The following is a 57,671-nucleotide window of genomic DNA, read 5'->3' as shown; positions in this document are numbered from 1 at the left end:
TGCTCCCAGAAGCTTTTGCTTGCTCGACGTGCCGGGTGGCCTCGGGGTCATCCGCGAAGGGCAGTTGGGTCGCTTCGTCGAAGTCCTTTTTACGCCGTGGGTTGAACACCCACAGCGCCAGGCCCACGAAGGCCACCATCACCACGACGGTGCCCAGGCCGCGAATCATCCCGATATCCATCAGCGTCACCGTTTGCTCTTGATGATGGTGCCAAGACCCTGCAGGTACGCGACGATGGCGTCCATTTCGGTCTTGCCCTTGACCGCGTCACGCGCGCCGGCAATGTCGGCATCGGTGTACGGGGTACCGAGTGTGCGCAGCACCTCCAGCTTCTTCGCGGTGTCCTTGCCATCGAGCTTGTTCTCGACCAGCCACGGGTAGGACGGCATCTTCGATTCCGGCACCACGTTGCGCGGGTTGTACAAGTGCGCACGGTGCCAGTCATCGGAGTAGCGGCCGCCAACGCGGGCCAGGTCCGGCCCGGTACGCTTGGAGCCCCACAGGAACGGGTGGTCCCACACGCTCTCACCGGCCACCGAGTAGTGGCCGTAGCGCTCGGTTTCGGCGCGGAACGGGCGGATCATCTGCGAATGGCAGCCTACGCAGCCCTCGCGGATGTAGATATCACGGCCTTCCACCTCCAACGCGGTGCGCGGCTTCATGCCTTCGACCGGCTTGTTGGTGACGTCCTGGAAAAACAGCGGGACGATCTGGGTCAGGCCACCGACGCTGACGGCGATGACCATGAAGAAGGCCAGCAGGCCTATGTTCTTCTCGACGGCTTCATGCTTCATCAGTGCGCTCCCACAACGACGATCTTGGCGGCTTCCTCAGCCTGTGCCGGGTTGGCGGCACGTACGGTACGGAACACGTTGTAGGCCATCAGCAGCATGCCGCTGGCGAAGAACGCACCGCCCAGGGCGCGGACGATATAGCCAGGGTGGCTGGCCTGCAGGGCTTCGACGAAGGAGTAGGTGAGGGTGCCGTCATCGTTGATGGCGCGCCACATCAGGCCTTGGGTAATGCCGTTGACCCACATCGAGGCGATGTACAGCACGGTGCCGATGGTGGCCAGCCAGAAGTGCGCGTTGATCAGGCCGATGCTGTGCATCTGCTCGCGGCCGTAGAGTTTCGGGATCATGTGGTACACGGCGCCGATCGAGATCATTGCCACCCAGCCGAGCGCGCCGGCGTGTACGTGGCCGATGGTCCAGTCGGTGTAGTGCGACAGGGAGTTCACGGTCTTGATGGCCATCATCGGGCCTTCGAAGGTGGACATGCCGTAGAACGCCAGCGAAACGACCAAAAAGCGCAGGATCGGGTCGGTGCGCAGTTTGTGCCAGGCACCGGACAGGGTCATCATGCCGTTGATCATGCCGCCCCAGCTGGGTGCCAGCAGGATGATCGACATCACCATGCCCAGCGACTGCGCCCAGTCGGGCAGTGCGGTGTAGTGCAGGTGGTGCGGGCCTGCCCAGATGTACAGGGTGATCAGCGCCCAGAAGTGCACGATGGACAGGCGATACGAGTAGATCGGCCGCTCGGCCTGCTTGGGCACGAAGTAGTACATCATCCCCAAGAAGCCGGTGGTGAGGAAGAAGCCCACGGCGTTGTGGCCGTACCACCACTGGATCATCGCGTCGGTGGCACCGGCGTAGGCCGAGTACGACTTGAACAGGCTGACCGGCAGCGAGATGTGGTTGACGATGTGCAGCATCGCGGTGACCACGATGAAGGCCCCGTAGAACCAGTTGCCGACATAGATGTGCTTGGTCTTGCGCTTGACGATGGTGCCGAAGAACACCAGCCCGTAGGTGACCCACACGATGGCCAGCAGGATCGCCAGCGGCCATTCGAGCTCGGCGTATTCCTTGGTGGTGGTGTAGCCCATCGGCAGGGTGATCAGCGCGCCGAGGATCACCGCCTGCCAACCCCAGAAGGTGAAGGCGGCCATGCTGTCGGAGATCAGCCGGGTCTGGCAGGTGCGCTGCACCACGTAGTAGCTGGTGCCGAACAGCGCACAGCCCCCGAAGGCGAAGATCACCAGGTTGGTGTGCAGCGGGCGCAGGCGGCCGAAGCTGGTCCAGGGCAGGTCCAGGTTCAGTTGCGGCCATACCAGCTGCGAGGCGATGAAGACGCCGAGGCCCATGCCAAGGATCCCCCAGACCACCGTCATGATGGCGAACTGGCGGACGACCTTATAGTTATAAGCAGTCGGACTGATTGCTGTGCTCATTCTAAGGTTCCACGGTTTTAATGTTCTTGTTGGTCGAAAAATCGGCGCCAGTATTGATAACCAGCAAGGCTACTGCAACGCAACTTTGGTACGCCGACCCGTGTCCGGGCCCGTTCACTGATGTCCCGCAGTGATCGGGTCTGGACGATTGTACACAAATAAATATTTGTAATGTGTACCGTTTTTCACCTTTTTCTGATCGATCGGTCAAGCTTTTTTTGGGGCGGCGACAGGCTATGCGCCGCGTCTGCTTCAGTCCTTTCGGAGCGAAGTCCACTGAGGCAACAAGCTTAGTTGTGTTCGGAGGGGGTGCAAGGGAGGGGGCGGGGCGGCGATGGGGGGTATGGTTTGAGGGGGATGGTGGGGCGGGGGTGTAAGGTTTGATGGTTATGGTGGGGCGGGGGTGTAAGGTTTGATGGTTATGGTGGGGCGGATATCGAGCGCCGCCCGCGCGACGCAAGGCCGCTCCCACATTTGTTTCAGGCCAATTATTCCTGTGGCGTTTGCGCGCGAACGCCTTGGCGCATGACTCGATATCGCGTCGTACAAACAAGGCGGTCGCGCGCCCCTGGCACAGGAGGGACTGGCCCGAACCAAATGTGGGAGCGGCCTTGCGTCGCGATGCGCCGCGCGGGCGGCGCTCGATCTCACATACGCCGAATTTCTCCCGGCGAACTCACTGGGCAGTCACCGTTTCAGCAGCGCTATCTTGCGACAGGCTATACACATAAGCCGCCAGCAGGTGCACCTTGTCGTTGCCCTGGATATCGGCCTGCGCCGGCATCTGCCCTTGGCGACCATAACGAATGGTCTGCTGCAGCTGGGCAAAGCTCGATCCGTAGATGAACGCCTGCGGGTGGGTCAGGTCGGGTGCGCCCATGGCAGGGGTACCCTTGCCTTCAGGCCCGTGGCAAGCCACGCAGTTGGCAGCGAAGATCTCCTTGCCCTTGACCACGTCGGCCTTGTTCCCTTCAGGCAGGCTGCGGCCGTCAAGGTTGGTCAGCACGAATGCGGCCACATCGGCCACGCCCTGATCACCGATCACCTCGGCCCACGCTGGCATCACGCCATGACGGCCATTCATGATCGAAGCCTTGATGGTTTCTGCTTCGCCGCCCCAGCGCCAATCCTTGTCGGTGAGGTTGGGGAAGCCGAAGGCACCCTTGGCGTCCGAGCCGTGGCACACCGAGCAGTTGGAGGCAAACAGGCGGCCGCCCATTTTCAGCGCCTGCGGGTCCTTGGCCACTTCTTCTACGGGCATGGCGGCGTATTTGGCGAAGATCGGGCCGAACCTGGCGTCAGCCTTGTCCATTTCCTTTTGCCATTCGTTGACGCCGGTCCAGCCATTTTCATAGCCCGGCAGGATGCCTTTCCAGTTGCCCAGGCCCGGGTAGAGGATGAGGTAGCCGACCGAGAACACCAAGGTGCCGACGAACAGCCAGAACCACCACTTGGGCAGCGGGTTGTCGTACTCCTCGATGCCGTCGAAGCTGTGGCCCATGGTCTGGTCGGTGGTGTTCTTGCTCTCGCCCTTGCGGGTGGCGAGCAGCAGCCAGGTCAGGCCGATCAGGCTACCGATGGTCAGTACGCTGATGTACGTACTCCAGAAGGTGGTCATTGCCCGTTACTCCTTGCAGCAGTCGTGGCAGCAGGTTCCTGCCCGCTAGTGGGCAGGTGGTCGTCGACGAAGGGCAGCAGGCGCGCTTCGGCGAAATCACGGTCGCGGCGGCGGTTGAATACCCACAGGGAGAGGCCGATAAAGGCGATCATTACCACCAGGGTGCCCAGGCCGCGGATCATGCCGATGTCCATTTCCATCGCACTCACCTCTTGTTCTTGATCGCGGTGCCGAGCACCTGCAGGTAGGCGACCAGTGCATCCATCTCGGTCTTGCCCTTGACCGCGTCGCGGGCGCCGGCAATGTCGTCGTCGGAATACGGCACGCCCAGGGTGCGCAAGGTGCGCATCTTGACGTCGGTGTGGCTGTTGTCGACCTGCTGGGCGACCAGCCACGGGTACGACGGCATCTTCGACTCCGGCACCACGTTGCGCGGGTTGTACAGGTGCGCGCGGTGCCAGTCGTCCGAGTAACGGCCGCCAACACGGGCCAGGTCCGGCCCGGTGCGCTTGGAGCCCCACAGGAACGGGTGGTCCCACACGCTCTCGCCGGCCACCGAGTAGTGGCCGTAGCGCTCGGTTTCGGCGCGGAACGGGCGGATCATCTGCGAGTGGCAGCCCACGCAACCTTCGCGGATGTAGATATCGCGGCCTTCCAGTTGCAGCGCGGTGTAGGGTTTCATGCCTTCCACCGGCTTGTTGGTGACGTCCTGGAAGAACAGCGGGACGATCTGGGTCAGGCCGCCGATACTGACGGCGAACACCATCAGCAGGGCCATCAGGCCGACGTTTTTCTCGATGACTTCATGTTTCATCAGGCGTTTCTCCTCAAGCCAACTGGGCGTTCGCAGGGGCGACGTCAAGCGCTGGCGAACGCACGGTGCGCCAGGTGTTCCAGGCCATCAGGAACATGCCGCTGAGGAAGATCGCGCCGCCGACGAAGCGCACGACAAAGCCTGGGTGGCTGGCCACCAGGGTTTCCACGAACGAATAGGTGAGCGTGCCGTCGCTGTTGACTGCGCGCCACATCAGGCCCTGGGCGATGCCGTTGACCCACATCGAGGCGATGTAAAGCACGGTGCCGATGGTGGCCAGCCAGAAGTGCGCGTTGATCAGGCCAAGGCTGTACATGCGTTCCTTGCCGAACACTTTCGGGATGGTGTGGTACAGCGCACCGATCGAGATCATTGCCACCCAGCCGAGGGCGCCGGCATGCACGTGGCCGATGGTCCAGTCGGTGTAGTGGGACAGGGCGTTGACCGTCTTGATGGCCATCATCGGCCCTTCGAAGGTGGACATGCCGTAGAACGCCAGCGATACCACCAGGAAGCGCAGGATCGGGTCGCTGCGCAATTTGTGCCAGGCGCCCGACAGGGTCATCATGCCGTTGATCATGCCGCCCCAGCTCGGTGCCAGCAGGATCAGCGACATCACCATGCCCAGCGACTGCGCCCAGTCGGGCAGGGCGGTGTAGTGCAGGTGGTGCGGGCCGGCCCAGATGTACAGGGTGATCAGCGCCCAGAAGTGCACGATCGACAGGCGATAGGAATACACCGGGCGTTCGGCCTGCTTGGGCACGTAGTAGTACATCATCCCCAGGAAGCCCGCAGTCAGGAAGAAGCCTACTGCGTTGTGGCCGTACCACCACTGCACCATGGCATCGGTGGCGCCAGCGTACACCGAGTACGACTTGGTCAGGCTGACCGGCAGTTCCAGGTTGTTGACGATATGCAGCAGCGCCACGGTGAGGATGAAGGCACCGAAGAACCAGTTACCCACGTAGATGTGCTTGGTGTTGCGCTTCATCAGCGTGCCGAAGAACACGATGGCGTAGCCCACCCAGACGATGGTGATCAGGATATCGATCGGCCATTCCAGTTCGGCGTATTCCTTGGAGCTGGTGTAGCCCAGTGGCAGGCTGATGGCCGCCAGCAGGATCACCAGTTGCCAGCCCCAGAAGGTGAACGCGGCCAGGCGCGGTGCAAACAGGGTGGTCTGGCAGGTGCGTTGCACCGAATAATAGGAGGTGGCGAACAGCGCGCAGCCGCCGAAAGCGAAGATCACCGCATTGGTATGCAGGGGGCGCAGGCGGCCAAAGCTGGTCCAGGGGAGGTCGAAGTTGAGGGAAGGCCAGGCGAGCTGGGCGGCGATGAAGACGCCGAGCCCCATCCCGACGATTCCCCACACCACCGTCATGATGGCGAATTGGCGGACCACCTTGTAGTTATAGGCGGTACTGCTGGTTGTGTTCATGTATGGGTTCCCATCCACGGTTATTTGGCAGGCTTTACAGCGAGGCAAGCATGATTAATGGGCAAAGTGCCGGTATTGACGGGGATCAATGGGCGAAGGTCGGAAATGTCCCAGGCTTGCGCTGCGATCCACCACAAGCGCAGGGCAAGGACGGCTACAAGGGCTGCCTGATCCTGGCCCACGGCGCAGGTGCGCCGATGGACAGCGGGTTCATGGACGAAATGGCGCAAAGGCTTGCGGCGCTTGGGGTGGCGGTAGTGCGCTTCGAGTTCCCGTACATGGCCGAGCGCAGGGTTACCGGCGGCAAACGGCCGCCGAACCCGCAGAAAGTGCTGCTGGAATGCTGGCGCGAGGTGTACCGGCAGGTGCGACCTTTGGTCGCGGGCAAGCTGGCCGTGGGTGGCAAGTCCATGGGCGGGCGCATGGCGAGCCTGTTGGCCGACGAACTGGACGCGGATGCGCTGGTGTGCCTGGGCTATCCGTTCTATGCGGTGGGTAAACCCGAGAAGCCACGTGTGGAGCACCTGGCCGGGCTGAAAACCCCGACATTGATCGTGCAGGGCGAACGGGATGCGCTGGGTAACCGCGAGGCGGTGGCGGGGTATGCGTTGTCGCCGGCAATCGAAGTGAGCTGGCTAGTGGCGGGGGACCATGACCTGAAGCCGTTGAAGGCCTCGGGGTTCAGCCATGAGCAGCATATGCAGTCGGCGGCGGAACGCGTTGCTGATTTCCTGAAGGATTAGTGCTGGATTCTTCGCGGGCTTGCCCGCTCCCACAAGGGCCGCATCCTTTCAAAGATCGGCGCAGAACCCTGTGGGAGCGGGCATGCCCGCGAAGAGGCCGGCACAGGCTGATGCTTAGTCGCGGTACTCGCACAGGTAAGCGGTATCCACCTTCACCTGCAGCTGGAACTTGCTGTTGGCGGCAACATTGAACTTGTCGCCCGCATTGAAGGTTTCCCAGTTGTCGCTGCCTGGCAGCTTCACGGTCAGCGCGCCCGATACCACGTGCATGATCTCGCGCTTGGCAGTGCCGAACTCGTATTCGCCCGGGGCCATGACGCCGACAGTAGCCGGGCCTTCTTCGCCCGCGAATGCGATCGACTTGACGGTGCCGTTGAAGTACTCGTTGACCTGGAACATGGGCGACTCCTGAAAAGGGGGATGAAAAAGGGCTGGCCAGTATGCCCAAGCCCACAGGCCTCGTCATCTGCTTTCAGGGGCTGCTGGCGGGTAGGGTCAACGGTAAAAGCCGCGCCGTGTTGCGCGCATCTTCAAGGGCCCGGTGCTGCTGCCCGCAAAAGTGCATGCCGGCCAGGTGCAGTGCACCGTTCAGGCCTGTGGGGCGCTGCAGGTGGCGGGCCTTGGCAAAGCGTTGCTTGAGGTTGATGTGCGGCAAGGTCCGTAGCAGGCTGTCGAGCCCGTGAAGCTGCCATTCCTGGTGCAGTTGCTGGCGGTCGTAGTCGCCCCAGCTGACCCAGGCCTGAAGCTGCTCACGGTGGGGCCCGAGCCAGCGCTCGAAGCTTGCCCACACATCGCGAAACGGCGCAGCGCTGTCCACATCGGCCTGGCTTATGTGCGTCAGTTCGCGGCAAAAAGGGGTCAGCTGTGGCCGCCGCCGTGGCCGCACGAAACACTGAAAGTGGTCGACCTCGCGGCCTTCGCGGGTAACCAGGCTGGCGCCGATTTCAATGACTTCCATTTCTGTTACCGGCCACCCACCCTCGTCGGTGGTGGCTTCCAGGTCGATCACCAACCAATGGCCCATACCAGGCTCCCTTGCAGATCCTGCTAGAGCGTAGCCAAACTCCGCGCATACGGCACCCCCTGGCATATTGCCGCCTGCTTTGTCACAAAGAGCGCGCACCAGCAGTTGTGCCGCTTCCGGAAAACGCCTAGCTTAAGCGGACCCAGGCATGAACCGTGATGAGCGTCCGTCTTGACTCCAGCACCCGGCCCCAAGGCCTTGTCCACCCTGATGTTGCTGGCCGTGTATTGGCTGGCGGTGCCGGCATGGGCTGCCGACGCCGTCGAGGTGAAGATTGGCGCGGCGCATTTCCCGCCCTACACGGTGCGCCCTGAACAGGGGGCCGACACCGGCCTGTTGCCGCAACTGGTCGACGCGCTCAACCGCTTGCAGCAGGGTTATCACTTCGTCCTGGTGCCCACTTCCATCCAGCGGCGTTTTGGTGACTTCCAGCAAGGCCGCACCGACATGGCGATTTTCGAGAACCCACAATGGGGCTGGGAGCAGATTGCCCACCAGACCGTCGACATGGGCCTGGAGGATGCCGAAGTGTTCGTTGCCCGCCAGGCCAATGGCAGCGACCCGCATTACTTCGACGACCTGAGTGACAAACGCCTGGCATTGTTCAACGGCTACCACTACGCGTTCGCCCGCTTCAACTCCGACCCCGACTACCTGCGCGAAGCCTACAACGCGACCCTGACCTACTCCCACGACAGCAACCTGCTGATGGTGCAGGCCGGCCGCGCCGATATCGCCCTGGTCACGCGCTCCTACCTCAGTGATTTCCTGGCGCGCAACCCGGCCAGCAGGGCGCAGCTGGTGCCTTCGCAGCGCATCGACCAGGTCTATCACCACTACGCCTTGCTGCGCCCGGGTGCCCCTATCGGCGAGCAGTCATTTGCCGGCCTGCTGCGTGACCTGCGTGACAGCGGTGAACTGGCACGGATCTTCGAGCCCTACCGAATTACCGTCTCGGTCCCCCAGGACTAAATTCACGCACTGCGGCAACGTTCTCAACAGTGAGCCTTTTCTTCATTTTCGTGAGTCCAGCCCATGCCGTTTGATGCCGCTTCGCAGCCCCAGTCACCGCCACGCTGGCGCAGCCTCAGTGCCGAGGAGGGTGACAGCTGGCTAAGCCTCACCCTCGAAGGCCGCCCACTGATCCAGGTGCGCCTGGAGGCGGGCGCTACCTTGCACGTCCACCTCGAGCGCGCCTGCGATGAGCGCCCCTATCAAGCCTTGTGGGCTGCCTGCTACTGGCTGCTGTCCCGCGATACGGGCTGCCAGCGCCTGGTCTGGCACTTGCCCGAGGTACAGCCCCAGGCACTGGCCAGTGGCTTGCTGCTGGTGGCTGAGCAAGCTGGCCAGTACCTGTGCGAGCGGGCGCTGTTCTGGCAACTGCCACAGCCATGGCTGGGTGATGCGCTGGCCTCGGTGTACCCGCAGCAGATGCAAATCAGCAACGGCAAGCGTCACCCGCGCCGCGCGCCCAAGCCCCGCGGTGAGGTGTACCGGCGCTTCGATGCGCGCCTGGGTAGCTGGGTGTCGCTGCGCACGCTGGAGATCGAGCACGACCTGGAGCGTTTCAACCGCTGGCAGAACAACCCGCGGGTGGATGCGTTCTGGCAGGAGGGCGGCACGCTGGCGCAGCACCGCGAGTACCTGGGCAAGCTGGAGGCCGACCCGCATACCCTGACACTGATCGGCTGCTTTGATGATGAGCCGTTTGCCTACTTCGAGGCGTACTGGGCGAAGGAAGATCGCATTGCGGCGTTCTACGCGGCCGATGACTACGACCGCGGCATCCACATGCTGGTAGGGGAGGAGAACCATCGCGGGCCGCCCAAGGTGGCCAGCTGGCTATCGGCGCTGGTGCACTACCTGTTTCTGGATGACCCGCGTACCCAGCGGGTGGTGGCTGAGCCACGTGCCGACAACGGCAAGATGATCGGCTACATGCACGACCAGTGCTTCCATTGCGACAAGGAATTCGACTTCCCGCACAAGCGTGCGGCGCTGATGATTCTGGGGCGGGAACGGTTCTTCGATCGCTGCAAGCTGGCTTGATATCGAGTTTGCTTCTTCGCGGGCATGCCCGCGAAGAAGCAAACCCTGTGTGATCAGGCCTGCCGATTGGCGGTCTTGCGGCAATGCACCAGCGCATCGCGGATCATGAAGTTGACCAGTGTCGGCGACACCCCCAGCTCCTTGGCAATGTCCTTCTGCGGTACGCCATGCAGGCGGTACATCTCGAACGCATAGCGGGTACGCTGCGGCAGTTCGTTCAGCGCCTCGGCAATGTCGTCCAGCGCTGCGAGGTTGATGTGGGTCGCTTCGGGCGAGGCGTTCTGGAGGACCACGTTCAGGCCTTCCTCCTCGCTGCCGGAGTACTTCAGCTCCATCGCCTGCTTACGGTAGTGGTCAATCGCCAGGTTGCGCACAATCTGGAACAGGTAGCTGAGCTGCGCCTTGAACGACGAGGTGATCTGCGGGGCAGCGTTGAGCCGGAAAAAGGCATCCTGCACCACATCTTCGGCGCGCGAGCGGCAACCGGTGATGCGGGCGGCGATCTTGACCAGGATGCTGCGATTGTCGACGAAGGCCTGCAGTAATGGTGAATCGCACTTACTTGTGGATAGTTGTTCCGCCATGGAAATCACCTTGTCACAGAGGGGAAAGGAGGCCCCCAAGGCTGGGAAGCTTCCTACGACGTGCGACAAGCTATTCAGAATGATAATGATTGTCAAATACGAAACGTAATTAGTATCTGTATCTTTCAGTTCTAAGCCCGCAGTGTGAAACGGTTCACCCTTGGCCCCTTCTGGCACCGCGTAATCCCCGCTAATTTCTGCCCCCGCCCATCCGTTCTCCTGTGTACATCCTCGGTCGCCACTCGCTGTCCGCCCACGTTCGCGGAGTAGCCGGCACGCCCCAACAGACACTGGCAGGAACACCCCATGACGGACGCCTTCGAACTCCCGCTCTCGCTGGTCCAGGCACTGGCGCAACGCGCCGCGCAGACCCCGGACAAGATCGCCTTGCGCTTTCTGGCCGACGCCCCCGGCGAGCAGGCCGTGCTCAGTTACCGGGACCTCGACCAGCGCGCACGCACCATCGCCGCCGCCTTGCAGGCCCGTGCCGGCTTCGGCGACCGTGCGGTGCTGTTGTTCCCCAGTGGTCCGGACTACGTGGCGGCGTTCTTCGGTTGCCTGTATGCCGGGGTGATCGCGGTGCCGGCTTACCCGCCGGAGTCTGCGCGTCAGCATCACCAGGAACGTTTGCTGTCGATCATCGACGATGCCGAGCCGCGCCTGCTGCTGACGGTCGCGGCGTTGCACGGCAGCCTGCAAGGCCTGGAAGCGCTGGCGGCGGACAACGGCCCTGAACTGCTGGCAGTGGACGGCCTGGACCCGGCGCTGGCCGCGGACTGGCGCGAGCCCGCGCTGCAAGGTGATGACATCGCCTTCCTGCAGTACACCTCTGGCTCCACTGCGCTCCCCAAGGGCGTGCAGGTCAGCCATGGCAACCTGGTGGCCAACGAGCAGTTGATCCGCCAGGGCTTCGGCATCGACCTCAACCCCGACGACGTGATCGTCAGCTGGTTGCCGCTGTACCACGACATGGGCCTGATTGGCGGCCTGCTGCAGCCCATCTTCAGCGGCGTGCCGTGCGTGCTGATGTCGCCGGGTTACTTCCTGGCCCGGCCGCAGCGCTGGTTGCAGGCCATCAGCGAGTATGGCGGTACCATCAGCGGTGGCCCCGACTTTGCCTACCGCCTGTGCAGCGAGCGGGTCAGCGAGGCCTCGTTGGCCGGGCTCGACCTGAGCCGCTGGCGCGTGGCTTATTCCGGCTCCGAGCCGATCCGCCAGGACAGCCTGGCGACGTTCGCCGACAAGTTCCGGGCCTGCGGCTTCGACCCGCAGAGCTACTTCGCCAGCTACGGCCTGGCCGAAGCCACCCTGTTCGTCAGCGGCAGCCGCCGTGGCCAGGGCATCGCCGCGCTGGAACTGGACGCCGAAGCCTTCGCCGCCAACCGTGCCGAGCCGGGCAAAGGCAGCGTGCTGATGAGCTGCGGCTACCCGCAGCCCGGTCACGCGGTACGTATCGTCGAGCCGCAGCACCTGCAGGTGCTGGGCGACAACCAGGTCGGCGAAATCTGGGCCGGTGGCCCGAGCATCGCCCTGGGTTACTGGCGCAACCCCGAGGCCAGTGCCCGCACCTTCGTCGAGATGGACGGCCAGACCTGGCTGCGCACCGGTGACCTGGGCTTCATGCGCGACGGTGAGGTGTTTGTCACCGGGCGCCTGAAAGACATGCTGATCGTGCGCGGCCAGAACCTGTACCCGCAGGACCTGGAAAAAACCCTCGAACGCGAGGTCGAGGTGCTGCGCAAGGGCCGGGTGGCAGTGTTTGCCGTCGAGCAGCAGGGCGAGGAGGGCATCGGCGTGGCGGTGGAGATCAGCCGCAACGTGCAAAAGGCAATCAAGCCCCAGGACCTGATCAAAACCCTGCGCCAAGTGATCGCCGACGCCTGCCGCCAGGCCCCGGCTGTGGTCCTGTTGCTGAACCCGGGCGCGCTGCCCAAGACCTCCAGTGGCAAGCTGCAGCGCTCGGCCTGCCGCCTGCGCATGGACGATGGCAGCCTGGACTGCTACGCCCGCTTCCCTGATGTGAGCGAAGCCGCTGCAAGCGCGGCTGGTGGCGATGAACTGCAAACACGCATCGCCGCCGTGTGGCGCGACATCCTCAAGCTGGAGGCGGTTGCAGCAGACGACCACTTCCTGCTGCTGGGCGGCAACTCCATCGCCGCCACCCAGGCCACCGCACGCCTGGCCGATGAGCTGGGCATCAACCTGAGCCTGCGCACCCTGTTCGAAGTGCCAGTGCTGGCTGATTACAGTAACGCCGTGGCCTCGATCATCGCTGAAGGCGCGGCCGGCACCGCCACCATCGCAACGCTGGAACGCGCCCAGGCCTTGCCCCAGTCGCTGGCGCAAAACCGCTTGTGGCTGACGTGGCAGTTGCAGCCACAATCGGCCGCCTACAACATCCCGGCCGGCCTGCAACTGCGCGGCGAGCTGGATGAAAGCGCCCTGGAAGCCGCCTTCCAGATGCTGGTGGTGCGTCACGAATCCCTGCGCACCGTATTCTGCGAAGAAAACGGCCTGGCCCTGCAACGCATCTTGCCGCACCAGCCGTTCAGCCTGCGCCGCCTGGGCCTCGAAGGCCAAACCCCCGAGCAGGTCAGCGCCGCGCGTGAAGCCGAAGCCCGTCAGCCGTTCGACCTGACCCAGGGCCCGTTGCTGCGGGTGACCTTGGCACGCCTGGACGACGAACACCATCAGCTGTGGGTGACCCTGCACCACATCGTCGCTGACGGTTGGTCGCTGAACATCCTGCTGGATGAATTCGCCAAGCTTTACGCGGCCCGCTGCCAGGGCCTGGGGGCCAGCCTGGCGCCGCTTACCCTGGGTTACGCTGACTACGGCACCTGGCAGCGCCAATGGCTGGCCGCCGGTGAAGCCGAGCGCCAGCTGCAGTACTGGAAGGCACAGTTGGGCGATGAACTGCCGGTGCTTGACCTGTGCACCGACCACCCCCGCGCCAGCCAGCGCGGGTACGGTGCTGCGCGGTTCAACCTCAAAGTGCCTGCCAAGCTTGCCGAAGCCCTCAAGGGCCTGGCACGTGAACAGCAGGCCAGCCTGTTCATGGTCCTGCTGGCCGGCTGGCAGGCGCTGTTGCACCGCTACAGCGGCCAGGCCGACATCCGTGTCGGTGTGCCCAATGCCAACCGCCCGCGCCTGGAAGCCCAAGGCATGGTCGGCTTCTTCATCAATACCCAGGTACTGTGCGCGCAGCTCGATGGCCGCTTGCCATTCGCGCAGTTGCTGGCCCAGGTGCGCCAGGCCACCCTTGAGGCGCAGGCCAACCAGGACCTGCCGTTCGAACAACTGGTCGAAGCCCTGCCGGAAGCCCGGGAGCAAGGCCTGTTCCAGGTCATGTTCAACCACCAGCAACGCGACCTGTCGGCCCTGCGCCGCCTGCCGGGGATGTTAGCGGAGGAGCTGCCGTGGCACAGCCGCGAAGCCAAGGTTGACCTTCAGCTGCACAGCGAAGAAGACCATCAGGGCCGCCTGAGCCTGGCCTTCGACTATGCCGCAGAGCTGTTCGAAGCCAGCACCGTCAAACGTCTGGCCCATCACCTGCTGGCCCTGCTGGAACAGGTGTGCGCCGCGCCGCAGCGGCCGCTGGGCGAAGTGCAATTGCTCGACGAGCCTGGCCGCGCGCAACTGTTGGGCTGGGGCCGCGCACCGGCTGCCGCGCCGCCAAGCCTGTTGGTAGAACAGCTCAACGAACAGGCCCGCCGGACCCCTCAACGCACTGCACTGGCCTGGGACGGCGGCAGCCTCGACTACGCCGAACTGCACCAGCAGGCCAACCGCCTGGCCCATTACCTGCGCGACAAAGGCGTCGGCCCCGACACCTGCGTAGCCATTGCCATCGAGCGTTCGCCACAGTTGCTGGTTGGCCTGCTGGCCATCCTCAAGGCCGGCGGCGCCTACGTGCCGCTGGACGTCGACTACCCGGCCGAACGCCTGGCCTACATGCTCGCCGACTGCAACGCCGGCCTGATGCTGAGCCACAGCAGCCTGCTGGGCAAGCTCCCGCAGGTCGACGGAGTCAGCGCCATCGCCATTGACCAGTTGCACCTGGACAGCTGGCCCAGCCAGGCTCCCGGCCTGCACCTGCACGGCGACAACCTGGCCTACGTGATCTACACCTCCGGCTCCACTGGCCAGCCCAAGGGCGTGGGCAATACCCATGCGGCGCTGGCCGAGCGCCTGCAGTGGATGCAGGCCACCTACGCGCTGAATGACAGCGATGTGCTGATGCAAAAGGCGCCGATCAGCTTCGATGTGTCAGTGTGGGAATGCTTCTGGCCGCTGGTAACCGGCTGCAAGCTTGTACTCGCCGGCCCCGGCGAACACCGCGACCCGCAGCGCATCGCCGCGCTGGTACAGGCCCATGGCGTGACCACGCTGCACTTCGTGCCGCCGCTGTTGCAGGTGTTTGCCCAGGAGCCGCAGGCGGGCGCCTGCAGCAGCCTGCGCCGGGTGTTCTCCGGTGGCGAAGCATTGCCTGCGGCGCTGCGTGACCGCGTGCTGCAAGTGTTGCCGCAGGTGCAGTTGCACAACCGCTATGGCCCGACCGAAACCGCCATCAACGTCACCCATTGGCACTGCCAGGCGGAGGACGGCGAGCGCTCGCCCATCGGCCGCCCGCTGGGCAATGTGCTGTGCCGTGTGCTGGACGATGAGCTTGAACTGGCCGCCCCCGGGGTACCGGGCGAGTTGTACCTCGGTGGCGCGGGCCTGGCCCGTGGCTATTTGGGCCGCCCGGGCCTCACTGCCGAGCGCTTCGTGCCCCAGGCCGACGGCCATGGCGAGCGCCTGTACCGCAGCGGCGACCGCGCCCGCTGGCAGGTGCAGCTTGAGGCCCTGGAATACCTCGGTCGCCTCGACCAGCAGGTAAAGGTGCGGGGTTTCCGCGTCGAGCCAGAAGAAGTGCAGGCCTGCCTGTTGGCACAGCCGGGCGTGGAACAGGCGCTGGTGCTGATTCACAAGGACGCCGTTGGCGCGCAGCTGGTGGGTTACTACAGTGGCAGTGCACAGCCAGCCGAAGTCTTGGCCGTGCTGGCTGAGCAACTGCCCGCGTACATGGTGCCGGCCCAGCTTATCCCGTTGGCACAGCTGCCGCTGGGCCCCAGCGGCAAGGTCGACCGCAAGGCACTGCCGGCACCGGTGTGGCAGCAACGCGAACATGTCGAGCCCCACACCGAGTTGCAGCAACAGGTCGCCGCCATCTGGCGTGAGGTGCTGAACCTGCCGCGCGTCGGCCTGCAGGACGACTTCTTCGCCCTGGGCGGGCACTCGCTGCTGGCCACTCAGATCGTCTCGCGCAGCCGCCAGGCCTGCGATGTCGAGCTGCCGCTCAAGGCGCTGTTCGAAGCCAGCGAACTGGGCGCCTTCTGTGCCGAGATTGCACGTATCCGCGCGGCCGGCGAGCGCAACCTGCAAGGCGCAATCGCCCGCGTCGACCGGCGTCAGGCGGTGCCGCTGTCGTATTCGCAGCAGCGCATGTGGTTCCTCTGGCAAATGGAGCCGGACAGCCCGGCGTACAACGTCGGCGGCATGGCACGCCTGCGCGGCACCCTGCATGTGGACGCTTTCGAGCGTGCGCTGCAGGCGTTGATCGTGCGCCATGAAACCTTGCGCACCACCTTCCCCAGCGTCGACGGGGTGCCGTACCAGTGCGTGGCCGAAGACAGTGGCCTGCACCTCGACTGGCAGGACTTCAGTGCCTTGCCCCTCGATGCCCGCCAGCAACACCTGCAACAACTTGCCGACGACCAGGCGCACCAGCCGTTCGACCTGGAGCGCGGCCCGCTGCTGCGCGCCTGCCTGGTCAAGGCTGACGAGCGCGAGCATTTCTTCGTGCTCACCCTGCACCACATCGTCACCGAAGGCTGGGCCATGGACATTTTCGCCCGCGAGCTAGGCGAACTGTACGAAGCCTTTGTCGATGACCGCGAGTCGCCGCTGGCGCCGCTGCCGGTGCAATACCTGGACTACAGCGTATGGCAACGGCAATGGCTGGAAAGCGGCGAGGGCGCTCGTCAACTGGCCTACTGGAAGGACCGCCTGGGTGGCGAGCACCCGGTGCTGGCGTTGCCTGCCGACCGCCCGCGCCCGGCAGTACAGAGCCACCGCGGCGAGCTGTACCGCTTTGAACTCGACCCGGCGCTGGTCGCCCGCGTGCATGCCTTCAACAGCCAGCGCGGCCTGACCTTGTTCATGACCATGACCGCCACCCTGGCCGCCTTGCTGCACCGCTACAGCGGCCAGCGTGACCTGCGCATTGGCGCGCCGGTGGCCAACCGCATCCGCCCGGAAAGCGAAGGCCTGATTGGCGCATTTCTCAATACCCAGGTGCTGCGCTGCGAGCTGGATGGCCAGATGACCGCCAACGCACTGCTGGAGCAGATGCGCCAGGCCGCCATCGAAGGCCAGTCGCACCAGGACCTGCCGTTCGACCAGTTGGTGGAGGCGTTGCAACCGCCGCGCAGTAGCGCTTACAACCCGCTGTTCCAGGTGATGTGCAACGTGCAGCGCTGGGCTTTCCAGCAAAGCCGCACACTGGCCGGCATGCAGGTGGATTACCTGCTCAATGACGCCAATGCCACCAAGTTCGACCTGTACCTGGAGGTCACCGACCTCGACGGCCGCCTGGGTTGCTGCCTGACCTACAGCCGCGACCTGTTCGACGAACCCCGCATAGCGCGCATGGCCGAGCACTGGCAGCAGCTGCTGGTCAGCCTGCTAGACAACCCGCAGCAGCGCCTGTGCGAGCTGCCGATGCTGAGCAGCGCCGAACAGCAGGTGCTGGCGGGCCAGTTGCAGGGGGAGCAGGACTTCGACCTCGACCAGACCCTGCACGGCCTGTTCGCCGCCCAGGCGGCCCGCACGCCACAGGCTGGCGCGCTGACCTTCGCCGGCCAGCACATGAGCTATGCCGAGCTCGACCAGCAGGCCAACCGCCTGGCCCGTGCCCTGCGTGAGCGTGGCGTCGGCCCGCAGGTGCGCGTGGGCCTGGCACTGGAGCGATCGCTGGAAATGGTCGTCGGCCTGCTGGCCATCCTCAAGGCCGGCGGCGCCTACGTGCCGCTTGACCCCGAGTACCCACTCGACCGCTTGCGCTACATGATCGAAGACAGCCGCATCGGCCTGCTGCTCAGCCAGCGTGAGCTGTTGCAAACCCTGGGCGAGCTGCCCGAGGGCGTGGCCCGCTGGAGCCTGGAGGACGATGCCGCCAGCCTGTCGGCCTACAGCGATGCGCCGCTGGACAACCTCAACCTGCCGCAGCATCAGGCGTACCTGATCTATACCTCCGGCTCCACCGGCAAGCCCAAGGGCGTGGTGGTCAGCCATGGTGAGTTCGCCATGCATTGCCAGGCGGTCATCGCCGCGTTCGGCATGCGCAGCGATGATTGCGAGCTGCATTTCTATTCGATCAACTTCGATGCTGCCAGCGAGCGCCTGTGGGTGCCGTTGCTGTGCGGTGCCCGCGTGGTGCTGCGCGCCCAGGGGCAGTGGGGCGCCGAAGACATCTGCCAGCTGGTGCGCGAGCAGCAGGTGAGCATCCTGGGCTTTACCCCCAGCTACGGTAGCCAGCTGGCGCAATACCTGGGCGGGCAGGGCGAGCAACTGCCGGTGCGCCTGGTGATCACCGGTGGCGAAGCGCTGACCGGCGAGCACCTGCAGCGTATTCGCCAGGCCTTTGCGCCGCAGCAGTTCTTCAACGCCTACGGCCCGACCGAAACCGTGGTCATGCCGCTGGCCTGCCTGGCGCCAGAGGTGTTGCCTGCAGACCTTGGCAGTGTGCCGATTGGCCATGTCATCGGTAGCCGCTCCGCCTACATCCTCGACGAAGACCTGGCGCTGTTGCCGCAAGGTGGCATTGGTGAGCTGTATGTCGGCGGCGCCGGGCTGGCTCAGGGGTATCACGACCGGCCGGGCCTGAGCGCCGAGCGATTCGTCGCTGACCCGTTCAGCGCCGAAGGAGGCCGCTTGTATCGCACGGGCGACCTGGTGCGCCTGGGCACTGACGGCCTGGTCGAGTACGTCGGCCGTGCCGACCAGCAGGTGAAAATTCGCGGTTTCCGCATCGAACTGGGCGAGATCGAGAGCCGCTTGCAGGCGCATGCCGATGTCGACGAGGCCGTGGTGCTGGCCTTGGATCTACCGGGCGGCAAGCAGCTGGTGGGTTACCTGTTGTGCAAGCAGGCCACGGCTGGCAGCGAGGCGCAAAGCCAGCTGCGTGAAGCAGTGAAGGCCGATGCCCGCCAGCACCTGCCGGATTACATGGTGCCGGCGCATCTGGTGTTGCTCGACAGCTTGCCGCTGATGGGTAACGGCAAGCTCGACCGCCGTGCGCTGCCACTGCCAGACCTGGAGCAGGCGCGTCAACAGTACCAGCCCCCCGGCAACGAGGTGGAAGCGCAACTGGCGCAGATCTGGCGCGACGTGCTCAACGTTGCCCGGGTAGGGGTGCAGGATAACTTCTTCGAACTGGGCGGCGACTCGATCCTGTCGATCCAGGTGGTCAGCCGGGCCCGTCAGGCCGGCTTGCAATTCACCCCGCGCGACCTGTTCCAGCACCAGACCATCCAGACCCTGGCGGCCGTGGTTCGGTACAGCGAAGCCGCGAGCAGCATCGAGCAGGGCTTGCGCCAAGGCCAGACCGGCCTGACGCCGATCCAGCACTGGTTCTTCGACAGTGAAGTGCCACAGCCGCAGCACTGGAACCAGGCGGTGCTGCTGGAAGCTCGCCAACCATTGGATGAGGCCGCGCTTGGCCAGGCGTTGGCTGCACTGGTGCAGCACCACGACAGCCTGCGCCTGCGCTTCGACGAGGCCCGTGGCCGCTGGCAGGCCGAATACGCCCAGCCTGACGCGAGGCAATTGCTGTGGACCGCCACCGTGGCCGATTTTGCCGATTGTCAGGCGCTGTATACCGACCTGCAGCGCAGCCTCGACCTGCAGCAAGGTCCGCTGCTGCGCGCCTTGCTGGTGCGTGACGGGCAGGGCAGCCAGCGTTTGTTGCTGGCGATCCATCACCTGGTGGTCGATGGCGTGTCCTGGCGGGTGCTGCTGGAAGACCTGCAGGCGCTTTACCGTGGCCAACCGCTACCGGCCAAGACCCACAGCATGGGCGACTGGTCCGCGCGCCTGGCCAGCTACGCCGGCAGCGATTCGCTGCGCGACGAACTGGGCTGGTGGCAAGGCCAGCTGGGCGGCGTGCGCCGCGAACTGCCGTGCGATCACCCCCAGGGTGGCAACCTGCACCGCCACGCCCAGACACTGGCCATCGGCCTGGACGTGGAGCAGACCCGGCAACTGCTGCAACAGGCCCCGGCCGCCTACCACACCCAGGTCAACGACCTGCTGCTGACCGCACTGGCACGTGCCTTGAGCCGCTGGAGCGGCGATGAGGAAGTGCTGGTGCAGCTTGAAGGCCACGGCCGTGACGGGCTGTTCGAAGACATGGACCTGACCCGCAGCGTCGGCTGGTTCACCAACGCCTATCCGCTGAGCCTGCGCCCGCTACCGGGCGAGGACGACGCGGCGCGGGCCGGTTCCATCAAACGCATCAAGGAACAACTGCGACAGGTGCCGCACAAGGGCCTGGGCTACGGCGTACTGCGCTACCTGGGCGACACGGCCGGGCGCGAGCAGATGGCGGCCTTGCCGCAGGCGCGTATCACCTTCAACTACCTGGGCCAGTTCGACCAGCAATTTGACAGTGCGGCGCTGTTCCAGCCACTGGAGGCACCGGCCGGTCTGGCGCATGACCTCGACGCACCGCTGCCAAACTGGCTGAGCGTCGATGGCCAGGTGTACGGCGGCGCCTTGCAACTGCGCTGGACCTTCAGCGCCGAGCGCTATGACCCGCAGACCATCGCCCGCCTGGCCGAGGCCTATCGCCAGGAGTTGCTGGCGCTGGTCGCGCATTGCCTGGCCGATGGCAACGGCAGCTTCACCCCGTCGGACTTCCCGCTGGCGCACCTGACCCAGGAGCAGATCGACGCATTGCCGGTACCGGCTGCGCAGATCGAGGACGTTTTCCCGCTAACGCCAATGCAGGAAGGCATGTTGCTGCACACCCTGCTGGAGCCGGGCACCGGCCTCTACTACATGCAGGACCGCTACCGCATCAACAGCGCCTTGGACCCTGAACGTTTCGCCCAGGCCTGGCAGGCGGTAGTGGCGCGCCACGAAGCGTTGCGCGCCTCGTTCAGCTGGAACAGCGGCGAGGCGATGCTGCAGATCATCCACAAACCGGGCAACCTCGCGGTGGACTACCAGGACTGGCGCGGCCTTGCTGACGACGCCCAGGAGCAGCGCCTGCAAGCCCTGCACAAGCAGGAGCGCGAGGCCGGGTTTGCCCTGCTCAGTGAAGCACCGTTCCACCTGCGCCTGGTACGCGTGGCCGACGAGCGCTACTGGTTCATGATGAGCAACCACCACATCCTGATCGATGCCTGGTGCCGCTCGCTGCTGATGAACGATTTCTTCGAGGTCTACCAGGCCCTCGGCGAAGGCCGTCAGGCCCAGTTGCCGGTGCCGCCGCGTTACCGCGATTACATCGGCTGGTTGCAGCGCCAGGGCCTGGACGACGCACGCGCCTGGTGGCAGGCCAACCTGGCCGGCTTCGAGCGCGCCACGGCCATCCCCAGCGACCGCCCGCTGCGCCATGACCACGCCGGTAGCGGCATGATCGTCGGCGATTGCTACACCCGCCTGGAGGTAAGTGATGGCGTGCGCCTGCGCGAACTGGCCCAGGCTCACCAGCTTACCGTCAACACCTTCGCCCAGGCGGCCTGGGCGCTGGTGCTGGCGCGCTACAGTGGCGACCGCGATGTGGCCTTTGGCGTGACCGTGGCCGGGCGCCCGGTGAGCATGCCGCAGATGCAGCGCACCGTTGGCCTGTTCATCAACAGCGTTGCCCTGCGTGTGCAGTTGCCGGTATCGGGTGAGCGTTGCAGTGTGCGCCAGTGGTTGCAGGGCCTGCTGCAAAGCAACATGGAGCTGCGCGAGTACGAGTACCTGCCGCTGGTGGCGATCCAGGAGTGCAGCGAGCTGCCCAAGGGCCAGCCGCTGTTCGACAGCCTGTTCGTGTTCGAGAACGCGCCGGTGGAAACCGCCGTGCTCGACCACGCCCAGCACCTGAACGCCAGCTCCGACTCGGGCCGTACCCACACCAACTTCCCGTTGACGGCGGTGTGCTACCCGGGTGATGACCTGGGCCTGCACCTGTCGTTTGACCAGCGTTACTTTGATTACCCGACCGTCGAGCGCCTGCTGGCCGAGTTCAAGCGCCTGCTGCTGGCGCTGGTGCAGGGCTTTGATGGGGAGGTGAGCGCGCTGCCTCTGATGGGGGCAGACGAACAGCGCTTCCTGCTGGAAGACTGCAACCGCACCGAGCGGGCTTATCCGCTGGAGCAGAGCTACATCGCGCAGTTCGAAGCGCAGGTGGCTGCGCACCCTGAACGTACTGTGGCCCGCTGCCTGGAGGCCTCCTATGACTACGCCGGGCTGAACCTGGCGGCCAACCGCCTGGGCCACGCCTTGATCTCGGCCGGCGTAAAGGTGGACCAGCCGGTGGCGCTGCTGGCCGAGCGCGGGTTGCCGCTGCTGGGCATGATCGTTGGCAGCTTCAAGGCGGGCGCCGGCTATCTGCCGCTGGACCCGGGGCTGCCGGCCGCCCGCCTGCAAAGCATCATCCAGCTCAGCCGTACCCCGGTGCTGGTGTGCAGCGCGGCCTGTGCCGAGCAGGGCCGGCAGTTGCTGGGTGAGCTGGACGTTGCAGAACGGCCACAGCTGCTGGTGTGGGAAGACACCCAGGCCAGCCAGGTTGCCAGCCACAACCCGGGCATCCACAGTGGCCCGGACAACCTTGCCTATGTGATCTACACCTCAGGCTCGACTGGCTTGCCAAAAGGGGTGATGGTCGAGCAGCGCGGCATGCTCAACAACCAGTTGAGCAAGGTGCCGTATCTGGCGTTGAGCAATCAGGACGTCATTGCCCAGACTGCTTCGCAGAGCTTCGACATTTCGGTGTGGCAGTTCCTTGCCGCGCCGCTGTTCGGCGCCAAGGTCGAGATCGTGCCGAATGCCATCGCCCATGACCCGCAGGGCCTGCTGGCGCATGTGCAGGCCACCGGCATCACCGTGCTGGAAAGCGTGCCGTCGCTGATCCAGGGCATGCTGGCCAACGACCACCAGGCCCTCGACGGCCTGCGCTGGATGCTGCCGACCGGCGAGGCCATGCCACCTGAGCTGGCCGCGCAGTGGTTGCAGCGGTACCCGCAGATCGGCCTGGTCAACGCCTACGGCCCGGCAGAATGCTCCGATGATGTGGCGTTCTTCCGCGTCGATGCCGCATCGACCCAAGGCAGTTACCTGCCGATCGGCACGCCGACCGACAACAACCGCCTGTACCTGTTCGGCGAAGAGCAGGCGCTGGTGCCGCTGGGCGCGGTGGGCGAGCTGTGCGTGGCGGGTACCGGCGTGGGCCGTGGCTATGTCGGCGATCCGGTGCGCACTGCCCTGGCGTTCATCCCACACCCCCATGGTGCCGCGGGCGAGCGCCTGTACCGCACCGGTGACCTGGCGCGCCAGCGCCCGGACGGTGTGTTGGAGTACGTCGGGCGCATCGACCACCAGGTGAAGATTCGCGGCTACCGCATCGAACTGGGCGAGATCGAAGCCCGCCTGCACGAGCAGGCCGAGATTCGTGATGCTGCGGTGGGCGTGCAGGAAGGCGTCAATGGCAAGCACCTGGTCGGTTACCTGGTGGCACACCAGGGTGTCGCCGCCGATGCCACATTGCTGGAGCAGATCAAGCAGCGCCTGCGTGCCGAGTTGCCGGAGTACATGGTGCCGCTGCACTGGGGTTGGTTCGACAGCCTGCCGCACAACGCCAACGGCAAGCTCGACCGCAAGGCGCTGCCAGCCATCGACATTGGCGGTCAGCACAGCCAGGCCTATCAGGCGCCGCGCAATGAGCTGGAGGAAGTGTTGGCCTGTATCTGGGCCGATGTGCTGAAGGCCGAGCGAGTGGGGGTGCACGACAACTTCTTCGAGCTGGGCGGGCATTCGCTGCTGGCCACGCAGATCGCCTCGCGGGTGCAGAAGCAGCTGCAGCTGAACGTGCCGCTGCGGGCGATGTTCGAGTGCAGCACGGTGGAGGAGCTGGCCGAGTATGTGCTGGGGTTGCAGGGCAGTGCGCTGGATGACGACAAGGTCGACCGGCTCAGTGACCTGATGGCCGAGCTCGAGGGGCTTTGAAGTGATTGGCTAGCCTGCACCGGCCTCTTCGCGGGCACGCCCGCTCCCACAGGTTATCGCGCCGCTCTCAAGGCTGTTGCAATACCCGTGGGAGCGGGCGTGCCCGCGAAGAGGCCAGTGCAGGCAGCCAATGTTTCAGCGCTTCCCGAGAATCTTGCCCAGCATTTCCGGCCGCGGTGCCCCTTGCTGGCTTTGCAGGTTGCCTTGCTCATCCTGATAGAAAATGGCCGGAGTCGCCTGCAGCCCCATCTCTTCCATCAAGGCCATGTTCGCCGCCAGCTTCTGCTGTACCGCTTCCGGCACTTGGTCCAGGGGCTTCAGCGTGCTGGCCTTGCCAGCTTTTTCATGTTGTTGCAGGGCCTTGGCCGGGTCTTTCGCCGCCAGCAGCGCCGCCGACTTGCCCGGGCTGTCCTCACGGATGATGCCGACCATGATATGGCGCAACTGCACTTTGCCCGACTCCACCCACGGCCGCGCCTGCTCCCAGAACATGTTGCAGTACGGGCAGTTCGGGTCGCTGAACAGGTACACCTTGCGTGGCGCATCGGCCTTGCCGTCGGCGATCCAGGCGGTTTTCTCCAGCTTCGCCCAGATGGCCTTGCTCATCGGCCCATACACCAGCTTTTCCAGCGGCTCGGCGCTAAGGTCCTTGCCTTGTTCGTCGAACAGGCTTCCGACCAGCACGTGCTTGCCGTCAGGGGTCAGGTACAGGGCCAGGGCGTTGTTCTGGTACTCGGCGGCATAACCGCGCAGGCCGTTGGGCGCATCGAAGCTGCCCTTGATCACGGCGCCCTTGGCTTGCAGCTGCTGAACTGCCTTGGGCAGTTCTTCGGCCTGCAGGGCAGGGGAGGCCAGCAGGGCCAGGGACAGGGGCAGCAGTGCAGTCAATCGCATGTCAGTTTCCTTGTGCGGCAGGGGCGGGCGCAATGGCCCGGTCGAAAGGTTCCAGGGCGTGGCGCAGGCTGGCCCGGGACAGCTCGCCCAGGTGGCTGCCAACCAGCCGCCCATTGGCGTCGTAGAACAGGGTGGTGGGCAAGGCCATGGAACCGACACGCTGGGCCAGCAGGCCGGTGCCGTCGAACAGCACGTGGGTCAGGCTCAGGCCGGTGGTGGCGAGGAAGGTGCTGACATTTTCCGGAGTTTCGCCCTGGTTGACGAACAGGAAGGTCACGTGCGGGTAATCGCTTTGTGCCTGTTGCAGCACTGGCATCTCACGCCGACACGGTGGGCACCAGGTGGCCCAGATGTTGATGACCAGCGGCTTGCCGCGGTAACTGTGCAGCGCCACCGGTTGGCCACCAGCGTTTCGCAGGCTCAGTTCAGGCAGCTCGGTGCCTTTGCTGTACAAGTGGCCGCCGAAGCTGGCCAGGCCCCAGAACAGCGCGCCACTGAACAATGCCCAGCCCAACGGGCGGCGCAGGCCCGGTTGACGCCAGCCCTGCCACACCGCACCGAGGACGATGCCGGCAAGGCCCGACCAGAGCAGGAAGCCGCCGTCGCGGATGTCGATCATTTGCAACGGCTCATCACGGTACATCGGCCAATAGGCCAGCACGAAGCCGGCACGGGCGCACAGCAGGCCGATCAGGAACAGGTTGAACAGCGCCGATTCCGGGCTTTCGCCGCCACGCCGGGCGACCCACCAGCCGACCACGCTGGCAATCACCAGGGCGGTGAGCATCAGCAGGTGGTTGAGGGCCATGGTCAGTGGCCCGAGGGTTACGGTCAACATCAGCCTTGGCTCCTGGTCTGGGCCCAGTGTTGCTGGAACGCGGCGGCATCCACTTCACCGGTAATACGCCGCGCGCGGCGTTCGTCGCCTTCCGGGCCGATCCAGATGATGCTGGGCGGGCCGGGTACCTGGTAGCGCTGCAGCAGGGCTTTGCTGGCCGGCGTGTCGGCGGTGACGTCCAGGCGCAGCAGGTGCACGCCGGCCAGGCCGGCCTGTACGTCGCCACGGGCGAACACCTGTTTTTCCATGACCTTGCACGACACGCACCAGTCGGCATAGTAGTCGAGCATCACCCATTGGCCACGGGCCTTGGCCGCATCCAGTTCACGTTGCAGGTCTTCAGGGCGGCTGACCGTGACGAAGCTGTCTTCGGCATGCTGGGCAGCAACGGGCGCGGTACCCCCACCGGTGAACGGGCGCAGCGGCTGCCAAAGGTCATCGCCACCGGCGGCGGCACCGACCAGCAACAGGCTGCCCCACAAGGCACCCAGCAGCGGTACTGCGCGCAATGCTGGCAGGCGCTGCAGGGCTGGCCAGGTGGCCCAGGCCAGGGCGATCAACCAGCCGCCACTCAGTGCCAGCAGCAGCGTGGCGGGCAACAGGCTACGCACGGTGTACAAGGCCATGGCCAGGAACACGAAACCGAACACGCCCTTGACCCGGTCCATCCAGGCGCCTGGGCGCGGCAAGTAACGGTTGCCCAGGGTCACCAGCAACAACAGCGGCACGCCCATGCCCAGGCCCAGGCTGAACAGCACCAGTGCCCCTTGCAGCACGTCGCCGCTCTGGGCGATGTACAGCAGGGCGCCGGCCAACGGCGCGGTCATGCATGGGCCCAGCAGCAGGCCGGACAACGCCCCGAGCAGCGCCGCGCCATACAGGTTGCCGCCCCGGGTGCCTTGCCCGGCGCGGTCAAGGCGGTCGCGCAGGGCGGCGGGCAGTTGCAGTTCGAAGGCGCCAAACATGGGCAGGGCCAGCAGCACGAACAGCCCCGCCAGGCTGCCCAGCAGCCAGGGTTGCTGCAGCCAGGCCTGCAGGCTGGCACCCAGCAGTGCGGCCACCACCCCCAAGGCGGCGTACACCAGTGCCATGCTCAGCACATACACCCCGGCCAGCAGCCAGCCGTGTCGGGCGCTGGCGCCATTGCCCAGCACCAGCCCGGCAAGGATCGGCAGCATCGGGAGCGAGCAGGGGGTAAAGGCCAGCAGCAGCCCCAGGCCGAAGAACGCCAACAGGCTCCAGGCCAGGTGGCCCTGTTGCAGGCCACTGGCCAGAGCCTGGTCGCTGGCTTGCTCGGCGGCGGGTGCCACGCTACCGCCCAGGTCGATCAGCGTAGTCTGCGGTGGATAGCACAGGCCGGCGTCGGCGCAGCCTTGCCAGCCCAGGCGCAACTGGCCCTGGGCATTGGCTGGCAGCAGCAGTTCGAGCTGATCGCGGTACACCGCACTGTCACCGAAGAATTCGTCATTGTGGTTGAGCGCCGGCGGCAATTGCGGGTGCTGCTCGGCAGGCAGGCCGTCGAACTTGAGCCGCTTCTGGTACAGGTAGTAGCCCTGCTTGATCTGGAAGTACAGGCGCATCTGGCCGTCGGCCTGGCGGTCGTGGGTGAGTACAAAGGCCTGGTCGACCGGCAGGAAATCCGGTTTTACATCAAACGGGTTGGCCTGCAACGGGCCGGCCAGAAGCAGTGTCAGGAAGAGCAGGAGGACGCGCATGTCTTCGCCTTGGCAGATCTAGGAATGGGGCCATGCTGGCTGGGGCTGATTAAATGAAGGTTAACGCTGGTTTTGGTCTGTGAGCCCACCCCAGTCCCACCCATCCTCCCAGACACACAGCGACATATTGTCGGCTTGACTTTGCCAATCCCTACACAATTCCTGTAAAGTTGACGCACAAGTCAGCTTTTCCCGCTAGCACTAGAATCAAAAATAGGGCAGGCCCCCAACTGCCCAGAGGATCAAGCATGTCCAACCGTGATATTTCCAGGCGCGCCTTCTTGCAAGGCGGCCTGATCGCTGGTGTCGGCGTGACCATGGCGCCACTTGGCAGCCAGGCATTCGCCGCACTGATGGAGGAACGCGTCACCACCTCGCCGCAGAAGTGGATGAGCCATGACGGCAAGGCGCGCTTCCGTAACGATGCCTTGTCCAAGGTGTGCGGCGACAAAGTGTTCGCCCGCGATATCCGCGCCAAGGACATGCCCGGCTGGCCCACGCAGCAGGGCCATGCGCTGCTGCTCAAGGCGACCAAGGCCGACCGTATCTATGCCGGTCACGACCTCAGCCTGCTCGGTGCCGAGCTGCAGCCTGACCGCATCGTTACCGCCGCCGATCTCGAGAAAGACGGCATTGCCTGGCCCGAAGCCCATTCGCCCGACCCGCTGCTGCCGCCCGGCAAGGTGCCGATGTTCATCGGCCACCCGGTGGCGATCCTGATCTGGCACGACTTCGAGCGCTTCCGCCAGGCCAAGCGCAAGCTGCAGTTCAACGAAAAGGCGATCCGTTACGGCGCCCAGGCGCCGCTGTACCAGCGCGACCCTTACGGCAGTTTTCGCTTCGTGCGGGTGGGCGGTGCCACGCCGTTCGACGACGATGAGTTCTCCAGCCTGAAGAATTCCATGCTGTTCCCGACCATTCTCAACCGCAAGCCGGTGTGGTCGAAGCAGCCCAACCAGCACGGCGACCTGACCGAGCAGGGGCTGTTCTACGCCAATCGCATGGCCGAGCAGCTGGACAACCCGCCCCAGGACTGGCTGGTGTTCGACGAGCGCTACAAGACGCCGTCCATCGAACCCGCCGCGCTGGAACCGGACAACGGCAACGGCTGGTACGACCCGGCCAGCGGCACGCTGCACTTCGTGGTTGCCACCCAGTGCCCGTTCGAAGTGGCGCAGGAATGCGTGCACATGATCAAGCCGTCGCGCTTCGCCCTGAACACGCTGAACATGCACCCGGGCTATACCGTGGGCTACGGCTCGAAAGACAACAACATCTTCGTCTTCTACGCCGCCGTGGCCGCGCTGTATGGCGCCGGCGTGCCGATCCGCCTGGCCAATGACCGTTACGAGCAGTTCCAGAGCGGCATCAAGCGCCATGCCTTCGATATCCGCTACCAGCTGGCCGTGGACAAGAAGGACAACAGCTTCAAGATCTTCCGCGCCGACATGAGCTGCGACGGCGGCGGGCGCATTAACTACAGCCCGTCCGTAGCTGCGGTAGGCGCCACTGCTGCGCAGTCGATCTATTACATGCCGCAGAACGACCTGTCGGTTACCGCCTACCATTCCCGCGGTGTCGAGGCCGGCTCCATGCGCGGCTACGGCACCTTGCAGAGCATGGCTGCCACCGAGATGATGGTGGACGAAATCGCAGGCCGCCTGGGCGTCGATGCCATCGACCTGCGCCGTGCCAACGCGCTGAAATCGGGCATGAAGAACACCCAGGGCGCGGTCCCGGCGGGCGCGCTGCGTCTGTACGAGATTCTCGACAAGGCCGCCGTGCACGACTGGTGGCGCAACCGCGACGCACGCAAGCAGCAGATGGATGCGCAAGACCAGGACCATTGGTACGGTGTGGGCTTTGCGATTTGCCAGAAGGACTTCGGCACCGGTTCCGAAGCACCGATGGCCAGCATCGAGTTCAGCCGCGACGGCCGCATCAGCCTGCGCCACATCGGCACCGAGTTGGGCACCGGCATGTCTACCTCCCAGGCCCTGGTGGTCAGCGACTTCCTGGGGCGCTCGGCTGACGAGGTGAGGACCGCGGTTACCGAATGGCCAGAGTTGCAACTGAGCACCAGCGGCAACCCGTACCTGATCAGCCAGCCCGAGCAGGACGCCGCGCTGCGCAACCCGCGCTGGGTCGGCAAGCTGGCGTCGCCATCGTCGGCGACCAACTCGGCTTTCTACTTCAGCCATGCCACCCGCGAAGCGGCGCGCGTGCTGTTCAACCACGGCCTGTGGCCGGCGGCCATGGCCATCTGGAGCCAGGGCCCTCATGGCGGCCAGGCCAACCCGCTGGTGGTGCGCCGCGAGAACGCGGTGTGGGTCAACGGCGAGCTGACCGGTAACGGCCTGCAGCCGATCCCGTTCGCCCAGCTGGCACAGAAGGCCCACGACATGGGCCTGGTCACCGGCGCCAGCGTGCACGGTTTCAACCGTTGGAGCTGGGCCGAGGCCGACTTCGTCATCGACGGCGTGCGCGAGCGCTTCCCGCTTGACGCCGTGGCGGTGAAATACGGCGATGGCGCGGTGAGCGCCAAGAAGGCGCAGATGAGCAGCCACGGTTACCACCTGCTCGACCGGCAGAACGCTGCCTACCCCGACACCCAGCTGAACAATGCCATGGTTACCTACTACAGCCCGGTGGCGACCATTGTTGAAGTCAAGGTGAACAAGGGCACCCATGAAGTGCAGGTGCTCAACCACCACAGCTGGGTCGAATGCGGCCGAGTGTTGGTACCGGAGCTGGTCAAGGGCCAGCTCGAAGGCGGTATCGCCATGGGCATCGGCCACGCGCTGACCGAAGAAATGCCGATGTACGAGGGCGGGCCCGGGGAGGGCGACTGGAACTTCAACCGCTACCGCCTGCCGCATGCGCGCGACGTGGCGGTGTGGAAGCAGACCAGTGAAATCCTCCCGCCGCTGTCACCGACCGACCCGTCCAAGGGCATTGCCGAAGTGGTGATGATCCCGGTCGTGGGGGCCATCGGCAATGCCGTCGCCCATGCCATTGGCAAGCGCGTGCGCGATCTTCCCATCACTCCAGCCCGTATCAAGGAGGCCCTCAATGGCTAACCGTCCACTGCAACTGACCCTCAACGGTCAACCGGTCGGCCCGGTCGAGGTCCCCGCTGACCTGGCGATGATCGACTACCTGCACGAACACCAGAACCTCACCGGCTCGCGCCTGGGCTGTGGCCAGGGCATCTGCCATGCCTGTGTGGTGATCGTCGACAACCCCGACGGCACCAGCGAAGAAGTGCGCACCTGCATCACCGGCGCCCACTACTTTGAGGGCAAGAAGGTACGCACCATCGAGGGCCACGCCAAACCGGACGCGGCCGGTAACCTCACGCTGAACCCGATCCAGCAGAAGTTCGTCGACCTGTTCGCCTTCCAGTGCAGCTACTGCGCGCCGGGCTTCGTCAACGCCGCTACCGTGCTGGTGGAAACCGCCCAGCGCCAGCCATTGAAGAAGAGCGAAGTGGAAGACCGCATCGAGGCCAGCCTCGGCCACCACATCTGCCGCTGCACCGGCTACGTGCGTTATTACGACGCCACCCGCAAGGTGCTCAACGATCTTGGCCTGGTCAAGGAGGGTTGAGCATGGGCTTCGTTCGTAACGCACTGGCATTGGCCTTTGCCGTCAGTTCAATGGCCCTGGCCGTCAGCTCGGTTGCCCAAGCGGCCGACGAGGCTCAGGTCAAGCGCGGTGAATACCTGGCACGCGCGGCCGACTGCATGGCCTGCCACACCGCCGAAGGCGGCGCGCCGTATGCCGGCGGCCTGCCGATCCATTCACCGTTCGGTACCATTTATGGCAGCAACATTACCCCGGACAAGCAGTACGGCATCGGCAACTACAGTGCCGACGAGTTCTTCGCCGCAGTCACCCAGGGCAAGCGCAAGGACGGCGCCAATCTGTATCCGGCGATGCCTTACACCTCGTACCACCTGATCAAGCGTGAAGATTCGGACGCGATCCTCGCCTACCTGATGACCATACCGCCGATCAACCGCCCGGCACCGCAGACCGCGTTGCGCTTCCCGTTCAATGTGCGGATGGGCCTGAGTGGCTGGAACATGCTGTATGGCAAGAGCGTGCAGCTGCAGCCAACCGAAGGCAAAAGCCCGGCCTGGCAGCGTGGTCAGTACATGGTCGAAGTCATGGGCCATTGTGGCGAATGCCATACCCCGCGCAACCCCATCGGCGCGTTGCAGCAGGACCAGCGCATGACCGGCGGCCTGCTGGGCGGCTACCTGGCGCCGAGCCTGCTGGCCCAGGACCTGGCCGAGCGCGGCTGGACCCAGCCAGACCTGACCACCTTCCTCAAGCATGGCATCAGCGCCCAGGGCAGCATGTTCAACGAGATGTTCCCGGTGGTGCACCACAGCACCCAACACCTGGAAGATGCCGACCTGGCGGCCATGGCCACCTACCTGCTGGGCGACCAGCCACCGCCGGCCAAGGCCATCCAGGCCGTTGCCCTGGAGCAGATGAGCGACAGCGCCAAGCGCGGCCACCAGCAGTACCTCAACGTTTGCGCCGGTTGCCATGGTGTCGACGGCGAGGGCAAACCGCACATTGCCGTGGCCATGCAGGGCAACACCGTGCTGCGCCAGGGTGACTCGCGCAACCTGGTCAAGGTCATCCTCGAAGGCATCCGTGAGCAGCAGTTCACCGGCTTCGAGCGCATGCAGCCGATGCCGGGCTTTGCCGACAAGCTTGATGACCAGCAAGTGACGGATATGGTCAACTACCTGCGCCAGGCCTGGGGTGGACTGCCCGGTGACCTGAACGTACAGCAGCTCGCCGAGCTGAAGGCGGAGTAAACGTGCAGCATCTCGATCTACAGGTGGTTCGCCGGGCCTTGCAGTGGTCGTGCAACGGTCAGCGGGTTTGGTTGTGCACGGTGCTCGCCACCTACGGCTCGGCGCCCCGCGCGCCGGGCTCGCTGCTGGCAGTCAATGCCAGCGGCCAGTGGCTGGGGTCGCTGTCGGGTGGCTGCGTCGAAGACGACTTCCTCGAGCGTGTGGCCCTGGGTGAGTTCCCGGAGCCGGTTGCCATCGTGCGCTACGGTGACGACAGCGACCCGCGTTCGAGTATCCGCTTGCCCTGTGGTGGCGTGCTCGAAGTGCTGGTGGAGAACCTGCCCGCCGAGTGCGAGGTGCAGGCGCACCTGCGTCAGCTGGAAAGCGCGCTGCTGGGCCAGCGTCGGGTGCTGCGTGAAGTGAGCCTGCCGGACGGTACCCGCCAGTTGGCCGATGACCATTGCCAGGGGCCACGCGTCGAGCGGGACAACGCCCGTGTTCGCCTGCGTGTCGGCGCCGCCCAGCGCCTGCTTCTGGCCGGCTATTCCAGCGTGGCGCATTTTTGCGCCGAGTTCGGCAAGGGCATGGGGTTTGAAGTCATCCTTTGCGAGCCGCGGGACGAAGTGCTGGATGGCGTGCGGCTGGACGGCATCGAAGTGCGCCGCGAGTTGCCGTCGGAGTTTATCCGCCATGGCGGTTGCCATGCCGACACGGCAGTGGTGGCATTGACCCATGACCCCAAGATCGACGACCTGGCGATGCTTGAAGCGGTGCGTACCGAGGCCTTCTATATTGGCGTGATGGGCTCCCGGGTGACCTCTGACAAGCGCCGCGAGCGCTTGCAGCGAATTGGTGGCCTGGGTTGCGACGAGCTAGCGCGCATCCATGCGCCGATTGGCCTGAACCTGGGCAGCAAGACCCCGGCCGAGATTGCCCTGGCGGTACTGGCCGATATCCTTCGTGTGCGCAACGGCATCGCGCGGGTGGCGCTGTGAGCGTGGTTGCGTTGGTATTGGCGGCAGGCAGCAGTGTGCGCTTTGGCTCTGACAAGCGCCGTTCGCTGCTGGCTGACGGTCGAAGCTTGCTGGTGCACAGCGTAGAGAGCGCCTGCGCAGTGTTCGATGATGTTCGGGTGGTGTTGCGTGAAGGGGAGCGAGGTGTGGACCTGGGGTTGCCAGCGCGGTGCAGGGTAATCTCCAGTCCGGATTTCACATTGGGCATGGGCCATAGCCTGGCGGCCGGTGCCGCTTCGCTGGCTGACAGCGAGGCGCAGGCAGTAGCGATTCTGTTGGGAGATATGCCCTGGGTGGCGTCCGCGACCCTGGATTTGCTTGCACGGGAGTCCAGTGGGTCAACGATAGTCCTGCCTTGTCATGCTGGACGACAGGGCCATCCGGTGTTGTTCGGGCGCGATTTCTGGCCGGCGCTTGCCCGGCTGAAGGGTGATGAAGGGGCGCGTTCGGTGGTCAAAGCCAACCCGGCGGTTTGCGTCAGGCTGGAGGTGCAGGATGCCGGTGTGTTGCAGGATGTCGATAGGCCCAGCCAGAACAAACCGCCGCCGTAGCCGCACCAGCCGTGGTCTTGACACTATTCAAGGAGGCGATTGGGGAGTTTGCCTTGGTAATGATCGACAGCGGCAGGTGGTATGGGTTGCTGGCCGATGGTGGCGCCGAAGGTTTCCAGGAAAATGCTTAAGATGACATCCATTCGTTTAGGTCCTTTTGTGTGCTCAGAAGTCAGAGAAGCTGTAGGGTTCGAGTTCGGTGATTTGAGACAGCAAAATTAAATGCTCTATTGCTTTAAGTTTTTCCAGGTTTTTGAGGTCGGGGCGCCCTCCCAGCATCAATGCAGGAACAAAGGCATACATCTCATCTTCTTTCAAGATGCCCAGCTTTTTCTTCGCGGGCTCAAAAAGGTTTTCAAAATCGTTGTGTTCTTTTTTTCTTGATAGAAAAAAGCTTTGGACCTCTCTGGTTGCTTCCGTTTCAGTGAGTGTGCAGTTTTCACCTGTATAACGGGACAGAAGACTTGTGATTTTTACTGAAAAGCCACTGTTCTCTCCCCAAAGATACAGGTCGCCGAAAGCGCTTCTGGCAATCAAGTGGTAAGTGTCCCGGTTTTCAAGGATGGTGCCCTCGGTCCAGGATGAGACAACGGCCTGATACTCCTGTGGATCAACCAGCCAGAATATACCTTCGCCGAAACCACACCATCCATGCTCTTTCCAGTATGAAAGTAACAACTCTGGAAGTTTTCCCTTATACCGATCAATGCTCGAGGGTGGCACCTCTCGACGCGAAAAAGGCGCGCCTATATTGTCAAGGAATATCGAGAATACCTCATCCATTAGCGATGCCTCTTGTCGTTAGCACTTATGAAGTCTCACATTCATGTAATTCAAGTGGGTGCCGAGTTTCGGCGATTTTTCCGCGGCCTCTTTGATGCTGACTAGTCTGTTTCGCCATTGAGCACCAATGCTGGAGTTGACTTGCCTGTCGCCAAAGTCTGAGATCATGTCTCTGCCACCCGCGCTTAAGTCGGGATTGTGTAGCGCGGCCAAGGTGGCCATCGCCTCCTTCGCCTTTAGGGTTGACAGTTTTGTTGCTTCTGCTGGGCTCATTTCGGCGAGCAGCTCCTTGTTTATTCTTTTTTCCAACCTGTCTTGTAGATCCCTGCGTGCAGCGCGTGCGATCGCAGGGTCACGCTTTACAGGATCGGCAACGTTCTCCAAAAACTCCTCAACCGTCAGCCGATTCAACCCATCCTGTTGCCCCTTCAGCTGCCGCTCAAACTCGCCATGCTTCGACGCTGGCAATTTATCTGCCTTGAAACACGCCACCGTATGCAACGGCATCCTACCGGGCTTAGCTGTAGAGGGCTCTTTGTCTTTTCCCGCCTGCCGATTCGGCTGAACTGGCTGCGGATCATCCATCGCCCCTTTGCGCCGCTCCGGCACCTGCAGATCCGGCCGTTTCTTCAACCCCTCTTCATGCTGGAGCATCCATTGCCCCAGCCGCGCGCCTTTGCGGCTGGCCGCCATCTCCTGGGCCAGCACTCGGGCATCGCCGCGCCCGCGGGTGAGGTACGACACGATCGCCCCCAACAACAGCACCACGACTTCCACATGGCCTTGGGCAATCTGATGCGTGGCCCGGGATATCGCATAGGGGTCGTCCCGGCAGAACGGGCCGGTGCCTTCATTGCCGCAGGTGCCTTCCCAGGCGAAGCGGATGCCATCGACGTAGTACTCACCGATCCGCGGCAAGCCGTCGATGAAGAACTCGGCAATGGAGGCCAGCCCCAGCGCGCCGAGGATCCAGCCGCTGACCTTGAGGCCCATGACCGCGCCTGCGCCAGCGAACGGAATGGTTCCGGCGCCGCCAGCGAATGCGCCTACCCCCGCGCCAAGCAGGCCACCGGTAATGGTGCTGCCGGCAACGATCATCGCCATCTGCTGCACGATCCTCAGCAGTTCGTCGCTGATGCTGTTGATGTCGAGGTCGGCAAAGCGCTGGCGTAGCATGTGCGCCGCCTGCCATTCAGCCTGGTAGAAGGCTGTGCGTACAGCGTCGACCCGGCGCAGGTTGAGGCCCAGTGAGGCGACTTCTTCATTGAGGCTGGTGCGGAACTGGCCAGTGCTTTGGTAGCCCACCATGGCGATGACACGTGATTCGATCTCGTGCCACGAGGGCACGACGTAACCCAGGTACATGAGGTGTCTCCCTGACAACGTGTGCAGGGGGAAATCCCATCATGGATTCGGATCAGAGGTTTCTGCGTCAGCTGTAGGAAAAGGCGACTTCGTTTCTGTTGTGTTCGAGAAGCTCGGGGATTGGGGTGAGGCTGCTTAGGGCAGGGTGGCGACCCCGCGCGGCGCTCGATCTCCCCCCAACCCTCCCTGAAAGGTCCATAATCCCCCCTTAATCCGCCCAAGGTGCAATGCCAGCCACACCACTCCGGGAGCCCCACCATGCACGTTCTGCTCTGCGAGGACGACGACCTGATCGCCGCCGGCATCTGCGCCGGCCTTACCGCCCAGGGCCTGACCGTGGACCGGGTGGGCAATGCCGCCGATGCGCGGGCGATGCTGCAGGCCGCGCAGTTCGACGTGATGATCCTCGACCTCGGCCTGCCCGACGAAGACGGCCTCAAGCTGCTGCGTCGCCTGCGCCAGCAGGGGGTGGACTTGCCAGTGCTGGTGCTCACTGCCCGCGATGCCGTCACCGACCGCGTCGATGGCCTGCAGGCCGGCGCCGACGACTACCTGCTCAAGCCGTTCGACCTGCGCGAACTGGCCGCTCGCCTGCATACCCTGCTGCGGCGGGTGGCCGGGCGGGCGGTGAATGTGATCGAGCACGGGCCGTTGCGGTATGACCCCAGCAGCTGCGAGGCGAGCCTGGCCGGGCAGCCCGTCGACCTGTCCCGCCGTGAGCAGGCCTTGCTCCAGGCACTGCTGCAGAACCCCGGGCGGGTGCTGTCCGGCGAACAACTGAAAGACTGCGTGTACGGCTTCAGCGACGAAGTCGAAAGCAACGCCCTGAACGTGCATATCCACCACCTGCGACGCAAGCTTGGCAACGGCATCGTCGAGACTGTGCGTGGCCTGGGTTACCGGCTGGGCCCGGCGCAGGCACCGGAAGAGGCTGCATCATGAGCCTGCGGGTTCGCCTGAGCCTGATCCTGGGCAGCGCTTTCGTGATCATCTGGGCGCTGGCCGCGGCGTGGATGCTGCGTGACCTGCGCCAGCAGATGATGTTTTCCCTCGACCAGCGCCTGGTGGCATCGGCGCGTATGGTCGCCGGGCTGATCGACCAGTTGCCGCAACCGCTGACCGCCAAGGGGGGAGAGGCGCACTTTTCTGCCGACCAGTTCAGTGTGCCGGACGGCATGGCCTGCCAGGTCAGTTCTCTGCGTGGCGAGATCCTCGCCAGCAACCACAAGCACGATGGCGCCATGGACGACGAGCGCAGCGGCTTCCGTGACCAGACCATCGACGATGCACTGTGGCGCACCTTCACCTACAACCATGGTGATGTGCGCATCACCACTGCCGACCGGCACATGGAGCGCGAGGCGCTTAACCAGTCGATTCTGCTGGCGGCGTCGGCACCCGTGCTGATGGCCTTGCTCGGCAGCCTGGGGCTGTTGTGGATCGGCCTGGGTAAAGGCCTGGAACCACTCAACCGCATGCGCGACGCCTTGCGCCGACGGCGAGCGGACAGTGTCGAGCCGTTGCAGGTGGCGGGCATGCCCAGCGAGTTGCAGCCCTTGCTGGAAACCCAGAACCAGCTGTTCCTGCGCATTGCCCAGACCATCGAGCGCGAGCGGCGCCTGACCGACGATGCCGCCCACGAACTGCGCAGCCCGCTGACCGCGATCAAGACCCACCTGCAGGTGGCACGCATGACCGATGGCGCGGTGCGCGAGCAGGCGCTGGAGCATGCCGAGCAGGGCACCGATCGCATGCACCGCACGCTGGAGCAGTTGCTGATGCTGGCGCGGGTAGAAGGCAGCCTGTCCTTTGAAGATGGTGTGCAGTGCAGTGCCGAGCAGGTGGCCCGCCAGGCAGTGCAGGACGCCGGTGGGGGTGACAACCGTCGTATCGTGCTACGTCTGCCTGAAGCAGCCACTCAGATCTATCTGGGCATGCCCGCACCGTTGGCGGTGGCCGCGCTGCGCAACCTGCTGGACAACGCACTGCGCCATGGCGGCGACGAGGCGGTGGAGCTGGAGGTGCAGATGGCCGACGGCCAGGTGGGCTTCATGGTGCGCGACCACGGGCCTGGGATTGCCGAAGCCGACCTTGAGCACCTGACCGAGCGCTTCTGGCGCAATGGGCAGAGCGGGGGCTGCGGGTTGGGGTTGGCGATTGTCCAGGCGATCGTGCAGCGTTGTGCCGGTAGCCTGCGCTTTGACAGCCGTAGTGATGGGTTGCGGGTGCTCTTGCAAGTACCGGCGCGCTCCGGGCATTGATCTTTATCGTCTATGCGGGCCTCTTCGCGGGTGAACCCGCTCCCACAGGTACTGCGCACGCTTCCAGAGCGGTGCGATTCCTGTGGGAGCGGGTTTACCCGCGAAGAGGCCGGTGCAGGCAAAGTAAAATCCAGTAACAACCGCTAAATCCTCCCGGCACTCAAGCGTTTTCCAAGCGATAACTGCCCATTCGCTTGCTTGCGAGGATTTACCCATGTCCACCGCTTCCAGCCTTGCCCAGGTTGCACCGGTCAGCGCGTCGCAACCTTTGTACGAGTTTACCGAATCACCCCTGCTGCAACGCCAGCAACAGCAGGAGTCCAACGCCCGCAGCTACCCGCGTCGCATTCCGCTGGCGCTCAAGCGCGCCCGTGGCATCTATGTGGAGGATGTCGAAGGCCGCCAGTTCATCGATTGCCTGGCCGGCGCCGGTACGCTCGCGTTGGGCCACAACCACCCGGTGGTGGTCGAGGCCATCCAGCGTGTGCTGGCCGATGAGCTGCCCCTGCACACCCTGGACTTGACCACGCCGGTCAAGGACCGCTTCGTCCAGGACCTGTTCGGCATCCTGCCCGAGGCGCTGCGCCGCGAGGCCAAGGTGCAGTTCTGCGGCCCGACCGGCACCGATGCCGTGGAGGCGGCGCTCAAGCTGGTACGCACGGCTACCGGTCGCAGCACGGTGCTGGCCTTCCATGGCGCCTACCACGGCATGAGCCAGGGCGCGCTGAGCCTTATGGGCAGCAACGGGCCGAAACAGCCGCTGGGCGCCTTGCTCGGCAACGGCGTGCAGTTCATGCCGTACCCCTACGATTACCGCTGCCCGTTCGGCTTGGGCGGCGAAGCGGGGGTCAGGGCCAACCTGCATTACCTGGAAAACCTGCTGCTCGACCCGGAAAGCGGCGTGCCACTTCCGGCGGCGGTGATCCTTGAGGTGGTGCAGGGCGAGGGTGGTGTGATCCCGGCCGATATCGAATGGCTGAGGGGTGTGCGCCGTATCACCGAGCAGGCCGGTGTGGCGCTGATCATCGACGAGATCCAGAGCGGCTTTGCCCGCACCGGGCGCATGTTCGCCTTCGAGCATGCCGGCATCGTGCCGGACGTGGTCACGCTGTCCAAGGCCATTGGCGGCAGCTTGCCGTTGGCGGTAGTGGTGTACCGCGACTGGCTGGATACCTGGAAGCCGGGCGCCCATGCCGGCACCTTCCGTGGCAACCAGATGGCCATGGCGGCGGGGTCGGCGGTAATCAACTATCTGGTCGAGCACCGCCTGGCCGAACACGCCGAGGCTATGGGGCAGCGCTTGCGCCAGCACCTGCTGCAGTTGCAGCGCGATTATCCGCAACTGGGTGATGTGCGCGGGCGTGGCTTGATGCTTGGGGTCGAACTGGTGGACCCACAGGGCAATGCGGATGCATTGGGTCACCCGGTGGCCAACCGCGAGCTGGCGGCCAAGGTGCAGCGTGAGTGCCTGAAGCGCGGGCTGATCCTGGAACTGGGCGGGCGCCATGGTGCGGTGGTGCGCTTCCTGCCGCCACTGATCATCAGCGCAGAGCAGGTTGATGAAGTGGCGCAGCGTTTTGCCCAGGCGTTGATCGCGGCGGTCTGAATCATGGCAGGGGCCGCCGTGCGGCCCTTTCGCCGGCAAGCCAGCTCCCACAGCTACAGTCACAGCTACAGTGTAAGCGCTCTGGTCGGCGCTGTTGCTGTGGGAGCTGGGTTGCCGGCGAAAGGGGCGCAAAGCGCCCCCGTATATTTCCAGTCAATCAAAGGTTCGCCCGGCCCGCCAATAGCCCATCAAGGTCAGGCACTCGCGCTGCAGCCCGCGTTCCTTGATCAGGTAGCGGCGAATATCCATGACTGTCGCCGATTCCCCCGCCACCCAGGCATGGAACGCACTGTCGGCGCTACTGGCCTGCTCCCACAGTATCCGCGTGTCGATATCCACCTCTTCCAGCTTTATTCGCGGCGCGGCTTGCACCTGCGGCAGGCTGGCCAGTTCGCGCACTGCATGCTGCATGGCCTGGACATGCGATGGGCCTCTTGCAAGCGGTTTCCTCTAGGGACGAGCCGCTGGCGTTGCAAATTAACCCCGCATCGGCCGTTACCAGCCGCGCCCGGAGTTCACCCAGAAGTTCACCGACAGCGAGGTCGAGACCGACTCCACCTGGTGGAACCAGCCCTCCGGCAGGAACAGCAGGTCGCCGGCCTGCAGCACTACGCGCAAGAACGGCACGTCGCGCGCTGCGGGGAAGCGCTGGTAATCCGGGGCGTCAGGATTGAAATCGCAGCCGTCGAGGCCGCCTTTGGGGCTGGTTGACCACGTGCCCAGGGCAGGACGGTGATGCGGCGCGGCGAGGATGAACGACTTCTGCCCCCACACCTGGGCGAACAGGTTGTCGGTGTCGTCGCGGTGCAGGGGCGTCAAGGTGCCTTTTGGCCCGATCCAGATGCGCGGTGCGATGAATTTGTCGCGGCTGAAGTATTGCGGGTAGTTGATCAGTTTCAGCAGCTTCTCCGGCACGATGTTGTTGCCCATGTAGGCCGGGGTGTCCCCCGGTTTGGCCGGGGTGTCCAGCGAGGCGATGAACGCGGCCATGGAGGTTGAGCGGAAATCGCGGTCGGTGGAGAAGGTCTTCTTCACGTAATCACCGTGTCGGGTGATGCCCTGCAATTCGGCGAAGTGCTCCAGTGATGCCTCGCGGCCCATGGTGAATAGCGGCCAGTCTTGCAAGGCATCGCTGATGACCACCGGTGTGCCGTGCTGCAAATACTCGGTCTTGAAGCGTGCCACTGGCATGTCGGTGTGGGCAATGCGTACCACCTCACGCTGCACTGGCTGCGCGATCGACACCCGTTCGCTGAGGCGGGCAGGGGTCGGGTAGCGCTGGTTCATCGACACCTTGGCCGCTGCGGCACCCCGACGGGCGTTGCTGATGATCTGCGGCAGCAGGGTGGCCAGACCCATGTTGCCGGTAATCTTCAGTCGTGCGCTGGCGAACAGTTCCTCGACGTTGGCCGTACCGCCCATGATGCCGAGGAAGTCGCGCTCGGCCACCTCGATGGTGACATCGGGGGCGCTGTGCCGGCCGGCGCCGGTGCGGCTGGTGTCTCGTACCTCCGACCAGAAGGCCAGGTCCTGGGCGAAGACGAACTGGAATACGCCTTCAATGCCGACGGCATGGGCGTTGGCGAACAGTTTGCTGAGGATGCTCTGAAGGTCCACGGTGTGCCTCGGGCGGTGTTTCGTTGTGCAGGGATAACGAGCGCCTGCGCCAACGATCTAGCCGTATGGCGGGTAATTTTTCGGCGTGCTGCTACGTCCCGTAGGGATGCTTGAGTCACATTGTTTACCCAAGGAACCCACATGGCACTGCACCCTGATCTGGCGGCATTTCTGGAATTGGTCGAGTTTGGCCGGCTGACGGGCAGGAGCCTGCCCATGCACGCGATGGACGTGGCCCAGGCCCGGGCCGAGTTCGCCGGCAGCTCGCAGGTGCTCGACCCGAGCCCACCGGGCAATGTCACGGTCAGCGAATTGCAGGTTACCGCGCGCGACGGTGCCAGCCTGGATGCGCGCTTGTATCGCCAGGGCGAAGCGGGCGCAGACTTGCGACCGGTGATTTTCTACCTGCACGGGGGCGGCTATGTGGTTGGCAGCCTCGACTCCCACGACTCGGTGTGCCGCCGCCTTGCGGCCCTTGGTGAGTTCGCGGTGCTGGCGGCGGATTATCGGCTGGCACCGGAACAGCAGTTCCCGGTCGCCCTGCACGATGTGCTGGATGTTGCCAACTGGCTGGCCGAACAGGCAGCGGTGCTCGGCCTGGACAACCGCCGAGTGGTGCTGGCAGGGGACAGCGTGGGCGCCAGTCTGGCGGCGGTGCTGGCGATTACGGCGGTCGAGCAGCCCGAAGTGCTGGCGTTCAAGCCACTGGCACAGTTGCTGTTCTATCCGGTGACCGATATTTCCTGCCAGCGGGGCTCGCATCGCGAGCATGCCGAGGGCTACCTGCTGGAGACCCCAACCCTGGAGTGGTTCTACCAGCACTATGCACCGCAGCCGGAGCAGCGCCGGGACTGGCGGGTGTCTCCGCTTCTGTCGACGCTGTGTGAGCCGCTGGCGCCGGCCTGCCTGTTCGTGGCCGAGTATGACCCATTGCATGATGAGGGCATTGCCTACCGTGACTGGTTGCTGGCTGGCGGGACGGCTGTGACGTTTGCGCGAGTGCAAGGGCTGACCCATGACTTCTTGCGCATGTCGGGGATCGTGGGGCAGGTGGAGGAGATTTACCGGGATGTCGGGCAGTGGTTGAGAGGGATTGCCGGTCAGCCATGACTCAGGCTTGCCAGGGGCGCTTCGCGCCCCATCGCCGGCAAGCCAGCCCTCAGGCGCGCCGATAGCGCTTCAGGACATCCACCAATCGCTCGATCTCGGCCTCGGTGTTCAACAACCCTGGCGCGGTGCGCACCACGGGCCCCGCATCCCGCGATACTGCATCCACCACGATGCGCTGGCTGTTAAGGTGCTTGGCCACCTCATCGGCATCCTGCCCCTTGACCCTGAAGAAGGTGAAGCCTGCGGAATAGTGAGCGCTGCGCGGTGTTACCAGTTCTATCCCCGGCAGTGCCTCCAGGCGCTGCTTGAGGAAGTCGTTAAGCCCGTGGATACGCGCCTGTACGGCTGCCTTGCCCAGTTGCAGGTGCAACTCGAAGGCCTTGCCCAGCGCCCAGCGATGCTCGAACGCGTGGTAGCCGCCTGGGGTCATCACCGTGGCGAAGTCTTCATTTTCGGAGAACGTGGCAATGGTCGGGGTCAGCTGTTTCAGCTCGGTGGAGGCTGCACATATGATCCCTGTACCGCGTGGCCCGAACATCCACTTGTGGGTGCCGGCGATGAAGTAATCGCAGTTGAAATCGGCGAAGTGCGTATTTTCGACGCCAAAGCCATGCACGCCATCAATCACATAGATGATCCGGTCCTGCTCGTCACGCTGGCGATTGACCTCGCGTACCAGCTTGCCGACCTCGCCCACGGGCAGTTTCACGCCGCTGCCCGAATGCACCCAGGTCATGCCGAGAACCCGGGTTCTCGGCCCGATCGCGGCCGAAATCGTGCTCAGCACCTGGTCGGTACTCACCTTGGCGGGGTCGTCGAACAGCCGCAGGCGCCGCACAGCCGTGCCATCGCGCGCGGTGCGAAAGCCCATGGTATGGCGGGCCGCCGAGTGCTCGTGCACGGTAGTCAGAATTTCCTGCCCCGGCGCAATCTTCAGCCCACCATAGATCAGCCCCAGGCCTTCGGTGGTGCTGCCGGTCAAGGCAATCTGCCGCGGTTTCACTTCAAGGTAACGCGCAGCCCATTCACGCACGTCAGCTTCGTGCTTCCATTCCGACTGGCTGTCCCAGTCGACCATGTAGGCCGGTTGGCGGTCGAACTGCGCGCGCAGGGCTTCGATGGCTTCGCGTACGGGCCTTGGGTGCGAGGTGATCAGGAAGTTGGCAAAGTGTGCGTAGGTCGGGTCCAGCTCGAACAGGCCGCGAAACGCGGCCCAGTCATCGGCCGTGGCGGGCTTCGCCGGTGCAGCGTGGGCGACAGGCAGCAGCGGGCCGGGGCCGGTCAGTGGCAGGGCGGCAGCCAGCAGGCCGGCCTGCTTGAGGAATGTGCGACGGTCGTTCATCAAGGTGCTCGCAAGGGTCATGGGGACGAAGTGGCGACGGGGTGCGCGGCGCGCTGCACCTGCTCCCACACGCGCAGAAAGTTGCCGCCCCAGAGCTTGGCGATATCTGCTTCGGAGTAGCCGCGGCTGATCAGTTCGGCTGTGACGTTGCGTGCTTCGCCGGCGTTCTGCCAGCCCTCGATGCCGCCGCCTTCGTTGAAGTCCGAGCTCAGGCCGACGTGGTCGATACCGACCTTGCGTACGGTGTAGTCGATGGCGTCACCATAGTCCTTGAGCGTGGCAGGTGGTTCTTCGTCGAGGATGCCGTACAGCTCGTTGGCGTACTGGCCGACCTTCTGCTCGGGCCAGCCGGCGATCACCGGGTCGCCAGGCATCAGGGCGTAGTTAAGGTTGGCCAAGGGCGGCAGGCCGTAGCGGGCGCGCAGGATGTCGAGTTTGTCCTGGGTCTTGCTGCTCAGTGGCTTGAGGTAGGTGGAGAAGGCCACCAACTGGATTACCCCGCCGCTGTCCTTGATCAGTTGCAGCTCCTTGTCGGAGAGGTTGCGGTTGATGTCGACCATCGCTCGTGGCGCCGAGTGCGAGGCCACCAACGGCGCGCGGCTCAGGGCGGCAACCTGGGCCAGCGCCTTGCTCGACATCTGCGACACGTCGATGATCACGCCCAGGTCGTTCAGCCGTTGCACGGCGCGCTTGCCGGTTGGTGACAAGCCTTCCAGCGCATCGACGGTGTCATTGAAGAACGGCAGCGGGCGCGAAGAGTCGGCCCAGCTGTTGTTGCCCACGTAACTGAAGCCGAACATACGCACGCCGCGCGCGGCCCAGCGGTCGAGCTGGTCGATGTCGTCACCCAGGGCATAGGCGTTGAGCATGCTGAGAAATACCGCGAACTTGCCTTCGCCGTGCAGGCGCCGCATGTCTTGCGGGGTATAGGCAATACCGACCTGCTGCGGGAAGTCGCGGACCATGGCGGTGATTGCGTTGTAGCGCACCTCCTGGGTGTGGCGCGCGGCCTCGACGAAGCCTGGGGTAGGGCGGTGCGGGCCATCGTTGCCGGTCCAGGATTCTGGCCAGGCGAAGATGGTCAGGGCGGCGCCTGACAAACGGCCCTGTGCGGCCTTGGCCAGGTCGAAGCGGCCATTGCCATCCTTGTCGGCCTCGCTGCCTTCGGTCCCGAAGGTCAGCGGCAACGTGATGTGGCTGTCGAACGAGATGATGCGTTCCTGCAGGTCGTTGGCCTGGCGGGTCACCTCGCGGGAATAGCCGGCTGGGGTGGCCACGTAGTGCCAGGCGGCAAACCCGGCACCGGCGGCAATCGCCGTGGCCAGGCTGATAAACAGGGCTTTCTTCCAGCGTGGAGTCGTCATCTTGGTCTCAGTAGGTTCACCGTCAGGGATGGGCACAGAGGCCGCCGCTACCTGCAATGAACGAGCTCGCACCCGCAAAATTTAGCCAGCGTCCTTGGCCATGCGCCGTTAAATTTCGCTGTCCGTGCAACGTTCTAGCCTTGGACGGGCCGTGCTCCATGGCCGCAATGAATGCACAGGTAAGCAATGACGATTTCCCGACGCGGTTTCATCGCCGGTGTGGCATTGACGGGTGTGGTGGTACCTGGCGCGCTGGGTGCGCTGTATGTGCAGCGCCAGCGGGATGCCGAAGCGTTTCCGCAAACCCCTGGCGAGGCCGTGGTCGAGCTGGCCGACACCGCCTTGCAGCAGTTGGGTGATACCCTGCGCGGCATCTGGCGCTGGACCCTGCAGGGCAAGGACGCGGGGCTGGATGGCCTGCCGGGAGGTGAACTGGAGTTGTTCCTGGATGTGGCAGCCAGCGGTCGTGCACTGCGCGGTTACCTGGACACTCCAGAGCGCCTGCGTGGGGACGAGGAGCCGCGCTACCGGGTGGTCGGCGACCTTCTGGCGGACAAGCCGGGCACCGTGCGCTGGCGGCTGTTTTCGGCCCAGGCGCGCTATGAATGCCACATCGTGCTCGATGAAGTCTGGGGGCGGTTCGGCAATGCCGGTCCGGCAACCCTCAACGGGCACATTGCGCGCATGGACCGTGCGCTGACATTGCCGGTGGAGGACAACCACTTCCTGGCGTTGAAACGCACCTTCCCCGAAGCGCGCGAACGAACCCCGCTGAACCCTCGACTGCTGGCCTGGCTCATTGCGCCGGAGCATCGCCTTTTTCATCAGTTGTGGCACTCCTCGCGGGACAAATGGCACAAGCTGGACAAGGGCAAGCAGAAGGCCCTGCGTGGCCTTGGCTGGCAACCGGGGCCGCGTGACCGCGAGCGTGACGCACGCGGGCGGCACAAGGACCGCAACGGTTCGGGTGAGGACTTCTTCTTCATGCACCGGCACATGCTTGGCAGCGCCCGTGCCATCCAGGACCTGCCCTCCTGGCCGCGCTTTCCGCTGCCACAACCGGAGCTGGAGCGTGACCGGGCAGGCTTTGCCCGCTACTTCGATAACCACGACGGCAATGCCCTGCCACCCACCTGGCTGGCCAGTGATGACGAGGAGTACACCCAGTGGGTACGTGACATCAAGTCACCGGATACCTTCCACGGCAATTTCCAGGTATGGGAATCGCGCTACACCGACCCGGATTACTTGAGCAGCCTGACCTTGGGCCAGTTCGGCTCGGAGGTGGAACTGGGCCTGCATGACTGGTTGCACATGCGCTGGGCATCGGTGCCGCGGGACCCTTCCAACGGCATGCCGGTGCCGACGGCGCGCACCCCGGACGATTTTGCCGAACGCTGGTTCGCGGCGGACAACGACTTTCTCGGAGACCCGTTTTCTTCTCATGTGAACCCGGTGTTCTGGCATTTTCACGGCTGGATCGACGACCGTATCGAAGACTGGTTCCGTGCCCATGAGCGGCTGCACCCGGGCGAGGTGCGGCGGCTGGAGGTTAACGGTGTGCAGTGGTTTGCGCCGGGGCGTTGGGTCGAGGTGGCAGACCCGTGGCTGGGGCCGGACACCCACGGTTGCTCGACCGTACCGGGTCTACGGCCCGGGCGCAGCGTGGAGATGGACCCGGAGACGATGAAGCTGGCATTGCGCATCATTTACAGTGATGAAGACCTGTTCGACAAGTTGCAGCCCAAAGCACCTAAGCGGCCTTGGTATGCGCGTAACCTCAGGGTGGCGCAGCGTTCGGGCTGACTGGCGGCGCGTTGCGCCCCAATCGCGTCACAAGGCCGCTCCCACAGGTCGGCGCACCGCTTGAATCTTGCGCGGTCAATGTGGGTGCGGCCATGCGTCGCGATTGGGCTGCGCGGCGGCCCCCGAAGGCGACCTGGACTAACGTTCGACCTGCCACCCCCCACCCAATGCTTTGTACAACGCCACGCTAGCCTGCAGGCGGGCCAGGCGCAGTTGCGCCTGCTGGTCCTGCGCCACATACAACGTGCGCTGGGTTTCAAGCACGCTCAACAAGGTCTCGGCCCCCGCGCCGTAACGCTGCTGAGCAAGGTCGAATGCCAGTCGTGCCTGCTGCACCTCCTCATCCTGCCATTGCCGCTGCTGGTCCACACCGTGGATCGCATTGAGCGCTTTCTCGACATCGGCAAAGCCCGCCAGGATGCTGCTGCGGTAGGCCTCCAGCAATTCTTCCTGTTCAGCCTCGGCCAGCTCTCGGCCAGCGCGTAGTCGGCCGTTGTTGAAAATCGGCGCGACCAGGCCGCTGGTGAGGGTGTAGTACGAGCTGTCGAACAAGTGGGCAAAGGTATTGGCGCCAGCGCCCAGGTTGGCCCCCAGGGTCAGCTTGGGGAGCATGGCGGCGCGGGCGACCTGCACATTGGCGCTGGCTGCAGCCAGCCGCGCTTCTGCTGCGGCAATGTCCGGGCGGCGTGTGAGCAGTTCGCTGGGTAGACCGCTGCCAATGGTCGGCCAGTGCAACGCATCGATCGCTTCCGGGCTGGCGGGCAGCGACTGCACGGGGTCGCCGAGCAGTGTTGCCAGCGTAACCCGGCTGTCTTGCCATTTCTGCTCCAGCAATGGCAGCTGGCGTTGCTGGGTGGCCACCAGACTGCGCTGCTGGGCCAGTTCCAGACGCGTGGCGGAGCCGCTACGCTGGCGCGTCTCTACCAGGCCTAGCACGTCCTGGGCATTGCGCAGGTTGAGGCGGGCAATGCGCAGCTGCTCTTCCAGGGCCAGGCCCTGCAGGTAACTGTCGGCGACTGCGCTGACCAGGGTCAGCTCCACCGTCTGGCGGTCGAAGCGGCTGGCGTCGAGGCTGCGCAGGGCGTTGTCGCGCGTTGCCCGCAGGCCACCCCAGAAGTCGATTTCGTAGCGGGCGCTAAGCTGCGCGTCGAACGATGTGCTGGTGGGCGCGTTACGGCTTACGTCCAACTGGTCATTGCCTTCGCCATGCAGCAGGCGCTGGCGGCTGCCGTTCAGGTCCAGTTGCAGTTCTGGCAACAAGGGTGCGCCTGCAATGAGCGCGCGGGCCTGGGCCTGGCGTACGCGCGCCGTGGCAGCAGCCAGATCGTGGGCGTTGACCAAGGCGTGCTGTACCAGGCGGTCCAGCTCGCGACTGGCGAAGCTGTGCCACCACTGTGCTGCGGGCAAGTGGGCCGAAGGCGCTGCGGCATCGCCTTGCCAGGCAGGTGGCGCGACGATTCCACTGGTAGGCGTGGGGGGACTGCTGCAGGCGGCAATGGTTGCACAAAGGGGCAGGCACAACGTCAACAGGCTGATACGGCTAGGCAATGTCATGGGTTATTCGCTGGTAAGGGCTTTGACCGGATCGAGGCGGGCGGCCTTGCGCGCCGGCATGAAGCCGAACACGATGCCGGTGACGACGGCGCAGGCAAAGGCACCGAGCATGGCTGGCAGGGCAAAGGCTACTGCCACCTCGGCCAGCATCAGGCCGCCGCCAATGGCCAGGGCCAGTACGATGCCAGCCAGGCCGCCGACCATAGACAGCATTACCGCCTCGCTGAGGAACTGGCGCAGAATGTCGCGCTGTCGCGCGCCGGTGGCCATGCGGATACCGATTTCCCGGGTACGCTCGCGCACGGTCATCAGCATGATGTTCATTACGCCGATGCCGCCTACCAGCAGCGAGATTGCGGCGATCGCCCCCAGCATCAGCGACAGGCTGTTCTGCGTGCGTGCTTCGGCCTGGATCAGTGCCGCGTCATTGGTCAGCTCGAAGTCCTGGCGGCCATTGTGGCGTTGGCGCAACAGCTGGTCGATGGCTGCTTCGGCCTGGTTGACCCGGGTAGAATCAAGGGCAGCGACGGCGATGTAGTCCGGGACGCGCTGGCCGAACAGGCGGATGGCGGCGGCAGAGTAGGGCACGGCGATGCGCCCATCGCTGTCCTGGTCGCCGGAGCTTGCGCCTTTGCCAGCCAGGATGCCGATCACCTGGAAGGGCACATTGCCGATCAGGATGTACTGTCCCAGCGGATCGCGCCCTGGGTCGAGCATTTTCTCCCGCACTTTCTGGCCGATCACGGCCACGGCGGCCGCATTGGCTTCGTCGCTTTCGCTGTAGAAGCTGCCTTGGGCCGCCGGCCAGTTGAAGATCTCCGGGAAAAAGGTGTTATTGCCGCCCACGTAGAATCTCTGACTGTTGTTGCCATGGCGCACCATCAGTTTTTCGCCAATCACCGGCATCACATGCTTGACCTGCGGTAGTTCGCCAATGGCTGCCACATCATCAAGGGTGATGGTGCCGGCAGGCTCGCCAAGCGTCGCCGGCTTGCCATTGAGGTAGAGGATGTTGGAGCCAAAGGCGGCCATCTGTGCCATGACCTGACGCTTGCTGCCTTCGCCCACGGCCAGCATCACCACCACCGAGGCCACGCCGATGACGATACCCAGCAGGGTCAGGGCGGTGCGGAAGCGGTTGACCCACATGACCCGCCAGGCTGCTTGCAGGGCTTCGAGCAGTTCACCCTTCCATGCTCCGCGCAGGGTAGCGCCGCGGTCCAGGCGCTGGCGCAACTGTTCGGCTTGCAGGCCTTGGCCTTGGTCGATCGCCGGCTGTTCGCCGGCCGAGTCACCGATGATCAGGCCGTCGCGGATCTCGATCACCCGCTGCGCCCGCGCGGCCACTTCGCGATCATGGGTAATCAGGATGATCACATGGCCTTGGCTGGCCAGTTCGTCGAGCAGTGCCATCACCTCGGTGCCGCTGTGGCTGTCGAGGGCGCCGGTGGGCTCGTCGGCGAGGATGATATGGCCGCCGTTCATCAGTGCGCGAGCAATCGAAACCCTTTGCTGCTGGCCGCCGGACAGCTGGTGCGGGCGGTTGCCGGTGCGGCTGGCCAGGCCCAGGCGGCCGAGCAGGGCGCTGGCGCGGGCGTGGCGTTCGCTGGCGTCAATGCCGGCATAGATGGCCGGCATCTCGACGTTTTCCTGGGCCGAGCCCGAGGGGATCAGGTGGTAGCCCTGGAACACGAAGCCAAATGCTTCGCGGCGCAACCAGGCCAGTTCATCGCTATCCAGTTCAGCCACATCTTTGCCGGCAAAGCGGTAGCTGCCAGAGGTTGGGCGGTCGAGGCAACCAAGGATGTTCATCAGGGTCGACTTGCCCGAGCCTGAGGCTCCGACGATGGCGACGAACTCGCCGGGGTGGATGCTGAGGCTGATGCCATGGAGGATATCGACTTTGGGGGTACCCACACCGCCGTAGGACTTGCGGATGTCGATCAGCTCGATCAAAGGTGTGCTCATTCAGCCTCCGCTCACGGCGGGGGCGCCGATGACCAGGCGCTCGCCTTCGTTGAGGCCGTCCAGCACCTGTACCCGCAGCCGGTCACTGAGCCCGGTGCGTACCTGACGCTGTTCCACCTTGCCGTCCCCCGTCAGCACGTGCGCCAGGCGCACGCCGTTACCGTCATCCAGCGCAGCCAGCGGTACCGTCAGCACCTGGCTGGCCTTGCCAGCGACGAAGAACACCTGCGTGGTCATCTCGGCCATCAGCGCGCCGTCCGGGTTGTCGACATCCAGCAGCACGCTGTATTGCACAACCTGGCTGCCGGCACTGCCATTGCTGACGCTGGCCGGGCTGCCGCCGCCCTGGCTGGCCTGTTCCAGTGGTTTGGGCGGGATTGGCAGCACTTGCCGCACGGTGCTGGTCCAGCGGCGCTTGCCCCCTGCCAGGGTGGTGAAATAGGCGGTCATGCCTGGTTTGACCTTGCCAATGTCGGCCTCCGACACCTGTGCCCACACGGTCATCGGCGAGAGCCTGGCGATGCGCAGGATCAACGGGGTTTGCTGCTGGGCGTTGAGGGTTTGCCCTTCGCGGGCATCAACCGCCACCACCGTGCCGTCCATGGGGGCGTAGATGCGCGTGTAGCCCAATTCGGCTTCGTCGCTTCGCAGGCTGGCCTGGGCCTGGCGGATCTGCGCCAGGAACATGTCGATGCGCGCCTGGGTGACCTTCATCTGCGCGAAGGCGGTTTGCACGTCTTCATCGCGGGTGGCGCCAGCGGCGGCCAAGTCGCGCTGGCGCTTGAGCTGCTGCTGGGCCAGCAGGTATTGCGCGCGCTGTTCGGCCAACTGGGCCTTGAGGTTGTCGATGGAGAAGCGCCCGGCATCCAGACGCGCTTGCTGGGTGGAGGGGTCGATCTCGACCAGCAGTTGGCCCTTGCGCACGGTGTCGCCAACTTCAACGTGCAGCTTGTGGATCTGGCCGGAGGCCTGGGCGCCAACATCCACGTAACGTCTCGGTTGCAAAGTACCCAGCGCGGTAACGCTGCTCTCGATATCAGTGCGGGTCACGGCGACCGTGCTCAACGGCTGGGCGCCGTAGGGCAGGGCCTTCAAGGCCAGCAGGCTGCCGAGGCCGAGCAAGCCCAGGCCCGTGAGCAGGGCACGGCGACGGGTGTTGGTTAAAGGTCTCATGCAGACATCCAGCCAAGGGGTGTGGGGGCGCGCATCAAGTGGCGGGCGCGGACCGGGTGCCAGATAGACGAAAGCGGTAGCGGGGGATTTAGCAGGGGGGGGGCGGGCTAATACGTGGCCGGCCGCGCTTGTTGCTGAGAATCATTATAATTTGTAAGATCGCACGTTGACATCACTCGGTCCTGCACTGCTGCCTGGAAGGGCTTTCTGGCAAAAGCTGGCAGGACATCTCAGGTACCGTCGTGGAACATTACTATCGCGAACTGGTGGGTTTCCTCTCCGCACGCCTGGGCAGTCGTCAGGCCGCCGAGGATGTGGCGCACGATGCTTACCTGCGGGTGCTGGAGCGCACCGATGCCGAGCGTATCGAGCACCCACGCGCCTTCCTCTACCGCACGGCGCTCAATCTGGTGGTTGACCGCCACCGGCGATATCAGGTGCGCCAAGCCGAGCCGCTGGAAGTACTGGATAGCGACGAGCGCTGGCACACGGCGGCGCCGGCCCATGACTTGCAGCTTGATCAGCGGCTGGCGTTGATGCAGCGTGCACTGGATGAGCTGAGCAAGGTGTGTCGCGACTGCTTCCTGCTGCGCAAGCTCGATGGCCTGTCGCACCCGCAGATCGCCGAACACCTGGGCATATCCCGCAGCATGGTGGAGAAACACATCGTCAATGCGATGAAGCACTGCCGGCTACGCATGCGCGAGTGGGAATCGTGAGGGCCGGCTTAAAGGCAAATGCAAATTCCGTCAGTCAATCACTTGATTTATGCGGGATTCCCGACTTCTATCAAAGAAGACCGCTGCCAGGCATGGCCTTGGCAGTAGCCGTTACTGGCGCAGTATGGTCATGGAGCGTACCCATTACCCAACTGCCCAGGTCCCACCATGGCAAACAAGACCCTGCGCATCCTCATCGCCGACGCACACCCGTGCCAGCGCCTGCAGCTGGAGCGGTTGCTCAATGGCCTGGGCTATTACCGGATCGCCCCCGTGGAAAGCTTCGAGGAGCTCCAGCGCCTTGTTCATTGCGCCTTGCAGCCTTTTCATCTGCTGCTGGGCAATATCGAGCTGGCCAATCATGCCGGGGTCGACCTGGCGCGCTTCTGCCGCGTCAGCACCCAGATCCAGCACGCCCTGCTTTACCACTCCAGTCAGTTGAAAGTGCCTTCAGTACCGCAGACCGAACGCCAGGCGGTCAGCCTGAGCCTCCCGCAGGTGCCTGATAACGAGGCGCTGGAGTCATTCATGGCGATCATCGACGCGCCACTGGTGGTCGGCAAGTTGCCGCTGCCGGGCAGCATGCCGGCTACCGCGGCGCGGCCACGGCCACGGGCCAACTTCGCGCACACGGTGTTCAACCGCTAGCGGCGCAGCGTGCAGGGCAAGGGGGCAGCTATTTGTTATCCTCTTGCCCTTTGCCGATTTGCGGACCCCTGCCATGACTGCCATCGATACCGCTCGCCCGCCCCGGTTCAGCCGCGGCGATCACCGGACCCTGGGCCTGGCGGCACTGGGCGGCGCGCTGGAAATCTACGACTTCATCATTTTCGTGTTCTTTGCGCTGACCCTCAGCCAGCTGTTCTTCCCGCCCGAAATGCCCGAGTGGCTGCGCCTGCTGCAAAGCTTTGGCATCTTCGTCACCGGTTACCTGGCGCGGCCGCTGGGCGGCATCCTGATGGCGCACTTTGCGGATCACCTGGGGCGTAAACGTGTGTTCAGCCTGAGCATCCTGATGATGGCCCTGCCGTGCCTGCTGATCGGCGTGATGCCGACCTATGCCGACATCGGCTATGCCGCGCCGCTGATTCTGCTGGCCCTGCGTATCTTCCAGGGGGCGGCGGTGGGGGGTGAGGTGCCGAGTGCCTGGACCTTCGTTGCCGAGCACGCGCCGGCCGGCCGACGCGGTTATGCCTTGGGCTTCCTGCAGGCCGGGCTGACCTTCGGTTACCTGCTGGGGGCGCTGACCGCGACCTTGCTGGCGCAAGTATTCACACCGCAGGAAATCCTCGACTACGCCTGGCGTTACCCGTTCCTGCTGGGTGGGGTGTTTGGCGTGGTTGGCGTGTGGCTACGCCGCTGGCTGAGCGAAACACCGGTGTTCCTGGCCTTGCGCGCACGTCAGGAACAGCCGGTGAAGTTCCCGCTGCGGCGTGTACTGGGCGAGCACCGCCGTGCGCTGATTCCGGCAGCGCTGCTGACTTGCGTGTTGACCTCTGCCGTTGTGGTGCTGGTGGTGATAACTCCGACGGTGATGCAGCAGCGCTTCGGCATGAGCCCCGGGCACACCTTTGCCCTGAGCAGTGTGGGCATCGTCTTCCTCAATATCGGCTGCGTACTCGCCGGCCTGCTGGTTGACCGCGTGGGCGCCTGGCGTGCGCTGATGCTTTACAGCGTGCTGCTGCCGCTGGGCATCGGCGCGTTGTACGCCAGCCTGAATGGGCAGTGGGGCATGACCTGGCTGGCCTACGCGCTGGCAGGGCTGTCCTGCGGCGTGGTGGGGGTGGTGCCGTCGGTGATGGTCGGGTTGTTCCCCGCCGAGATCCGGGTTTCGGGTATTTCCTTCACCTATAACGTGGCCTACGCACTGTGGGCCAGTACCACGCCGCTGGCATTGATCGCGCTGATGCCGTGGAGCCCGTGGGTGTGTGTCGGCTTTTGTCTGATCATGGGTACGGTGGGGCTGCTGACGGCCCTGTATTTCGGGCGCCGCGAGTCATTGACGTTTACTGCGGAGCCGATCCCGATCATGTGTGGTGACAAATGAGCAAGTACATGTCTTGGGGTGTGTAGCAGGGCATACACCGAGCGCCGCCCGCGCGGCGCATCGCGAGCTACGCTCGCTCCTACGTTTATTTTCGGCCAGTAACGCCTGTGACAGGTGCGCGCGACCGTCTTGTTTGTACGACGCGATATCGAGACATGTACCAAGGCGCACGCGCGCAAATTCCCCAAAAATATTTGGCCCGAAACAAGCGTAGGAGCGAGCGTAGCTCGCGATGCGCCGCGCGGGCGGCGATCGATCTGATAGGCGGTGAACCTCTCACGGCGAGCATCTCGCAGCCCAGACGCATACTCGCAACAAAAAGCCCCCGGCTCGTGAGAACCGGGGGCTTTTTGTTGCCGCCAGGGCAGAGGCCTTACATGTTCGGGTAGTTCGGCCCGCCAGCGCCTTCAGGGGTGACCCAGGTGATGTTCTGGGCCGGGTCCTTGATGTCGCAGGTCTTGCAGTGCACGCAGTTCTGCGCGTTGATCTGGAAGCGCTTGTTGCCGTCTTCCTGAGTGACCACTTCGTACACGCCTGCCGGGCAATAGCGCTGGGCAGGCTCGTCGTACAGCGGCAGGTTGCTGGCGATCGGGATACTCGGGTCGGTCAGCTTCAGGTGGCAGGGTTGTTCCTCTTCATGGTTGGTACTGGAGAGGAATACCGAGCTGAGCTTGTCGAAGCTCAGCTTGCCGTCCGGTTTCGGGTAGTCGATCTTTTTCGAGTCGGCAGCCAGCTTGAGGCAGGCGTAGTCCGGCTTGGTGTCGTGCAGGGTGAACGGCAGCTTGCCGCCGAACCAGTTCTGGTCGACGTAGTTGAATGCACCACCAAACAGTGGGCCGAACTTGTGCAGCGCAGGGCCGAAGTTACGGCTGGCGAACAGTTCTTCGTGCAGCCAGCTGGCCTTGAAGGCGTCAACGTAAGTGTTCAGCGCATCGCCCCCCTCGCTGCCAGCGATCAGTGCGTCCGCTACTGCTTCGGCCGCGAGCATGCCCGATTTCATCGCGGTGTGGCTGCCCTTGATCTTGGAGAAGTTCAGGGTGCCCAGGTCGCAACCGATCAACGCCCCACCGTTGAACACCATCTTCGGCAGCGAGTTCAGGCCGCCTTTGCAGATGGCGCGGGCGCCATAGCTGATGCGCTTGCCGCCTTCGAGGTACTGCTTCATCACCGGGTGGTGCTTCAGGCGCTGGAATTCGTCGAACGGCGACAGGTACGGGTTGGCGTAGGACAGGTCGACGATCAGGCCGACCACCACCTGGTTGTTTTCCAGGTGATAGAGGAACGAGCCACCGGTGTTGTCCTTGGCTACCACGTCCAGCGGCCAGCCGGCGGTGTGCACCACCAGGCCCTGCTCGTGCTTGGCCGGGTCGATTTCCCAGATTTCTTTCAGGCCGATGCCGTAATGCTGGACATCGGACTCGCTGTCGAGGTTGAAGCGCTTGATCAGCTGCTTGCCGATGTGGCCACGGCAGCCTTCGGCAAACAGGGTGTACTTGGCACGCAGTTCCATGCCCGGGGTGTACAGGCCTTCCTTCGGGTTGCCTTCGCGGTCGACACCGAGGTCGCCGGTGACGATGCCGCGGACCACGCCGTTGTCGTCGAACAGCGCTTCCTGGGCGGCGAAGCCCGGGTAGATTTCCACGCCCAGGTTCTCGGCCTGCTGGGCCAGCCAGCGGCACAGGTTGCCCAGCGAGATGATGTAGTTGCCATGGTTGTGCATGGTCTTGGGCACGAACAGGTCCGGCACCTTGGTGGCGCTGCCGGCATCCTTGAGCACATAGATGTCGTCGCGCTTCACTTCGGTGTTCAGCGGTGCGCCGAGCTCTTTCCAGTCGGGGAACAGTTCGTTCAGGGCGCGGGGTTCGAACACCGCGCCGGAGAGGATGTGGGCGCCGACTTCAGAGCCTTTTTCCACCACGCAGACGCTGATTTCGCTACCGGCTTCGGCGGCCTTCTGCTTCAGGCGGCAGGCGGCGGACAGGCCTGCCGGGCCGGCGCCGACGATGACCACGTCGAATTCCATGTATTCGCGTTCCACTGGTTCTCTCCTACTCATCAAGGCTCGTGCTGTTGCTTTGTCTTATGGGTGCTTGCGCACAGTGGCTCATCACGGGAGCGAAACTGTAGCTGCGCAAATGACGGACTACACCGTTTTGTCTTGGCCGCGCATTATATCTACACCACTTGGCGGGTCCAATACAAACGTTTGTTTGAATTTGCCGCAGGCCAGTAAAATCACAGGAACACGGCTGGAGGGTGACCGATTTGCCGTATTGACCGGATGGGGTGTTACGGTCAAGATACGAGCGGTTTTACGTTCGCCGTAGGCTTGCAGCCGGGCGCAGGTACACCTCTAAAGACCAGGTGTGGAGCAGGGTTTTGCGGCCTTGGGCCGGTTTGTAGTGGAGTTTACACGCCACGACAGAAAATCACCCGTGAGTATTTGTCGCAAGAGTCCGGACAAGACTGTTCGGTCACAGTGAAGATACTGGCTCCCGGTACGTTTTTAGAGGTGCCCTTGTACCCACGCGCATCGCCGGGCTCAGCCCCAGGCGACTATCTATTCACCGGAGAGTAACGAGGAATCCATGAAGGTTCTTGTAGCTGTCAAACGAGTGGTCGACTACAACGTCAAGGTTCGCGTCAAGGCGGACAACTCCGGCGTCGACCTTGCTAACGTCAAGATGTCCATGAACCCCTTCTGCGAAATCGCCGTGGAAGAGGCCGTACGCCTAAAGGAAAAAGGCGTTGCGACCGAGATCGTCGTCGTTTCCGTCGGCCCGACCACTGCCCAGGAGCAACTGCGTACCGCCCTGGCCCTGGGTGCCGACCGTGCCATCCTGGTAGAAGCCGCTGACGAGCTGAACTCCCTGGCGGTGGCCAAGGCGCTGAAAGCCGTTGTCGACAAGGAGCAGCCTCAGCTGGTCATTCTTGGCAAGCAGGCCATCGACAGCGACAACAACCAGACCGGCCAGATGCTGGCTGCGCTGACCGGCTACGCCCAGGGCACCTTCGCCTCCAAGGTGGAAGTCGCCGGCGACAAGCTGAACGTCACCCGTGAAATCGATGGCGGCCTGCAGACCGTGTCGCTGAACCTGCCAGCCATCGTTACCACCGACCTGCGCCTGAACGAGCCACGCTATGCGTCGCTGCCGAACATCATGAAGGCCAAGAAGAAGCCGCTGGAGACCGTTACTCCAGACGCGCTGGGCGTTTCCCTCGCCTCCACCAACAAGACCCTGAAAGTTGAAGCGCCGGCTGCCCGCAGCGCAGGCATCAAGGTCCAGTCGGTGGCCGAACTGGTCGAGAAGCTGAAGAACGAAGCGAAGGTAATCTAAATGACTATCCTGGTTGTCGCTGA

42 protein-coding genes (1 of these 42 running past the window's edge) are annotated in these 57,671 nt (G+C 64.3%); 18 read left to right on the top strand and 24 right to left on the bottom strand.

The genetic code is table 11. The features are described 5' to 3' along the window. The 7 genes from WF331_RS00210 to ccoN (WF331_RS00180) form a co-directional block, all read right to left on the bottom strand. Positions 1-181: the 5' portion of a CcoQ/FixQ family Cbb3-type cytochrome c oxidase assembly chaperone gene (locus WF331_RS00210; RefSeq protein ID WP_024718181.1), read on the bottom strand. It extends 11 nt beyond the left edge of the window; the window shows 181 of its 192 coding nt (coding positions 1-181); its start codon is at positions 179-181; its stop codon lies off the left edge, out of view. A 5-nt stretch (positions 182-186) separates the two neighbouring features. After that, entirely contained in the window at positions 187-795 is a 609-nt protein-coding gene (gene ccoO, locus WF331_RS00205; RefSeq protein WP_016488340.1) for a cytochrome-c oxidase, cbb3-type subunit II, read from the bottom strand. Further along, positions 795-2,237 (bottom strand): cytochrome-c oxidase, cbb3-type subunit I, encoded by a 1,443-nt coding sequence (ccoN, locus tag WF331_RS00200; protein ID WP_016498645.1) that lies wholly within the window; start codon positions 2,235-2,237, stop codon positions 795-797. Before ccoN (WF331_RS00200) ends, ccoO (WF331_RS00205) begins: the two co-directional genes overlap by 1 nt. 676 nt (positions 2,238-2,913) lie before the next feature. Further along, a complete protein-coding gene (ccoP, locus tag WF331_RS00195) occupies positions 2,914-3,855 on the bottom strand; it encodes a cytochrome-c oxidase, cbb3-type subunit III (RefSeq protein WP_340622550.1) in 942 nt (313 codons plus the stop codon). Next, entirely contained in the window at positions 3,852-4,055 is a 204-nt protein-coding gene (locus WF331_RS00190) for a cbb3-type cytochrome oxidase subunit 3 (RefSeq protein WP_016498647.1), read from the bottom strand. The genes ccoP and WF331_RS00190 overlap by 4 nt, the downstream gene beginning before the upstream one ends. 5 nt (positions 4,056-4,060) lie before the next feature. Beyond that, a complete protein-coding gene (gene ccoO, locus WF331_RS00185) occupies positions 4,061-4,669 on the bottom strand; it encodes a cytochrome-c oxidase, cbb3-type subunit II (protein WP_016498648.1) in 609 nt (202 codons plus the stop codon). 13 nt (positions 4,670-4,682) lie between these two features. Beyond that, positions 4,683-6,107: a cytochrome-c oxidase, cbb3-type subunit I gene (ccoN, locus tag WF331_RS00180; RefSeq protein ID WP_016498649.1), complete on the bottom strand. Its 1,425-nt coding sequence runs from the start codon at positions 6,105-6,107 to the stop codon at positions 4,683-4,685. A 50-nt stretch (positions 6,108-6,157) separates the two neighbouring features. On the opposite strand from ccoN (WF331_RS00180), the gene WF331_RS00175 reads away from it, so the two are divergent. Continuing rightward, positions 6,158-6,850, top strand: a complete 693-nt coding sequence (locus WF331_RS00175; protein ID WP_041167653.1) for an alpha/beta family hydrolase — start codon at positions 6,158-6,160, stop codon at positions 6,848-6,850. A gap of 114 nt (positions 6,851-6,964) precedes the next feature. On the opposite strand, the gene ppnP is transcribed toward WF331_RS00175, so the two are convergent. Then, positions 6,965-7,249 (bottom strand): pyrimidine/purine nucleoside phosphorylase, encoded by a 285-nt coding sequence (gene ppnP, locus WF331_RS00170; RefSeq protein ID WP_016498651.1) that lies wholly within the window; start codon positions 7,247-7,249, stop codon positions 6,965-6,967. 73 nt (positions 7,250-7,322) lie between these two features. Continuing rightward, positions 7,323-7,874 (bottom strand): exonuclease domain-containing protein, encoded by a 552-nt coding sequence (locus WF331_RS00165; protein ID WP_016498652.1) that lies wholly within the window; start codon positions 7,872-7,874, stop codon positions 7,323-7,325. A 171-nt stretch (positions 7,875-8,045) separates the two neighbouring features. Here WF331_RS00165 and WF331_RS00160 point away from each other — a divergent pair, with 171 nt between their 5' ends. Beyond that, entirely contained in the window at positions 8,046-8,846 is an 801-nt protein-coding gene (locus WF331_RS00160) for a substrate-binding periplasmic protein (RefSeq protein ID WP_016498653.1), read from the top strand. A gap of 63 nt (positions 8,847-8,909) precedes the next feature. Further along, positions 8,910-9,923 (top strand): GNAT family N-acetyltransferase, encoded by a 1,014-nt coding sequence (locus WF331_RS00155; protein ID WP_340622549.1) that lies wholly within the window; start codon positions 8,910-8,912, stop codon positions 9,921-9,923. Positions 9,924-9,976: 53 nt separating this feature from the next. On the opposite strand, the gene WF331_RS00150 is transcribed toward WF331_RS00155, so the two are convergent. Continuing rightward, on the bottom strand, positions 9,977-10,507 hold the full coding sequence (locus tag WF331_RS00150) for an RNA polymerase factor sigma-70 (RefSeq protein WP_016498655.1): 531 nt from the start codon (positions 10,505-10,507) through the stop codon (positions 9,977-9,979). Positions 10,508-10,813: 306 nt separating this feature from the next. Here WF331_RS00150 and WF331_RS00145 point away from each other — a divergent pair, with 306 nt between their 5' ends. Continuing rightward, on the top strand, positions 10,814-23,767 hold the full coding sequence (locus tag WF331_RS00145) for a non-ribosomal peptide synthetase (RefSeq protein ID WP_340622548.1): 12,954 nt from the start codon (positions 10,814-10,816) through the stop codon (positions 23,765-23,767). 135 nt (positions 23,768-23,902) lie between these two features. Here WF331_RS00145 and dsbG read toward each other — a convergent pair whose 3' ends face one another. The 3 genes from dsbG to dsbD are packed head-to-tail and all read right to left on the bottom strand — an operon-like array spanning position 23,903 to position 27,214. After that, entirely contained in the window at positions 23,903-24,661 is a 759-nt protein-coding gene (gene dsbG / locus WF331_RS00140) for a thiol:disulfide interchange protein DsbG (RefSeq protein ID WP_016498657.1), read from the bottom strand. A 1-nt stretch (position 24,662) separates the two neighbouring features. Then, positions 24,663-25,499: a TlpA disulfide reductase family protein gene (locus tag WF331_RS00135; RefSeq protein ID WP_016498658.1), complete on the bottom strand. Its 837-nt coding sequence runs from the start codon at positions 25,497-25,499 to the stop codon at positions 24,663-24,665. Then, the gene (gene dsbD, locus WF331_RS00130; RefSeq protein ID WP_284359528.1) at positions 25,499-27,214 is read right to left on the bottom strand and encodes a protein-disulfide reductase DsbD; all 1,716 of its coding nucleotides are present in this window, start codon (positions 27,212-27,214) and stop codon (positions 25,499-25,501) included. The genes WF331_RS00135 and dsbD overlap by 1 nt, the downstream gene beginning before the upstream one ends. Before the next feature lie 248 nt (positions 27,215-27,462). Between dsbD and WF331_RS00125 the strand changes: the two genes are divergently transcribed. From WF331_RS00125 to WF331_RS00105, 5 genes are read left to right on the top strand one after another with little or no spacing between them, the layout of a single operon-like run. Further along, positions 27,463-30,294: a xanthine dehydrogenase family protein molybdopterin-binding subunit gene (locus tag WF331_RS00125; RefSeq protein ID WP_061203340.1), complete on the top strand. Its 2,832-nt coding sequence runs from the start codon at positions 27,463-27,465 to the stop codon at positions 30,292-30,294. Continuing rightward, positions 30,287-30,823 (top strand): (2Fe-2S)-binding protein, encoded by a 537-nt coding sequence (locus tag WF331_RS00120; protein ID WP_016498661.1) that lies wholly within the window; start codon positions 30,287-30,289, stop codon positions 30,821-30,823. The genes WF331_RS00125 and WF331_RS00120 overlap by 8 nt, the downstream gene beginning before the upstream one ends. A 2-nt stretch (positions 30,824-30,825) precedes the next feature. Next, positions 30,826-32,052 carry a c-type cytochrome gene (locus WF331_RS00115; protein WP_049278161.1) on the top strand — a complete coding sequence of 409 codons (1,227 nt, stop codon included), beginning with the start codon at positions 30,826-30,828 and terminating at the stop codon, positions 32,050-32,052. A gap of 2 nt (positions 32,053-32,054) precedes the next feature. Then, positions 32,055-33,026 carry an XdhC family protein gene (locus WF331_RS00110; protein WP_284359521.1) on the top strand — a complete coding sequence of 324 codons (972 nt, stop codon included), beginning with the start codon at positions 32,055-32,057 and terminating at the stop codon, positions 33,024-33,026. Then, on the top strand, positions 33,023-33,595 hold the full coding sequence (locus WF331_RS00105) for a nucleotidyltransferase family protein (protein WP_284359519.1): 573 nt from the start codon (positions 33,023-33,025) through the stop codon (positions 33,593-33,595). The genes WF331_RS00110 and WF331_RS00105 overlap by 4 nt, the downstream gene beginning before the upstream one ends. A gap of 23 nt (positions 33,596-33,618) precedes the next feature. On the opposite strand, the gene WF331_RS00100 is transcribed toward WF331_RS00105, so the two are convergent. From WF331_RS00100 to WF331_RS00090, 3 genes are read right to left on the bottom strand one after another with little or no spacing between them, the layout of a single operon-like run. Beyond that, positions 33,619-33,738 carry a GAD-like domain-containing protein gene (locus tag WF331_RS00100; protein ID WP_231859014.1) on the bottom strand — a complete coding sequence of 40 codons (120 nt, stop codon included), beginning with the start codon at positions 33,736-33,738 and terminating at the stop codon, positions 33,619-33,621. Between the two features lie 22 nt (positions 33,739-33,760). Then, a complete protein-coding gene (locus WF331_RS00095; protein WP_284359516.1) occupies positions 33,761-34,378 on the bottom strand; it encodes a GAD-like domain-containing protein in 618 nt (205 codons plus the stop codon). Between the two features lie 18 nt (positions 34,379-34,396). Further along, positions 34,397-35,743 (bottom strand): DUF6861 domain-containing protein, encoded by a 1,347-nt coding sequence (locus tag WF331_RS00090; RefSeq protein ID WP_284359514.1) that lies wholly within the window; start codon positions 35,741-35,743, stop codon positions 34,397-34,399. A 258-nt stretch (positions 35,744-36,001) separates the two neighbouring features. On the opposite strand from WF331_RS00090, the gene WF331_RS00085 reads away from it, so the two are divergent. The 3 genes from WF331_RS00085 (at position 36,002) to WF331_RS00075 (ending at position 39,610) form a co-directional block, all read left to right on the top strand. Beyond that, positions 36,002-36,685, top strand: a complete 684-nt coding sequence (locus WF331_RS00085) for a response regulator (protein ID WP_016498667.1) — start codon at positions 36,002-36,004, stop codon at positions 36,683-36,685. Further along, entirely contained in the window at positions 36,682-38,004 is a 1,323-nt protein-coding gene (locus WF331_RS00080) for an ATP-binding protein (protein ID WP_016498668.1), read from the top strand. The genes WF331_RS00085 and WF331_RS00080 overlap by 4 nt, the downstream gene beginning before the upstream one ends. A gap of 214 nt (positions 38,005-38,218) precedes the next feature. Then, a complete protein-coding gene (locus WF331_RS00075) occupies positions 38,219-39,610 on the top strand; it encodes an aspartate aminotransferase family protein (RefSeq protein WP_016498669.1) in 1,392 nt (463 codons plus the stop codon). Positions 39,611-39,763: 153 nt separating this feature from the next. On the opposite strand, the gene WF331_RS00070 is transcribed toward WF331_RS00075, so the two are convergent. Together WF331_RS00070 and WF331_RS00065 are read right to left on the bottom strand one after the other, a co-directional pair. Continuing rightward, complete coding sequence (locus WF331_RS00070; protein WP_016498670.1) at positions 39,764-40,021, bottom strand: SIP domain-containing protein; 258 nt, start codon at positions 40,019-40,021, stop codon at positions 39,764-39,766. 84 nt (positions 40,022-40,105) lie between these two features. After that, entirely contained in the window at positions 40,106-41,227 is a 1,122-nt protein-coding gene (locus WF331_RS00065) for a cupin-like domain-containing protein (protein ID WP_016498671.1), read from the bottom strand. A gap of 141 nt (positions 41,228-41,368) precedes the next feature. On the opposite strand from WF331_RS00065, the gene WF331_RS00060 reads away from it, so the two are divergent. After that, positions 41,369-42,337: an alpha/beta hydrolase gene (locus tag WF331_RS00060; RefSeq protein ID WP_284400049.1), complete on the top strand. Its 969-nt coding sequence runs from the start codon at positions 41,369-41,371 to the stop codon at positions 42,335-42,337. Positions 42,338-42,386: 49 nt separating this feature from the next. Here the strand turns inward: WF331_RS00060 and pvdN are convergent, their stop codons facing one another. Further along, entirely contained in the window at positions 42,387-43,679 is a 1,293-nt protein-coding gene (gene pvdN / locus WF331_RS00055) for a pyoverdine-tailoring periplasmic protein PvdN (RefSeq protein ID WP_016498673.1), read from the bottom strand. 17 nt (positions 43,680-43,696) lie between these two features. After that, entirely contained in the window at positions 43,697-45,043 is a 1,347-nt protein-coding gene (locus tag WF331_RS00050; RefSeq protein WP_284400046.1) for a dipeptidase, read from the bottom strand. Between the two features lie 186 nt (positions 45,044-45,229). On the opposite strand from WF331_RS00050, the gene pvdP reads away from it, so the two are divergent. Then, positions 45,230-46,849, top strand: a complete 1,620-nt coding sequence (pvdP, locus tag WF331_RS00045; RefSeq protein WP_284359500.1) for a pyoverdine maturation tyrosinase PvdP — start codon at positions 45,230-45,232, stop codon at positions 46,847-46,849. Between the two features lie 138 nt (positions 46,850-46,987). Here the strand turns inward: pvdP and WF331_RS00040 are convergent, their stop codons facing one another. The 3 genes from WF331_RS00040 to WF331_RS00030 are packed head-to-tail and all read right to left on the bottom strand — an operon-like array spanning position 46,988 to position 51,544. Next, positions 46,988-48,403, bottom strand: a complete 1,416-nt coding sequence (locus tag WF331_RS00040) for an efflux transporter outer membrane subunit (protein ID WP_284359498.1) — start codon at positions 48,401-48,403, stop codon at positions 46,988-46,990. Positions 48,404-48,406: 3 nt separating this feature from the next. After that, positions 48,407-50,371 (bottom strand): MacB family efflux pump subunit, encoded by a 1,965-nt coding sequence (locus tag WF331_RS00035; RefSeq protein ID WP_284400043.1) that lies wholly within the window; start codon positions 50,369-50,371, stop codon positions 48,407-48,409. Then, the gene (locus WF331_RS00030; protein ID WP_284359495.1) at positions 50,372-51,544 is read right to left on the bottom strand and encodes an efflux RND transporter periplasmic adaptor subunit; all 1,173 of its coding nucleotides are present in this window, start codon (positions 51,542-51,544) and stop codon (positions 50,372-50,374) included. A 242-nt stretch (positions 51,545-51,786) separates the two neighbouring features. Between WF331_RS00030 and WF331_RS00025 the strand changes: the two genes are divergently transcribed. The 3 genes from WF331_RS00025 to WF331_RS00015 all read left to right on the top strand — a co-directional run bounded on the left by WF331_RS00025 (position 51,787) and on the right by WF331_RS00015 (position 54,310). Continuing rightward, entirely contained in the window at positions 51,787-52,263 is a 477-nt protein-coding gene (locus WF331_RS00025) for a sigma-70 family RNA polymerase sigma factor (protein ID WP_016498679.1), read from the top strand. A gap of 168 nt (positions 52,264-52,431) precedes the next feature. Further along, a complete protein-coding gene (locus WF331_RS00020) occupies positions 52,432-52,911 on the top strand; it encodes a response regulator (RefSeq protein WP_016498680.1) in 480 nt (159 codons plus the stop codon). 73 nt (positions 52,912-52,984) lie between these two features. Further along, positions 52,985-54,310 (top strand): MFS transporter, encoded by a 1,326-nt coding sequence (locus tag WF331_RS00015; RefSeq protein WP_016498681.1) that lies wholly within the window; start codon positions 52,985-52,987, stop codon positions 54,308-54,310. Between the two features lie 373 nt (positions 54,311-54,683). On the opposite strand, the gene WF331_RS00010 is transcribed toward WF331_RS00015, so the two are convergent. Then, the gene (locus WF331_RS00010) at positions 54,684-56,366 is read right to left on the bottom strand and encodes an electron transfer flavoprotein-ubiquinone oxidoreductase (RefSeq protein ID WP_080642769.1); all 1,683 of its coding nucleotides are present in this window, start codon (positions 56,364-56,366) and stop codon (positions 54,684-54,686) included. A 532-nt stretch (positions 56,367-56,898) separates the two neighbouring features. Here WF331_RS00010 and WF331_RS00005 point away from each other — a divergent pair. Next, positions 56,899-57,648: an electron transfer flavoprotein subunit beta/FixA family protein gene (locus WF331_RS00005; protein WP_340622547.1), complete on the top strand. Its 750-nt coding sequence runs from the start codon at positions 56,899-56,901 to the stop codon at positions 57,646-57,648. The last annotated feature ends 23 nt before the right edge of the window (positions 57,649-57,671 follow it).

It is taken from the genome of Pseudomonas sp. YNh (assembly GCF_037993085.1).
GTDB lineage: Bacteria > Pseudomonadota > Gammaproteobacteria > Pseudomonadales > Pseudomonadaceae > Aquipseudomonas > Aquipseudomonas putida.
Note: the sequence above shows the minus strand (reverse complement) of the source record. Positions and strands in the feature narration are given on the sequence as shown.

Coding starts and splice junctions, on each gene's coding strand:
- dsbD (WP_284359528.1), bottom strand. CDS start 27,214: ATGCGCGTCCTCCTGCTCTTCCTGACACTGCTTCTGGCCGGCCCGTTG.
- WF331_RS00035 (WP_284400043.1), bottom strand. CDS start 50,371: ATGAGCACACCTTTGATCGAGCTGATCGACATCCGCAAGTCCTACGGC.
- ccoP (WP_340622550.1), bottom strand. CDS start 3,855: ATGACCACCTTCTGGAGTACGTACATCAGCGTACTGACCATCGGTAGC.
- WF331_RS00005 (WP_340622547.1), top strand. CDS start 56,899: ATGAAGGTTCTTGTAGCTGTCAAACGAGTGGTCGACTACAACGTCAAG.
- WF331_RS00125 (WP_061203340.1), top strand. CDS start 27,463: ATGTCCAACCGTGATATTTCCAGGCGCGCCTTCTTGCAAGGCGGCCTG.
- WF331_RS00155 (WP_340622549.1), top strand. CDS start 8,910: ATGCCGTTTGATGCCGCTTCGCAGCCCCAGTCACCGCCACGCTGGCGC.
- WF331_RS00135 (WP_016498658.1), bottom strand. CDS start 25,499: ATGTTGACCGTAACCCTCGGGCCACTGACCATGGCCCTCAACCACCTG.
- WF331_RS00010 (WP_080642769.1), bottom strand. CDS start 56,366: ATGAGTAGGAGAGAACCAGTGGAACGCGAATACATGGAATTCGACGTG.
- WF331_RS00060 (WP_284400049.1), top strand. CDS start 41,369: ATGGCACTGCACCCTGATCTGGCGGCATTTCTGGAATTGGTCGAGTTT.
- WF331_RS00115 (WP_049278161.1), top strand. CDS start 30,826: ATGGGCTTCGTTCGTAACGCACTGGCATTGGCCTTTGCCGTCAGTTCA.
- ccoO (WP_016488340.1), bottom strand. CDS start 795: ATGAAGCATGAAGCCGTCGAGAAGAACATAGGCCTGCTGGCCTTCTTC.
- WF331_RS00085 (WP_016498667.1), top strand. CDS start 36,002: ATGCACGTTCTGCTCTGCGAGGACGACGACCTGATCGCCGCCGGCATC.
- WF331_RS00095 (WP_284359516.1), bottom strand. CDS start 34,378: ATGGATGAGGTATTCTCGATATTCCTTGACAATATAGGCGCGCCTTTT.
- WF331_RS00165 (WP_016498652.1), bottom strand. CDS start 7,874: ATGGGCCATTGGTTGGTGATCGACCTGGAAGCCACCACCGACGAGGGT.
- ccoN (WP_016498645.1), bottom strand. CDS start 2,237: ATGAGCACAGCAATCAGTCCGACTGCTTATAACTATAAGGTCGTCCGC.
- dsbG (WP_016498657.1), bottom strand. CDS start 24,661: ATGCGATTGACTGCACTGCTGCCCCTGTCCCTGGCCCTGCTGGCCTCC.
- WF331_RS00030 (WP_284359495.1), bottom strand. CDS start 51,544: ATGAGACCTTTAACCAACACCCGTCGCCGTGCCCTGCTCACGGGCCTG.
- pvdN (WP_016498673.1), bottom strand. CDS start 43,679: ATGAACGACCGTCGCACATTCCTCAAGCAGGCCGGCCTGCTGGCTGCC.
- pvdP (WP_284359500.1), top strand. CDS start 45,230: ATGACGATTTCCCGACGCGGTTTCATCGCCGGTGTGGCATTGACGGGT.
- WF331_RS00070 (WP_016498670.1), bottom strand. CDS start 40,021: ATGCAGCATGCAGTGCGCGAACTGGCCAGCCTGCCGCAGGTGCAAGCC.
- ccoO (WP_016498648.1), bottom strand. CDS start 4,669: ATGAAACATGAAGTCATCGAGAAAAACGTCGGCCTGATGGCCCTGCTG.
- WF331_RS00020 (WP_016498680.1), top strand. CDS start 52,432: ATGGCAAACAAGACCCTGCGCATCCTCATCGCCGACGCACACCCGTGC.
- WF331_RS00050 (WP_284400046.1), bottom strand. CDS start 45,043: ATGACGACTCCACGCTGGAAGAAAGCCCTGTTTATCAGCCTGGCCACG.
- WF331_RS00120 (WP_016498661.1), top strand. CDS start 30,287: ATGGCTAACCGTCCACTGCAACTGACCCTCAACGGTCAACCGGTCGGC.
- ccoN (WP_016498649.1), bottom strand. CDS start 6,107: ATGAACACAACCAGCAGTACCGCCTATAACTACAAGGTGGTCCGCCAA.
- WF331_RS00080 (WP_016498668.1), top strand. CDS start 36,682: ATGAGCCTGCGGGTTCGCCTGAGCCTGATCCTGGGCAGCGCTTTCGTG.
- WF331_RS00175 (WP_041167653.1), top strand. CDS start 6,158: ATGATTAATGGGCAAAGTGCCGGTATTGACGGGGATCAATGGGCGAAG.
- WF331_RS00040 (WP_284359498.1), bottom strand. CDS start 48,403: ATGACATTGCCTAGCCGTATCAGCCTGTTGACGTTGTGCCTGCCCCTT.
- WF331_RS00075 (WP_016498669.1), top strand. CDS start 38,219: ATGTCCACCGCTTCCAGCCTTGCCCAGGTTGCACCGGTCAGCGCGTCG.
- WF331_RS00100 (WP_231859014.1), bottom strand. CDS start 33,738: ATGGATGTCATCTTAAGCATTTTCCTGGAAACCTTCGGCGCCACCATC.
- WF331_RS00090 (WP_284359514.1), bottom strand. CDS start 35,743: ATGTACCTGGGTTACGTCGTGCCCTCGTGGCACGAGATCGAATCACGT.
- WF331_RS00150 (WP_016498655.1), bottom strand. CDS start 10,507: ATGGCGGAACAACTATCCACAAGTAAGTGCGATTCACCATTACTGCAG.
- WF331_RS00145 (WP_340622548.1), top strand. CDS start 10,814: ATGACGGACGCCTTCGAACTCCCGCTCTCGCTGGTCCAGGCACTGGCG.
- ppnP (WP_016498651.1), bottom strand. CDS start 7,249: ATGTTCCAGGTCAACGAGTACTTCAACGGCACCGTCAAGTCGATCGCA.
- WF331_RS00190 (WP_016498647.1), bottom strand. CDS start 4,055: ATGGAAATGGACATCGGCATGATCCGCGGCCTGGGCACCCTGGTGGTA.
- WF331_RS00015 (WP_016498681.1), top strand. CDS start 52,985: ATGACTGCCATCGATACCGCTCGCCCGCCCCGGTTCAGCCGCGGCGAT.